The sequence below is a fragment of the Psychrobacillus sp. NPDC096389 genome (assembly GCF_044762855.1).
Lineage (GTDB): Bacteria > Bacillota > Bacilli > Bacillales_A > Planococcaceae > Psychrobacillus.
The window spans coordinates 493,738-551,157 of record NZ_JBIWFB010000002.1 but is presented as its reverse complement, the minus strand read 5'-3'; the positions used below and the strand labels follow the sequence as shown (position 1 = coordinate 551,157).

General features: G+C 36.1%; 68 protein-coding genes (2 of these 68 cut by a window edge). 10 read left to right on the top strand and 58 right to left on the bottom strand.

From position 1 onward, the window contains the following. The 9 genes from ACIQ38_RS09175 to ACIQ38_RS09135 all read right to left on the bottom strand — a co-directional run. Positions 1-295 carry the 5' portion of a protein adenylyltransferase SelO gene (locus ACIQ38_RS09175; RefSeq protein WP_402821240.1) on the bottom strand. It extends 1,166 nt beyond the left edge of the window, so 295 of the gene's 1,461 nt are visible here — the first part of the coding sequence; the start codon lies at positions 293-295; the stop codon falls past the left edge of the window. A 409-nt stretch (positions 296-704) separates the two neighbouring features. Further along, positions 705-1,235, bottom strand: coding sequence for a D-glycero-alpha-D-manno-heptose-1,7-bisphosphate 7-phosphatase (locus tag ACIQ38_RS09170; RefSeq protein WP_402821237.1), 531 nt, complete (start codon positions 1,233-1,235; stop codon positions 705-707). Between the two features lie 128 nt (positions 1,236-1,363). Further along, the gene (locus ACIQ38_RS09165; RefSeq protein WP_402821234.1) at positions 1,364-1,801 is read right to left on the bottom strand and encodes an NUDIX hydrolase; all 438 of its coding nucleotides are present in this window, start codon (positions 1,799-1,801) and stop codon (positions 1,364-1,366) included. A 125-nt stretch (positions 1,802-1,926) separates the two neighbouring features. Further along, a complete protein-coding gene (locus tag ACIQ38_RS09160; RefSeq protein WP_402821231.1) occupies positions 1,927-2,556 on the bottom strand; it encodes a methyltransferase domain-containing protein in 630 nt (209 codons plus the stop codon). 57 nt (positions 2,557-2,613) lie between these two features. Further along, positions 2,614-3,222, bottom strand: a complete 609-nt coding sequence (locus ACIQ38_RS09155) for a Type 1 glutamine amidotransferase-like domain-containing protein (protein ID WP_402821228.1) — start codon at positions 3,220-3,222, stop codon at positions 2,614-2,616. A 167-nt stretch (positions 3,223-3,389) separates the two neighbouring features. After that, complete coding sequence (locus tag ACIQ38_RS09150; protein WP_402821225.1) at positions 3,390-4,136, bottom strand: aminoglycoside phosphotransferase family protein; 747 nt, start codon at positions 4,134-4,136, stop codon at positions 3,390-3,392. Between the two features lie 118 nt (positions 4,137-4,254). Further along, on the bottom strand, positions 4,255-4,782 hold the full coding sequence (locus ACIQ38_RS09145; RefSeq protein ID WP_402821222.1) for a ClbS/DfsB family four-helix bundle protein: 528 nt from the start codon (positions 4,780-4,782) through the stop codon (positions 4,255-4,257). A gap of 77 nt (positions 4,783-4,859) precedes the next feature. Beyond that, on the bottom strand, positions 4,860-5,324 hold the full coding sequence (locus tag ACIQ38_RS09140) for a GNAT family N-acetyltransferase (RefSeq protein WP_402821219.1): 465 nt from the start codon (positions 5,322-5,324) through the stop codon (positions 4,860-4,862). 29 nt (positions 5,325-5,353) lie between these two features. Beyond that, on the bottom strand, positions 5,354-5,791 hold the full coding sequence (locus ACIQ38_RS09135; RefSeq protein WP_402821216.1) for an SMI1/KNR4 family protein: 438 nt from the start codon (positions 5,789-5,791) through the stop codon (positions 5,354-5,356). Positions 5,792-6,164: 373 nt separating this feature from the next. Between ACIQ38_RS09135 and ACIQ38_RS09130 the strand changes: the two genes are divergently transcribed. Together ACIQ38_RS09130 and ACIQ38_RS09125 are read left to right on the top strand one after the other, a co-directional pair. Further along, the gene (locus tag ACIQ38_RS09130) at positions 6,165-6,938 is read left to right on the top strand and encodes a Cof-type HAD-IIB family hydrolase (RefSeq protein ID WP_402821213.1); all 774 of its coding nucleotides are present in this window, start codon (positions 6,165-6,167) and stop codon (positions 6,936-6,938) included. Between the two features lie 68 nt (positions 6,939-7,006). Further along, positions 7,007-7,468: a DinB family protein gene (locus ACIQ38_RS09125; RefSeq protein WP_402821392.1), complete on the top strand. Its 462-nt coding sequence runs from the start codon at positions 7,007-7,009 to the stop codon at positions 7,466-7,468. A gap of 50 nt (positions 7,469-7,518) precedes the next feature. On the opposite strand, the gene ACIQ38_RS09120 is transcribed toward ACIQ38_RS09125, so the two are convergent. The 6 genes from ACIQ38_RS09120 to ACIQ38_RS09095 form a co-directional block, all read right to left on the bottom strand. After that, a complete protein-coding gene (locus ACIQ38_RS09120) occupies positions 7,519-8,115 on the bottom strand; it encodes a nucleotidyltransferase domain-containing protein (protein ID WP_402821211.1) in 597 nt (198 codons plus the stop codon). A gap of 593 nt (positions 8,116-8,708) precedes the next feature. Beyond that, a complete protein-coding gene (locus ACIQ38_RS09115) occupies positions 8,709-9,140 on the bottom strand; it encodes a hypothetical protein (protein ID WP_402821208.1) in 432 nt (143 codons plus the stop codon). A gap of 60 nt (positions 9,141-9,200) precedes the next feature. Further along, a complete protein-coding gene (locus ACIQ38_RS09110) occupies positions 9,201-9,335 on the bottom strand; it encodes a hypothetical protein (protein ID WP_402821205.1) in 135 nt (44 codons plus the stop codon). Between the two features lie 92 nt (positions 9,336-9,427). Next, positions 9,428-9,577 carry a DUF2197 domain-containing protein gene (locus tag ACIQ38_RS09105; protein WP_402821389.1) on the bottom strand — a complete coding sequence of 50 codons (150 nt, stop codon included), beginning with the start codon at positions 9,575-9,577 and terminating at the stop codon, positions 9,428-9,430. 149 nt (positions 9,578-9,726) lie between these two features. After that, positions 9,727-10,002, bottom strand: a complete 276-nt coding sequence (locus tag ACIQ38_RS09100; RefSeq protein WP_402821202.1) for a DUF4181 domain-containing protein — start codon at positions 10,000-10,002, stop codon at positions 9,727-9,729. A 38-nt stretch (positions 10,003-10,040) separates the two neighbouring features. Then, positions 10,041-10,850, bottom strand: a complete 810-nt coding sequence (locus ACIQ38_RS09095; protein ID WP_402821199.1) for a class I SAM-dependent methyltransferase — start codon at positions 10,848-10,850, stop codon at positions 10,041-10,043. A 178-nt stretch (positions 10,851-11,028) separates the two neighbouring features. On the opposite strand from ACIQ38_RS09095, the gene ACIQ38_RS09090 reads away from it, so the two are divergent. Together ACIQ38_RS09090 and ACIQ38_RS09085 are read left to right on the top strand one after the other, a co-directional pair. After that, positions 11,029-11,946, top strand: coding sequence for a bile acid:sodium symporter family protein (locus ACIQ38_RS09090; RefSeq protein ID WP_402821386.1), 918 nt, complete (start codon positions 11,029-11,031; stop codon positions 11,944-11,946). A 62-nt stretch (positions 11,947-12,008) separates the two neighbouring features. After that, on the top strand, positions 12,009-12,587 hold the full coding sequence (locus tag ACIQ38_RS09085; RefSeq protein WP_402821196.1) for a uracil-DNA glycosylase: 579 nt from the start codon (positions 12,009-12,011) through the stop codon (positions 12,585-12,587). A gap of 116 nt (positions 12,588-12,703) precedes the next feature. On the opposite strand, the gene ACIQ38_RS09080 is transcribed toward ACIQ38_RS09085, so the two are convergent. From ACIQ38_RS09080 to ACIQ38_RS09060, 5 genes are all read right to left on the bottom strand, one after another. Further along, entirely contained in the window at positions 12,704-13,249 is a 546-nt protein-coding gene (locus ACIQ38_RS09080; protein ID WP_402821193.1) for a GNAT family N-acetyltransferase, read from the bottom strand. Between the two features lie 43 nt (positions 13,250-13,292). Continuing rightward, positions 13,293-13,793 carry a GNAT family N-acetyltransferase gene (locus ACIQ38_RS09075; RefSeq protein WP_402821190.1) on the bottom strand — a complete coding sequence of 167 codons (501 nt, stop codon included), beginning with the start codon at positions 13,791-13,793 and terminating at the stop codon, positions 13,293-13,295. 156 nt (positions 13,794-13,949) lie between these two features. After that, complete coding sequence (locus ACIQ38_RS09070; RefSeq protein WP_402821186.1) at positions 13,950-14,093, bottom strand: GNAT family N-acetyltransferase; 144 nt, start codon at positions 14,091-14,093, stop codon at positions 13,950-13,952. 23 nt (positions 14,094-14,116) lie between these two features. Further along, positions 14,117-14,431 (bottom strand): hypothetical protein, encoded by a 315-nt coding sequence (locus ACIQ38_RS09065; protein ID WP_402821183.1) that lies wholly within the window; start codon positions 14,429-14,431, stop codon positions 14,117-14,119. A 157-nt stretch (positions 14,432-14,588) separates the two neighbouring features. Continuing rightward, entirely contained in the window at positions 14,589-15,470 is an 882-nt protein-coding gene (locus ACIQ38_RS09060) for a GNAT family N-acetyltransferase (protein ID WP_402821180.1), read from the bottom strand. A gap of 270 nt (positions 15,471-15,740) precedes the next feature. Between ACIQ38_RS09060 and ACIQ38_RS09055 the strand changes: the two genes are divergently transcribed. Beyond that, on the top strand, positions 15,741-16,154 hold the full coding sequence (locus ACIQ38_RS09055; RefSeq protein ID WP_402821177.1) for a hypothetical protein: 414 nt from the start codon (positions 15,741-15,743) through the stop codon (positions 16,152-16,154). Positions 16,155-16,221: 67 nt separating this feature from the next. On the opposite strand, the gene ACIQ38_RS09050 is transcribed toward ACIQ38_RS09055, so the two are convergent. From ACIQ38_RS09050 to ACIQ38_RS08990, 13 genes are all read right to left on the bottom strand, one after another. Next, a complete protein-coding gene (locus ACIQ38_RS09050; RefSeq protein WP_402821174.1) occupies positions 16,222-16,605 on the bottom strand; it encodes a hypothetical protein in 384 nt (127 codons plus the stop codon). 52 nt (positions 16,606-16,657) lie between these two features. Continuing rightward, positions 16,658-17,968, bottom strand: coding sequence for an FtsW/RodA/SpoVE family cell cycle protein (locus ACIQ38_RS09045; RefSeq protein WP_402821172.1), 1,311 nt, complete (start codon positions 17,966-17,968; stop codon positions 16,658-16,660). Between the two features lie 7 nt (positions 17,969-17,975). Beyond that, positions 17,976-18,380 (bottom strand): PadR family transcriptional regulator, encoded by a 405-nt coding sequence (locus ACIQ38_RS09040; protein ID WP_402821169.1) that lies wholly within the window; start codon positions 18,378-18,380, stop codon positions 17,976-17,978. Further along, on the bottom strand, positions 18,380-18,913 hold the full coding sequence (locus ACIQ38_RS09035) for a sigma-70 family RNA polymerase sigma factor (RefSeq protein WP_402821166.1): 534 nt from the start codon (positions 18,911-18,913) through the stop codon (positions 18,380-18,382). The genes ACIQ38_RS09040 and ACIQ38_RS09035 overlap by 1 nt, the downstream gene beginning before the upstream one ends. Positions 18,914-19,087: 174 nt before the next feature. After that, positions 19,088-19,558 carry a DinB family protein gene (locus tag ACIQ38_RS09030; protein ID WP_402821163.1) on the bottom strand — a complete coding sequence of 157 codons (471 nt, stop codon included), beginning with the start codon at positions 19,556-19,558 and terminating at the stop codon, positions 19,088-19,090. 135 nt (positions 19,559-19,693) lie between these two features. Then, entirely contained in the window at positions 19,694-20,635 is a 942-nt protein-coding gene (locus ACIQ38_RS09025) for an ABC transporter permease (RefSeq protein WP_402821160.1), read from the bottom strand. Continuing rightward, entirely contained in the window at positions 20,604-21,527 is a 924-nt protein-coding gene (locus ACIQ38_RS09020) for an ABC transporter ATP-binding protein (RefSeq protein WP_402821157.1), read from the bottom strand. The genes ACIQ38_RS09025 and ACIQ38_RS09020 overlap by 32 nt, the downstream gene beginning before the upstream one ends. Continuing rightward, positions 21,505-22,227: an ATP-binding cassette domain-containing protein gene (locus tag ACIQ38_RS09015; protein WP_402821154.1), complete on the bottom strand. Its 723-nt coding sequence runs from the start codon at positions 22,225-22,227 to the stop codon at positions 21,505-21,507. Before ACIQ38_RS09015 ends, ACIQ38_RS09020 begins: the two co-directional genes overlap by 23 nt. After that, positions 22,224-22,595: a GntR family transcriptional regulator gene (locus ACIQ38_RS09010; RefSeq protein WP_402821151.1), complete on the bottom strand. Its 372-nt coding sequence runs from the start codon at positions 22,593-22,595 to the stop codon at positions 22,224-22,226. The genes ACIQ38_RS09015 and ACIQ38_RS09010 overlap by 4 nt, the downstream gene beginning before the upstream one ends. A 1-nt stretch (position 22,596) precedes the next feature. Then, entirely contained in the window at positions 22,597-23,391 is a 795-nt protein-coding gene (locus ACIQ38_RS09005; protein WP_402821148.1) for a hypothetical protein, read from the bottom strand. 171 nt (positions 23,392-23,562) lie between these two features. Continuing rightward, positions 23,563-24,132, bottom strand: coding sequence for a hypothetical protein (locus tag ACIQ38_RS09000; RefSeq protein WP_402821145.1), 570 nt, complete (start codon positions 24,130-24,132; stop codon positions 23,563-23,565). Between the two features lie 15 nt (positions 24,133-24,147). Next, complete coding sequence (locus ACIQ38_RS08995) at positions 24,148-24,387, bottom strand: hypothetical protein (RefSeq protein ID WP_402821142.1); 240 nt, start codon at positions 24,385-24,387, stop codon at positions 24,148-24,150. Positions 24,388-24,824: 437 nt separating this feature from the next. Beyond that, positions 24,825-25,175, bottom strand: coding sequence for a VOC family protein (locus ACIQ38_RS08990; RefSeq protein WP_402821140.1), 351 nt, complete (start codon positions 25,173-25,175; stop codon positions 24,825-24,827). Between the two features lie 159 nt (positions 25,176-25,334). On the opposite strand from ACIQ38_RS08990, the gene speD reads away from it, so the two are divergent. From speD to ACIQ38_RS08975, 3 genes are all read left to right on the top strand, one after another. Further along, positions 25,335-26,150 (top strand): adenosylmethionine decarboxylase, encoded by an 816-nt coding sequence (gene speD, locus ACIQ38_RS08985; protein WP_402821137.1) that lies wholly within the window; start codon positions 25,335-25,337, stop codon positions 26,148-26,150. Positions 26,151-26,434: 284 nt separating this feature from the next. Then, positions 26,435-26,767, top strand: coding sequence for a DMT family transporter (locus ACIQ38_RS08980; RefSeq protein WP_402821134.1), 333 nt, complete (start codon positions 26,435-26,437; stop codon positions 26,765-26,767). A gap of 20 nt (positions 26,768-26,787) precedes the next feature. Further along, positions 26,788-27,126, top strand: coding sequence for a DMT family transporter (locus ACIQ38_RS08975; protein ID WP_402821131.1), 339 nt, complete (start codon positions 26,788-26,790; stop codon positions 27,124-27,126). A 34-nt stretch (positions 27,127-27,160) separates the two neighbouring features. Here the strand turns inward: ACIQ38_RS08975 and ACIQ38_RS08970 are convergent, their stop codons facing one another. Beyond that, positions 27,161-28,153, bottom strand: a complete 993-nt coding sequence (locus ACIQ38_RS08970) for an LLM class flavin-dependent oxidoreductase (RefSeq protein WP_402821128.1) — start codon at positions 28,151-28,153, stop codon at positions 27,161-27,163. 140 nt (positions 28,154-28,293) lie between these two features. Then, on the bottom strand, positions 28,294-28,614 hold the full coding sequence (locus ACIQ38_RS08965) for a DUF4183 domain-containing protein (protein ID WP_402821126.1): 321 nt from the start codon (positions 28,612-28,614) through the stop codon (positions 28,294-28,296). Positions 28,615-28,922: 308 nt separating this feature from the next. Here ACIQ38_RS08965 and ACIQ38_RS08960 point away from each other — a divergent pair, with 308 nt between their 5' ends. Next, positions 28,923-29,123 carry a hypothetical protein gene (locus ACIQ38_RS08960; RefSeq protein ID WP_402821123.1) on the top strand — a complete coding sequence of 67 codons (201 nt, stop codon included), beginning with the start codon at positions 28,923-28,925 and terminating at the stop codon, positions 29,121-29,123. Positions 29,124-29,201: 78 nt separating this feature from the next. Here the strand turns inward: ACIQ38_RS08960 and ACIQ38_RS08955 are convergent, their stop codons facing one another. The 16 genes from ACIQ38_RS08955 to ACIQ38_RS08880 form a co-directional block, all read right to left on the bottom strand. Further along, entirely contained in the window at positions 29,202-29,639 is a 438-nt protein-coding gene (locus ACIQ38_RS08955; RefSeq protein WP_402821120.1) for a hypothetical protein, read from the bottom strand. Then, a complete protein-coding gene (locus ACIQ38_RS08950) occupies positions 29,639-30,436 on the bottom strand; it encodes a DUF3100 domain-containing protein (protein WP_402821117.1) in 798 nt (265 codons plus the stop codon). The genes ACIQ38_RS08955 and ACIQ38_RS08950 overlap by 1 nt, the downstream gene beginning before the upstream one ends. A gap of 291 nt (positions 30,437-30,727) precedes the next feature. Next, positions 30,728-32,137 carry a YfcC family protein gene (locus ACIQ38_RS08945; RefSeq protein WP_402821114.1) on the bottom strand — a complete coding sequence of 470 codons (1,410 nt, stop codon included), beginning with the start codon at positions 32,135-32,137 and terminating at the stop codon, positions 30,728-30,730. Positions 32,138-32,182: 45 nt separating this feature from the next. Beyond that, entirely contained in the window at positions 32,183-33,358 is a 1,176-nt protein-coding gene (locus ACIQ38_RS08940; RefSeq protein WP_402821111.1) for an amidohydrolase, read from the bottom strand. A 928-nt stretch (positions 33,359-34,286) separates the two neighbouring features. After that, positions 34,287-35,588: a helix-turn-helix domain-containing protein gene (locus ACIQ38_RS08935; RefSeq protein ID WP_402821108.1), complete on the bottom strand. Its 1,302-nt coding sequence runs from the start codon at positions 35,586-35,588 to the stop codon at positions 34,287-34,289. A gap of 169 nt (positions 35,589-35,757) precedes the next feature. After that, a complete protein-coding gene (locus ACIQ38_RS08930; protein ID WP_402821105.1) occupies positions 35,758-36,195 on the bottom strand; it encodes a hypothetical protein in 438 nt (145 codons plus the stop codon). Beyond that, complete coding sequence (locus tag ACIQ38_RS08925; protein ID WP_402821102.1) at positions 36,195-36,992, bottom strand: DUF3100 domain-containing protein; 798 nt, start codon at positions 36,990-36,992, stop codon at positions 36,195-36,197. Before ACIQ38_RS08925 ends, ACIQ38_RS08930 begins: the two co-directional genes overlap by 1 nt. A gap of 18 nt (positions 36,993-37,010) precedes the next feature. After that, complete coding sequence (locus ACIQ38_RS08920) at positions 37,011-37,898, bottom strand: NAD(P)-dependent oxidoreductase (protein WP_402821099.1); 888 nt, start codon at positions 37,896-37,898, stop codon at positions 37,011-37,013. Positions 37,899-37,912: 14 nt separating this feature from the next. Further along, positions 37,913-39,406, bottom strand: coding sequence for an aldehyde dehydrogenase family protein (locus tag ACIQ38_RS08915; RefSeq protein WP_402821096.1), 1,494 nt, complete (start codon positions 39,404-39,406; stop codon positions 37,913-37,915). 104 nt (positions 39,407-39,510) lie between these two features. Beyond that, the gene (locus ACIQ38_RS08910) at positions 39,511-41,127 is read right to left on the bottom strand and encodes a helix-turn-helix domain-containing protein (protein WP_402821093.1); all 1,617 of its coding nucleotides are present in this window, start codon (positions 41,125-41,127) and stop codon (positions 39,511-39,513) included. A 183-nt stretch (positions 41,128-41,310) separates the two neighbouring features. Next, the gene (locus ACIQ38_RS08905; protein WP_402821090.1) at positions 41,311-42,621 is read right to left on the bottom strand and encodes a dihydrolipoamide acetyltransferase family protein; all 1,311 of its coding nucleotides are present in this window, start codon (positions 42,619-42,621) and stop codon (positions 41,311-41,313) included. Between the two features lie 12 nt (positions 42,622-42,633). Then, positions 42,634-43,617 carry an alpha-ketoacid dehydrogenase subunit beta gene (locus ACIQ38_RS08900; RefSeq protein WP_402821088.1) on the bottom strand — a complete coding sequence of 328 codons (984 nt, stop codon included), beginning with the start codon at positions 43,615-43,617 and terminating at the stop codon, positions 42,634-42,636. Continuing rightward, positions 43,617-44,627, bottom strand: a complete 1,011-nt coding sequence (locus tag ACIQ38_RS08895) for a thiamine pyrophosphate-dependent dehydrogenase E1 component subunit alpha (protein ID WP_402821085.1) — start codon at positions 44,625-44,627, stop codon at positions 43,617-43,619. The genes ACIQ38_RS08900 and ACIQ38_RS08895 overlap by 1 nt, the downstream gene beginning before the upstream one ends. A 16-nt stretch (positions 44,628-44,643) precedes the next feature. Beyond that, positions 44,644-46,074 (bottom strand): dihydrolipoyl dehydrogenase, encoded by a 1,431-nt coding sequence (gene lpdA / locus ACIQ38_RS08890; protein WP_402821082.1) that lies wholly within the window; start codon positions 46,072-46,074, stop codon positions 44,644-44,646. Positions 46,075-46,176: 102 nt separating this feature from the next. Next, on the bottom strand, positions 46,177-47,271 hold the full coding sequence (gene bcd, locus ACIQ38_RS08885; protein WP_402821079.1) for a branched-chain amino acid dehydrogenase: 1,095 nt from the start codon (positions 47,269-47,271) through the stop codon (positions 46,177-46,179). 76 nt (positions 47,272-47,347) lie between these two features. Continuing rightward, positions 47,348-49,366 (bottom strand): sigma 54-interacting transcriptional regulator, encoded by a 2,019-nt coding sequence (locus ACIQ38_RS08880; RefSeq protein WP_402821077.1) that lies wholly within the window; start codon positions 49,364-49,366, stop codon positions 47,348-47,350. Positions 49,367-49,495: 129 nt separating this feature from the next. On the opposite strand from ACIQ38_RS08880, the gene ACIQ38_RS08875 reads away from it, so the two are divergent. Beyond that, complete coding sequence (locus tag ACIQ38_RS08875; protein WP_400785622.1) at positions 49,496-49,741, top strand: DUF2627 domain-containing protein; 246 nt, start codon at positions 49,496-49,498, stop codon at positions 49,739-49,741. A gap of 3 nt (positions 49,742-49,744) precedes the next feature. Here the strand turns inward: ACIQ38_RS08875 and ACIQ38_RS08870 are convergent, their stop codons facing one another. The 7 genes from ACIQ38_RS08870 to ACIQ38_RS08840 form a co-directional block, all read right to left on the bottom strand. Next, positions 49,745-50,470 carry a glycerophosphodiester phosphodiesterase gene (locus ACIQ38_RS08870; RefSeq protein WP_402821073.1) on the bottom strand — a complete coding sequence of 242 codons (726 nt, stop codon included), beginning with the start codon at positions 50,468-50,470 and terminating at the stop codon, positions 49,745-49,747. Beyond that, entirely contained in the window at positions 50,463-52,034 is a 1,572-nt protein-coding gene (locus ACIQ38_RS08865; RefSeq protein WP_402821383.1) for a flagellar assembly protein A, read from the bottom strand. Before ACIQ38_RS08865 ends, ACIQ38_RS08870 begins: the two co-directional genes overlap by 8 nt. Before the next feature lie 563 nt (positions 52,035-52,597). Then, positions 52,598-53,389 carry a sporulation transcription factor Spo0A gene (gene spo0A, locus ACIQ38_RS08860; protein WP_402821071.1) on the bottom strand — a complete coding sequence of 264 codons (792 nt, stop codon included), beginning with the start codon at positions 53,387-53,389 and terminating at the stop codon, positions 52,598-52,600. 224 nt (positions 53,390-53,613) lie between these two features. After that, positions 53,614-54,570: a SpoIVB peptidase S55 domain-containing protein gene (locus ACIQ38_RS08855; protein WP_402821068.1), complete on the bottom strand. Its 957-nt coding sequence runs from the start codon at positions 54,568-54,570 to the stop codon at positions 53,614-53,616. Between the two features lie 246 nt (positions 54,571-54,816). Beyond that, on the bottom strand, positions 54,817-56,520 hold the full coding sequence (recN, locus tag ACIQ38_RS08850) for a DNA repair protein RecN (protein WP_402821065.1): 1,704 nt from the start codon (positions 56,518-56,520) through the stop codon (positions 54,817-54,819). Between the two features lie 16 nt (positions 56,521-56,536). Further along, positions 56,537-56,986 (bottom strand): transcriptional regulator AhrC/ArgR, encoded by a 450-nt coding sequence (gene ahrC, locus ACIQ38_RS08845; protein ID WP_402821062.1) that lies wholly within the window; start codon positions 56,984-56,986, stop codon positions 56,537-56,539. A 164-nt stretch (positions 56,987-57,150) separates the two neighbouring features. Beyond that, positions 57,151-57,420, bottom strand: partial view of a TlyA family RNA methyltransferase gene (locus tag ACIQ38_RS08840; RefSeq protein WP_402821059.1) — the 3' end only. 549 nt of this gene lie beyond the right edge of the window; the window shows 270 of its 819 coding nt (coding positions 550-819); its start codon lies off the right edge, out of view; it ends in the stop codon at positions 57,151-57,153.

Sequence of the window (57,420 nt, the reverse complement as noted above, 5' to 3'; positions counted from 1 at the left end):
CGCCAAGAAGTACAGCTCGTCCATCTCCTAACATATTGAAATGACCGAACTGATGTCCCGCATAGGCTTGAGCAAGTGGTTCAGCACCTTTTGGAACTTGGTTACCCGCAAGTTCTGCTATACCTTCTTCACTTTGTAACGACCGTTCGTCCAGTCCCAATGCTTTCGCTAGTTGTTCATTTATTATCGTTAACTTAGGAGCGCGTACGGCGTTCAAGACGTGTTTTGTGAAAAAAATTTCCGGCAGGCGAGCATAACTATTATCGAAATTCCATCCCGTTTTTTTATTTGTCATTTTGTCTCCTTATCTTTTGCTAATAATTTTTAATATCTTGTTAAACAAAAGTTTGTTTAAATTTATTATAACCTTTGAAAAGTATAAACATCCTTTTTAAGATTCGCTATTACCTAAGAAAAAAAAGAATATTTATGTGGCACAACAAAAGAGATCTAGAATAAGGATTTATAGGGGGTTAGCACGTTTTTCCATTACTTCATTCAAATTAGTGAAGGAAAGAAGGTGAGGCTTTAATTGGGATGATTATTTTTTAAAGCTAATTATCTATAATTGTTTCTTTGTCAGATACTTTTTCAAGAAAAAAGTAAACCGCTCATAGCCTTATAGCTAGCGGTTTACTTCCCGTGTGCTGATTGCTATTGAAGAAATCTATTTTAGACTCATCACATTACGAATTTAAGATTCTTTACCGAGCTCCGGCGTCCTTAATTATCCAGTCTGCTGCACATAAAAGATCAGGAAATACCGCATCTGCAAGCGGGTCACTCTTTCCTAGAAATACTCCCTTCGTACCTGCCTTTTTCCCTGCAATAATATCTGTATCGGTATCACCGACCATGTAAGAATGGGCTAAATCTATATTATATTTTTGACCAAGATCTACGATTAATTTACTGTTCGGCTTGCGGCAAGCGCAACCTGCTTTAGGTTTATGGGGACAATACACCGCTTCATGGATAATTGCGCCTTCTTTCTTAAGTTCTGCAATCATATGGTCATGAATTTTAATGAGTTGCGACTCCTTCATGAATCCAAGTCCCACACCGCCTTGATTCGTTACTACAAAAATATAATCAAAAACAGCATTCAATTTCTTAATTGCTTCTGGCACACCAGGTAAAAAATATAGCTCTTGCGGCTTGTTCACAAATTTAACTCGGTTTGTTAGCACTTCGTTGATTACTCCATCTCGATCCAAAAATACCGCCTTGTTCATTTAATTCCACCTTTTCTATTGAGCAATACTTTTGTCCTTATGATTCCCTGAAGAAACAAGTATAATACAACTGAATATATTCCTTTAAATTCTCTATTTCCAGCAATTATTATAATATGTAACTCCTTTCATCCTTTCTTTTCAATTTCTCTTAGCATATATGGGACTGTATTTATGTCAGATAGCAAACCTTCAAACCCACTCGTAATATGTATATATTTTTCTGCCTGTGTTACATCCATCCAAGTCACTTCTTCAATTTCTTCTGGTAATGATATGTTTATTTCTCCACCAACTATTTTTCCGACAAAAGTAAAGAAAATAGCGTGGTGTCCCCTTTCTTCAAAAAATGCTTCACCTACCGAGAAAATGCCACCGACTTCAACATCTAATCCTGTTTCTTCTTTCATTTCACGCACAGCAGCTGCCTTAAGTGTTTCTCCTTTTTCCACTGCTCCACCTGGAAGTGTGTAATAGGAAGTGTCTGTACCCTTGTTTTTTACCAATAATACTTTCTGTTCAATCTCATCAAAAAGCACGACATATGCAACATCTACTCTTTTCATTTATAATTCCTCCTCTGCAATATCAAAAAAATCCAACTTAACAATTTAAGATTGTCGTAAGAAACAGAATTACTTTATTCCTTTTTTAAGGGTAGTCCATCCAGATTATGAGCAATTGAAAAATGTTATCCTACTTTTTGACACTTTATCATTGTAAATGTAAATGGTGGTTTATTTTCCGCATTCTTATGTGGCTCCACGATTTCGGAAGTTTCTATCAGCCCATGTTTTCCAAATTCTCGTTCTACCGAGCTAGAATCATAAAAAAACATTTTTACCCCATCCAGAATTTCGAAATAGTCTTTACCAAGTTGTTTGCCCTTCCCATACATGGGTGCTTCTTTCGAAATAGTAGTAAAGACCATGTATCCCCCTGGCTTTAACTGATCGTAGCAATCCTTAATGAACTTCTCTCTCTCCTCATCACTCAACAAATGAATAAGTGCATAACAAAATACACCATCATATAGTCTGTTATCAAAAGGCATATCGTTTACTGAACCATGAAAAATATTCAGATGTAGCTCATTTAGTTTTGCCAATTCGATTGCTGTTTTGGAAATCTCAATACCTGTGACATTTATTCCGTTGTCCATAAAAACCTTTGCATTTCTGCCATATCCAATACCTGGAATCAGTATATCCTTCACATTTTTCTCAAGGAAAAAATCCTTCGTCAAGATTGCAGAGTCTGCAGGTTCAAATCCCCACATCGTTTGATTTCCTATAAAGCTTGCTTCCCAAAATTCTGTCATATTTTAGATCTCCTTTTCATATTTTGTCTACCTTTCTTTAATAGCATGGACAAAAAGTTATGTACTAATTTTGGCAATACATTTTTCATTTCTGAAATGTAGATTTTCGTTATCTTCAAGCGTAAATATTGTTCTATCTAGTTGCTTAGTCGCCCATTTATCAAATAACGACTGACGCTTTTCGTCGTTATAATGAGGGCAGAGACTACCTTCTAAAATACCTAAACCTTCAAATTCTTCATATGTATCATCCGTTTTCTCACTATAGCATATCTCAAACCAACACATTGCCCCCGCACTAATCCCCGCTAATAGAACACCATTCGCATACGCCTCTTTGAGTACTTTATCAAATCGTGTTTGGCGCCACTTTTCAAGCATTAATTGTGTATTGCCGCCACCAACATAAAGAATGTCTTGCTCATGAACAATTTCTTGTATATTTGAATCAGTCAAATCGTTCACCGTCAGATGACTTGTATTTGCATTTGGAAACGCTTGATAGAATTTCTCTATATAGCCCTGTGCATCACCACTTGCAGTCGGGATAAAACATATATGAACTGGAGAATCTTTCTTCACTTGTTGAATAATATACTCATCTATATAATCGCCCTCATTTTTCGAAAAACCTCCACCAGAAATAGCAATAATATTTCTTTGCATATTCAAATTCCCTACTTTCTATCTTACTTCTTCATTTTTGTTACGTAAGAAACTCTTCTATACGATAGATTAGGATTGTAATATCTACAACATAGATGATAGCTTCTTACTAGAATACTACTTCAATAAATAACATCTATGAAATTTTCCTTTGACTTCCATAGTCATTAAGGGCAGTATTGATTTATTATATCCAAAAGACGTTCCTTTTTATCTGTTGAAACATTCTCAGATAATCTTGCAGCAGCAATAATTGGCGCCCACTGAAAAATGTTGTTTTTAGACAACCCACTTTTCTCACAATAGAGTCGCAAATACATTTCAGCTAATTCCTCTGAAAATTGAAGATACAAAAGATAGGTTCGATATACATCTGCACGTATATCTCCAGCACTGGAATCGACCCAATCTACAATTGTCACTTTGCTATTTGACATGATTAAATTAAATAGATGGAAGTCTCCATGACAAAGTCGTTTTTCAAATGTCATTGACTCTAATTTTTGTATTAAATATAACTTTTGGCTCTCATCTAGATTATCAACTGATTTTATTTGACGACATAGCTTTTCAGTCATTGGTTCAAGTGAATCTGTTCTAATCATATGGATTTTCTGCTGTACTTCAATGGAAATTTTCATATAGTATTCTGCTTGTTTCATATTTTCAAATAAAAGATCACCTAATGTCTTTCCATTAATATATTCCATAAAAATAGCTTGTTTACCATCTATCTTTGTGACATCTAATACTTTAGGAACCGAAAGTCCGCATGCATAAGCAAACTTTTGCTTACTCGATTCGTATAACGCTTCCGTATCGGGCAAATAATCATTAAATATTTTGACCACCTTGTTTTCGTAAAGATAAATTTTAGCGGTATTTCCTATAGCTATTGGGTCCCCCAGTTTCATATTTTATCCCTCCCAACTGTGTATGTATTAACTGACATCTTACCACTTAAACCTAAAATTAAATTCCAATCTTAAAAATTCTAGTTAGTTTACTAGAGACCCCAATAGTGAAATAACACTATTTCATTATTGGGGTCTCTTGTTTTATCGAATTTGCAATAACTTCACATTTTTTTATAGCCCATAAGTAATGTTGGTAAGTGTTCGCTGCAAAGTAGCTGTATAAATTACTTGTTTTTGTCCACTTATAGTATTGTTTTGTCATAATTTCTTCGTTACTATGTGATTTAATTAAGTCCATTACTCTTTCATGGCTCAATTTCAATTTTTTTATAGCCATATTTAATGTTATATCTTGATAGTTTTCCCAAATTTGCATATTAAGTAACTTAATAGTGCTCCATTTATAGCCAGGTGCTGGCATAGAAGGAATATCTCCATCCATTCCCTCTCTATACCATCTTTCAAGCATTGCATGCCATTCATACAAATGCATTAATACATCCCGAAAATTCTTATCTCTTTCTTCTATCTCTATAGTAATACTCCTTTTCCTACTAGGTACAGATTCAATTAATTCTAATAAAGCATTGAAATTTTTGTCGCTATTTTGTAATAGCATTTCTTTTTCACTTATCGTTATCATTCTATTTTCATCCTTTTTTATAATATTGAAATTTTAAATTAGCTTTACCACTCGTTACTTCGATTGTACAAATAATACTAACAATTATATTCCATTCTTAAAAATTCAAATGTACTCCCATTCGTATTTTGCATAAAAGTTTCCACATCTATAAAACCAAACCTTCTGTATACTTTTATCGCTCTTTGATTAAAAGTTGCTACTGATAAAGTAATTTTTTCTGCTGTATATTTAGATAGAAGAAAATCCATTCCTGCTTTTAGAAATTCTAACCCCTTCCCTTTCCCAGTTAAATTAGGGTTCATTCCTAAACCAATATCAAAAGTCATATCAGCAACTTTGTTTACAATAAAGAAACCAATCAAGTTACAATCAATTGTTACTGCAAACGTCGAATTTCCCCTTGTTTCTGGGTTTAAAAATTCTTCTAAATCTTCTCTATCTGAATTCATATCATAAAATGAATATTCTGCATCATAATGCCAATTAAAAGCAATATTTTCAGCTTGTTCTTGTGTCATAGTTTTAAATTGATAAGCCATTTTAATCCCTCTCAATTTCTATTTACTTACTAAACCGTAATTTCCCCTGTAATCCAGCCTTTCACAAAACTTTCTAATGAAGCGGAAATCCATGTTCTGCTATTATCTTCATGATTCCATACAAAAATTTCATCATCTTGAATGCTTCCATTTAATATTCTGTAGCCGAATAGGTCTCCATTGCCAGCATCAGAGAAAAATAGTAGATGATCAAATGGCATATAAATATCCTTATAATCATCAAAATTTCTAAAAAATAAATTGTCTTCTATCATCTGTTCTATAGACCAAATAAGAGGACATTCATGTTTATCAAATATTCCATTTGTTTCATTGTAAATTTCTAGTAACTTTTCAGGTAATTGAACGTTTAATTCTTCTGTTATAAGCGCTATTTCCATATCAGTTGCTGGTGCTTTAAAATGATAATCATTCGAGATTGACCCTATGTAATTTTTCCATTTCATTATTTTCAGCTCCATAAAATTAAGTTAAGTCCCTGGTAAATTAATGGAGGTTTCCTGATCAATAATTTAGTATGATGGACTAAAAGTTAAACTATCATAACCGCATTAAAACCTTCTTGCTGCTCTTGCAGTGTAATATCAAGTTTGGTTTCATAATTCTTCACCTTGTGTACCCTTCTTTATTAGTGATAACAAGGAGCTGATTAATTATTTCAAAGATTTTGTTGATTTACCTCCTAAAATTAGCTATATTCTATGTATTCTAGATATTGATTTAATACTCCTTCTAGTTCAGCTAATTTCCAAACCTTGTATAATCGAATATTTCCGATTCCCTAATTGATGTTATGTATTTTTTACAGAGGAGATTTTTATGAAATATAAAATAGTATTTTTCGATGTAGATGGAACTATCACTCATCATGCAGATGGTAGTATTTCAAGTAACACAAAAAATGCAATAAAAGCATTAAAGAACAAAGGGTTAAAAGTGGTAGCAGCAACTGGAAGACCATTATCCATGTGTAAAGAAATAAAGGAATTAGGAATAGATACATTTATAACAGCAAATGGGGCTTATGTGAAGCACGATGAAACGGTTATACATAAAGTGCCGATGGATAACAAAATAATAAAAGAAGTGTATGAATTTGCGTCCACCGGCAATCAAGATTTATCTTTTTTCACGGAAGAATTTAGTATGAACGGTGTAAAAAATACCGAAACGTTAATAGCACTGAAAGAAACTTTATCATTGAATGACTACCCTGCTGTCGATCACTTAATCTACAACCGAGAAGTATACTTAATGTGTTTGTATGCAAATGATGAAACAGTCAAGAATTACATGCAAAGATTTCCTCATTTAACATTTAAGAGATGGCATCCTTTTGTGCTAAATGTGCTACAAAAAGATGTTTCAAAATCTTTGGCCATCATAAAAGTATTACAGTACTTCGGCATTGATAAATTCGAGGCTATTGCATTTGGGGATGGAGAAAATGATATTGATATGTTGGAATTAGTAGGACTTGGAATAGCAATGGGAAATGGATCTGAAAACTTAAAAAGAGTGGCAGATTTTGTTACTAAGAAGTCAAATGAAGACGGAATCGACTTTGCATTAAAAAAGTTCGGGATAATATAAACTTTTTTGGACAAGGTTTTCTTCTATTATAATACTAATACGATCTTGGAGTGAGTAGATTGAAAGAGATGTTTTTGTATAATTGGCAAATCAGGGAGGACTGGTTTAAGTGGTGTGAAACCATTTCTAATGAAGAACTTCTAAAAAGACGTGTCGGTGGTATGGGAAGTATTATACAAAATTTGTTTCACGTGATCGATTGCGAACAGATTTGGGTAAACCAAATGCAAGGAACACCAGTTATCATTCAAGATATCCATCTAGTATCCAGTCTTAAAGAAGTGAAGGAATTTTCAAATGTAACTAAAACAGAAACATTGAATTTTATACAATCTTATTTTTCTGAAGGAGAAGAAAAAAGTTTAATCATTCAACGGAAGAATGGCACTACTAAATCACTTTCTTTTGATAAAATAATTAGCCATATTATCTCGCATGAAATCCATCATATTGGACAATTGTCCATTTGGTCCAGAGAAATAGGAATGAAACCTGTCTCTTCTGATCTTATATTTAGGGACATATTTTAGAAACATCGAAAATAATAATTTCGATAGGAGAATAAATGATAATGGCGACATTATTCAAAATTCACCATATTATACTTCTCTAATTCTATTTCGCATGCCTTAAGAAACGACGATAAACTTGTAGGTGATTTCATTTGTATTTCCTGTAGAATTGCCGCCATTTTTTGGAATGAGTTTCCTTCCATTCGATTTCCTACTACTTTTTGAGCTAAACGGTCAATGGTTAGTTTGGAAAGGTCTTGTCGATGCAAATATTTTAAGTTCAATATCCATAGTTTAAGGGCATGCTGAACAGAGTCATTTTGAAATGATTGTATTGTTGCTATGTGCGGTGTGGCTGTACAAGCAATGTCTACATTCCAAAATATTGAAGTGTTTTTTAAGTAAATACTGATTACATATTCTTGCGGCAAAAGACTTGTTGCCCAGTCGACAAACCAAATATCAAAATGGCTTTCTATTATTTTCGGTATTTGCAAAGCGAACGCCGCATTATCAGTACCGGATACATCAATGGTAAGGTCAATATCAGAAAACTCATCTGCTTTTTCATGAAATATACTACCACGAATCGTTGCATACTTTACTTTTGGGGAAGTGTTGAATAATTCTATGATTTTTTCTGCAATTACCTTTCGTTCGTCCATGTAAGTACCTCCTTGACAATAGCTCGTTCGTTATCTTCAGCTAACTAATTCCTTAAAATATAAATAAAATACGTGAATAAAATGTAACACCATTGAATAGTTGCTAATAAAAATAACACTGCAATTGTATAATTAGGGTCACTTAAAATGAGGATTATAACTACAGGTATCATTATTATTGAAATTACTCCCGCCCCTATCATGCTCTTAGAAAATATCTCACTCTGACATTCCTTCATTTTTACAGGTTCCTTAAATAGGGTTACGAAAAGAATTAGGATACTTAAAACTAGAATTATATATCCAATATATTTCATATTCCCTGCTTCAATGAAAGTAGACCATGCATTCCAAAAAGGCGATTGAAGTGTTTTAGTCTTTGGAAGAAGCCCTGTAAACTCCATATGGTTTGAAGTGAATATAAAGAGAAAAGAATAAGTGACGGAGATAAAAATTAGAAACAAGACATTTACTATTGAATATTCAAACATTTTCATTCAATTTACTCCTTCAAAATATTTTCTCGTACATTTAGAATTGTGAAATCTATAACGAATATTTTTTCTTTCATTTCAACATATTAAAAATTCTTTTTAATCCACTTCTAAATGTAATAAATCACTTTTAAATTCACTTGGAATCGAATAACCAACTTGGATAATATTCTCTTTATCATCAACAAAATAGTTGTATTTTACTTCTGGTTCCGTTTCGAATATTACTTCTATATTATAAGGATTCAGATGCTTATAGCCATCTTCACGATGAGGCACTGTCCGAAATTCCCATTTTTCTTCTGGATACTGTTCTTTCAAATACATATTTAAATAGCCAACTTTGTTTTCAATTTGAAAATCAATCCAATAAGGTCTAGAAGCATAAAAAACACCATATGACAGTAGATAAACAAGAGCCAATCCTAGAGTCACTTTTCTCCATTTGCCTTTCAAAAGAAAAGAAATAAATAAAATAACTAGTAAGACCACTCCCACCATCATAAATTCCATTAATTCTGTTGGATGCAATGAATTTCTAAGCCTCCTATTTTAAATAATTAGTTTTTCACTCCATAGAAAGAGCTGGCCTTATTCATTAGTTATGTTTAAATCATTTACAATCCATTTTACTGCATCTATGGGATTATCCGCGATATAGTCCGGTTCAACAGCGCCACTCTCTTTGGAATAACGTGAAGTACCTTGTACGAATACATTAGGCATCTCAGTAGTCAATCCAAATAAAGAACCTAAAAAACCAGTTGCCCCTAATATAAAATCAGTCCTTCAAACAATTTAGCTCACATCGCTCTTTCTCAAAATCTCATTTTTCTTGCATCACTTTCGATTCTTTCCTTACATGAAGAACATGAAAACTTTCCTTTCATGTTACGTTTAAACTTTTTATACTGCGGATCATTGTCGTAAAGCTTGAACTCCTTTTTGCAAAATAGACAAGTAACCATATAATAAAGCATCTAACAACCCCCTGTTTTACTTATATAAAGATAGTTTCACATGCTCATTAAAGTTTACCGTGTTTTTGAACATATTTAAGCAGCTCTATTTTAATCTCTAATTCATTTACCCAATTGTTCTTCTCCTTTTCTATTTACTACCCAAGTGAAGCTGCAAATAAGAACATTCCGGCCGCAATGCTAAATTCGAATAAATAGACTTTTTTATCTTCTTTTCTAAAGTAACTTTCAATTCCATCCACTATAAACGCTACTCCACTAAGCATCAAAACAATTTTTACATAAAAAATATCTATTTCATTAGCAATAGCTAATACCAAACTACTGATCATCACAACAATTAGCAAGGTTTTAATAATAAGAACTGGTTTTGTATGCTTCTTTCTTTCCACTTTTTCAAAAAATATCCCCATTACATTAACCTCATTTGAATTTTATTAAAAATAATTCTTTATCTTTTTCTTCCAATATAAAGTAAATGAGAAGAAATCCCCAGTATATATGGATCTGCTCCTTTTTCAATAATTAAATCTATTACCTTTTGTAACTCTTGTTCTCCTTTATCTCTCCAGTAATTCCAACTATCATTGGTTAAGATTGTGCCAACATTTGAACCTATCAATTGTATATGTTCAAATCCATGAGTTTCCATAAAAGGATTAATATCTTTTATATTAAAATAGTAGGCACCAGTAAAACGATTTTCATCTGCATGGTTAAAGCAACCTGTTTGCGTGAATTGATTAATCGAATCCATCTTATTATTCGGTTTCCAATTGTCTGGTGTTAATAGTGAGTTAAAGATATGCCTAGTTCTTGGCATAAAGGCCACAAAAACAAGCCCATTCTTTTTGGTCACTCTATGTAATTCTTGCACTGCTTTTATACGATCTTTTTCTTCTTGCAAATGATACATCGGTCCGAGCATTAATGATGCATCGAACTGTTCATTCTTCAACATTTTAAGTTCTCTAGCATCAGCGGAATATAAACCTTCAAATTGCTTTTCCAAACCCAATTCTATTACTTTATCTTTGGCAATCTCCACTAATTTTGGTGTTAGATCGGTTAAGGTCACTTGAAAACCTTCTTCAGCAAGCTTCATGGAATATTTTCCAGGGCCTGCTCCATTATCTAATACTCGACCATCCCCAGGTAAATATTTTTTTATATAATGCCAATTTACTTGGAACTCAATTGGTTCTCTATCAAGTCTACCCCACTCATCAAATAGATTATAGTAGCTTATTATGTTGCTCATACAATTCCACCCCATTTTTTGAACTAATATGTAATATTCTCCATCTCCTTTTAAAATTCCTTTTTTAATATATTAATCTCTCTATTTTCTAATTGTCAGGTGTATAATGAACACACACTATGTTAGAAGGTAGGAAGTTCATTTGCTTGAAAAGTTCAATTTTTTTATTCAAAGATGGATGGCTGTGTTAACACCTTTAAGCTTAGTACTAGGTGTGTTACTGGAAGATGTGGGTGGTCATCTGCTATTTTTAGTTCCTTGGCTATTTGCCTTCATGACTTTTTCTAGCAGTCTTAGTATGAAGTTTAACGATATTAAGGTTTTTACTACATATCCGAAAACCATTTTATTTAGCATTGCATTTTTACATATTTTGATGCCTATTTGGGCTTACTTCTTATCCCTTATTATTTTTGATGATCATTTGTTAACGATCGGTTATGTTATTTCAGTTGCTGTCCCAACTGGCGTGACAAGTGTTATTTGGGTCAATATGTGTAAAGGGCATTTACCGCTTAGTTTATCGATTATTTTGATAGATACTTTAGTATCTCCTTTCATTATTCCTTTATTATTAGACATAATTGCAGGTCAAAGTATAGCAATCGATACATCTAAAATTATCATCGACTTACTATGGATGATCGTACTTCCTTCCATTGTAGGAATTATTCTGAATGAAGTGTCGAAAGGATCCGTTCGAAATAAATTTGGAAAATACTTAGCACCGTTTTCAAAATTAAGCCTTTTTGCGGTCGTTATGATTAATAGCAGCGCCGTGGCCCCTTATCTGAAAGACATTACATGGGAATTAATCGGTGTAATATTCGTTGTACTTTTGCTCGCAATATCGGGTTATACTTTTGCTATGCTAATCGGCCGACTTATTTGGAAAGACTCAAGTATTGTCACAACCTTTGTTTTCGTTGGCGGTATGCGAAATATTGCCGTTGGAGTGATTGTTGCTACGACATATTTCCCACCAAAAGTGGCAATGCCTGTAGTTTTTGGCATGCTTTTTCAGCAAGTACTGGCTGCTATATTTAATAAAATAATTCAAAAACAGCAGTTAAAGAATGATGTATTAACTGTTTAATATCCGTCCATTTATGGAAAGCTTTCTTTAATGAAAATAAAAGTAAAAGAGAGCTGAACATAATGTCTAATTTCTGCCCAAAGATGCTGACCGAGGAACCGACCCCCGATCATCTCGTAGATTGTCAGGAATGCGGTCTTTATAAACATGGGACACGAATGGTTTGGGGTGAAGGGAATTCAAAAACTCCGATTATGATTATTCTGGATAATCCCGGAGCACGTGAAAATAGTGAAGGTGAATCATTTATTTGTGGAACACGGCAAACACTACATGAAGTAGCCAATGAAGCTGGTTTGAAAATAGATGATTTGTACGTTACTTTTATTCTGAAAAGAAAACCCGTGCGTGCATATGACAAAGAGTTGGTGCGTCGAATTTGTATGGGACATTTAGAAGAGCAGCTTAAAGAAAAAAAGCCTCAACTTATTCTTTGCTTAGGCAACGTTGCGGTCCAATCCTTTTTTCAAAACCCTGAAGCCGAAGTGAAAACATTGCGAGGCAGCTGGCACAATGTAAGAGGATTTCCGACTACAGTTGCATACCATCCACTTGCGATTAGACGTCGTCCTAACTTACGCGCCTTGTTTTTGGAAGATTTGACGCTTGTAGCAGAACGATTTCAACATTTAAATCTTTAGATTGTGAAGCGTTTATAATTATGGCTTGTTTCACTTCCTATGAATAACCAAAAACGATGTGCACTAGCTTGATGCACATCGTTTTCTCTGATATTTTTCATTGCATAGAACCATTTCTATCCATTAAACCTCCCCATAACAATCGTATTATAGTATTTCCCATCTGAAAGAAGTTTATCTTTTTCTAATACGCCTTCTATTTTAAAACCAATTTTTTTATAGAGATTTACTGCTTTTTCATTCTTTTCTAAAACAGTTAACGTCATTTTTGTAATTTCAATTGAATCTGCCCAAGCAATAGATTCTTTTAACAGATTCGTTCCAATCCCGTAGCCCCAATAATCTTTTAAGACACAAACACCAAATTCTACTTTATGGGCAAATCGTTTTAAGAGATTTCCCTCACATCTTGAAAATCCGACAACCTTGCCGTTCATAGTAACAACTAGAAAAAGGTTATTCCTTTTTTCCGTATCCGTTTTGATTAATTCTTCAAAACCAAGGGTGTCTATGTAAGCTTCCCCTTTTTCTCTATCGAGGTTCTCAGTCTCTCCATCAATTTGCACTCTAATTTCAGATAATTCTTTTGCATCTTTCTTCATTGCAGGTCTTATAATGTAACAAGCCCCATTAACCTCGAATTCTCGTTGATACATTGACATCTTTATCTCTTCCTTTATGTAAATCTCAATTGTACAATCTTACTTATTTTTTATATGCTTCATTGATTGCATCCCAGTCTAGAGGTCTAGCCATTCTATTTTCAAGTTGTTCTAATGGCTTAAATCCAAACTGGGCATATAGCGTGTGTGCATCTTTTGTTGCGAGTTGAAAACTAGTTCCCTTTAGCTTTGGATTTTCAGTAATTATTTGCATTAACCACTTACTTAGCCCGCGTCCTCTGTATTCAGGAAGTACAAAAACATCCCCTAACCAAGAAAAACGAACAAGGTCAGACACTACACGAGCGAACCCAATTTGTTTAGCAGATCCATCGGCAGGATTTCCATCATAAATACCATAACAAATAATCGAATTTTTGATCGACACTTCTACTATTTCCTTCGTAGTACCCTTCAACCAATACGATTCCTTACTCAAAAAATTATAAATAACTTCAACGTCTAAAAAGTTTTTATCCGTACTTATAAAAAAACCATCTTTTTCTATCATTTCATTTACCCCATTCCCTGTACTTACTAGCAAAGTAGGTTCCTCCATATAACATTCTCTCTTCCGTCTTATAAACCTATTTAGAATGCTAGTTTCAATTTTCATTTTAATTAAAATAAGGAGTAATTGATAGAGCTCTTCTGTTGAAATGAGTCTTTCTTTATAAGGCATGTAATTAATATAAGCTGTTCAACCTAATAACATCGTGATGGAAGTTCCATCACCACCGACTTCTACAAAGCCTAATCTACGATAGAGATTTATAGCATTAGAGTTATCTATATCTACACTTAATGATAGTGTTTTATAGTTATTGTTTTTTGCTTCTTCCATAATTACTTGTAGTAATTTAGTTCCTAGACCTTTCCCTCTTGCTTCTTTTTTATAGCAATTCCTAACTCTGGGGTCTTATCGTTCACATAGCCATATCCTCGTTCTTCACCGCTAAATAATCTATACCATACCGCTCCTACTGGAGATTCTGTATGATCAATCGCAATTAATGCTGCATCACCTTTTCTTCCCCAGTTTTGATGGTACTTCTTTAACTCATTTGTATATAGAAGTACCTCTATGCTTGGTTTTCTCTCTTCCTCTATGTGTATGGATTCATAAAGCATTTCCAGTAAAAAGTCTCTTTCATTGTCTTTTAAGGGTCTGATCTCGTACAAGTTCCACTTCCTCCTACACAGAACTTTATTACTAAGCTTCCATCTCTAGAAAATTTTTTTATCATTTATTATTTAACGACATTTTATGTATTATTTCTTGTAAGCCTTCGTTCACAGGTTAATAATAACCTTATATAATGAAGTCTTAGCCAGACATTTAAGCTTCAGAGGTGATAGGATGCTTAAATTGTTTTTGAAAATAATTTGAACCGTTCATTTTTACAAACAATGTTCCCCCACTCTTTATAAGATTTCTTTCAAATAATAGTCCTTCATAATCTGGAGTGTAATGAAAGACTATCTTATTTGTTTCTACACATGAAATATCATTTAATATATTGTTTACATTTACTGGCTTTCTGCTTATAATATCGAAAATATCAATTTGCTTTTCATCTTTTTGAAAAATCACCATTGCCTCCTCGGAGTCATGATAATAAATATCATCACAAAAAACATTTAAACAATAGTACATGAATATTCCTTGTGCATTTACAGTTGCAAAACGCTGAGAAACTGGTATTCTTTCTTTCGCAAATTGATAAATAAAATGAATGTCATCCTCATTTGTTATATCTAGTTTACGAAGCTCCTTTTCAGGTTTCTGATTGCACGAAAAGTTTATAGAATATTGATATTGTTCGACTCGTTCAAAACCAAATTTCGGATAAAAATCTAATACACTATCATTAGCGAAAAGGTACATGAAATCATATGTATTCTTGTATTCCTCTAAAACTTTGTTCATTAATCTTTTTGAAAGTCCTTTGTTTCTATAGTCTGGATGAGTCATAACGGTTCCAATTTGCACTGCATTATATTGTTTTCCTTCAATAATCACATCTAGGCTATTTACGGAAACATTTGCTATTACTTTATTTTCATCCACATATGAAAAAGGTATGTAACGCTCTTCCCAAAAACCGTTTTCAAACCATTTTTCGAAATTCAAACCAAAAACATCGTTCGCTAGCTCAAAAAAACTCTTTCTATATTGCTCCTCATCTCGATAATTTTGAATGAATTGCAGCCTTTCCACCAAATATTCTCTCCTTTCAATTATGCATGCATACCGCTTATTTTACGAAACAATGCTTAAATTAGCATTTTCACCATCATATAAAAATTTACTACCAGTTATACTTCTGAGAATCGCATATGTATATATTTGTTCTTTAAACAATAATTCTGTATTTATCTCTACTTTTCCTGCAAAAATTAGTAAGTTGTGGAAAGGCCAAAAGCTGCAAGTGGTTATGAACTCAACTTAGCTAACATATAATTGAATAAACGCTATAGGAGGGGCAGTGTGAAGGAATGGTATCGCCTTATGGGCAGTGTTGGGTTCTTTCTAATAATGCTCGTTGCTTTATTTATGTACCCTCAGCCACCTGGTTCAGAAAAAGAACTAAGTGAACATCCTTTTCAAATTTCCAGTGCAGAGGAACAAGCTTTATATGACGTTCAAGAGTATCTATATACAGATGGGGGTTTCTTTGAGCAAGTGGGGATTGAAATGGAGAAAGCAGGATACGACTATTCCATTGCGGCAAAGTTATATTCTTCCAATGACATTAGGCTCGATATCATTCTAAATAATATAAAGGAAATTTCAGAGCCTCAACAACAAGAAGTATTGCAGATTTTCAACGATATGATGATAAAAAATCATATCGACCAACAGACTTTTACCATACAAGTGATTTCTACGAATCGTTTATAATGGAACATCCAATTAATTCGTTTCCACTCTTACATAATGACGACACAAAGGGAGACATATGCTCCCTTTATCCTTCGACGAGTGCTAAGTATTTTTTAGTTTTCCCTTCGTCTTCCACCAATAAAATATCTTTTCGCTCTTTTGTCGAGAAAATCTTCGTTCCTATTGGTAGTTTGTTTGCCATTCCATCTCTAAAATAATTACTCTTATCGTACATTTCTTCTATTTCTCCAACCAACTCATGCTTCGTGAGTTCAATCTCATTCACCCAGTCAATATTAGTTTGGTAAATTAACCCCTCCCATTGAAAAAAGTCTGCATTTGGATCTAGCCGTAAAACTTCTTCTGCATCTGGATTTTTAGAAACTGTCACTTCAGTTTTCGCACCAGTGCATCCAGTTAAATAAATAGTACAAGTTATGATTATTAAACATACAATTACTCTATTCATTTCCCACCTCCACCCAGTTAGTCGTTGTGAGGAGGGATTTGGTTTCAATTGATTATTTAACATGAACAGGATTTGCTCTAAAACCACTAGCGACTAAATCCTTCCGTCGATATACACTTAGCACGACACCGATTATAAAGGCATTGAATATAGTAGGCATTAAGCCGTAACTAATAAATGGTAGTGACATAGAAATCATTGGGAGAAGCCCTAGGGTCATTGCAATATTCGTAACAAGTTGAACGCTATAAAGAGAAACTGCCCCAATGAGTAGAAACTTCCCATAAGAATGATGTACTTTACGTGCAATTACAACGATTCTGGCGATGAATAAAGATAGTATAAAAACGAGTCCAATCGCAAAAATCCAGCCAAAGTAAGAAGTGAGATTTACAAAAATAAAGTCTGCATGCAAGGCCGGTATGTACTCAATTGTCGAAGTGCTTCCAAACCAACCTGCTTGAGATAATGCTTCTTTTATGTGCAGTATCATGTAACCTGAAGTATTCGCATACTGTTCAGGATTTAAAAATCCCAGCAATCTGATTTTCTGATAAGGAGCAGAAGTATTCCAAAAAATAATGCCAACGATTAATAGCAAGCTAAATATAACTCCCAATGCTGATAAAATTGTTTTTCGACTAAATTGACTCCAACAAAACATAACGAACACCATGACCCCAAATATATATATTGTTGAAATACTTGGAAGCTTAAACATAAAGTAACAAGGAACAAAAAACAAAATGCCCAATTGCCATATTTTCAACTTCCTATCATTGAAAAAAGATGCCCATGCAAGAAATAAAAAGGGAACAGCCATCAAGCTTTCAATTGTAAATGTACCGATCGTAATAACAGGTAGCCCATTAATCATATGCGACGGAAAAAATGCTAATATGAAAAGAATAAACATTCCAATCCCGAAAAACAGCCACCCCTTCTTCTCTAACTTTCGAAAGTCATACATCATCATACCAAATGCTACAAACCCACCGAGTATTACGAACAGTATTTTATGCTTTGAATAATAGTTCATGCTCATCGCATCATCGCTAAAATAATTACCAAGAGAGAGCATTGGTAAAAAACTTAAACCTAATGTGATAACTAGTAAAATAATTGTTAACCAATCTACTTTTGGTCGATGCAGCTTGTTAAGCTTTTGACCTAGTGTTATAGGATTTCCCATTTGCTCTACTGCTTTTCGTTCGGCTTCTTTGTCGTTCAATCCGTTCTTTCTCCTCTCGTTTTTAACTTTTGTTATATGATAATCAAGTTCGGCCGACACAAATTCTTTAGCTTCTTTAGAACGGATTTGCTTTTGCACTTCTTTTAAATAGGATTGACTACTACTTTTCATTTGTATCTCACCTCTCTAATAATTCTTTAAATGCAAATGATTTTGCTATTGATTGTTTTTCCGATTTTCTTAACAGCTTGGTTCCTTTATTATTTAATCGGTAAAGTTTCATATTCGAATCATTCCAACATGCATTTAAGTAACCTTCCTGCTCCAGCTGATGCAAGAATGAATATACAATGCCTTCGTTTTCTTCAAATTTTCGGATCCCCCTCCCTCTCAATAACTTCACTAATTCATAGCCTGTTTTTTCTTGAACAAGCAATTGCATGACGGCTATGAAGATGGTATCTTCCTTATCTTCTTTATATATTTTTTCTTGAATTGCCTTGCGATGCTCTTCCGTAAAATTGAGTTCAGGAAATGCCGTTTGATCCATCGATTTTCTCAAGTTTTTTAAACGTTCTTCCATTACTGTTCCTCCAATCGCTCTTCCAGAAGTTGCTTGGCACGTCTTAGTCTCGTTTTAACTGTATTCGCACTTACTTCCGTTAGTACTGCAATTTCCTTTACGAGCCGTTCCTCATAGTAAAAGAGATAGATTACTTCTCGGTATTTAATAGGCAATGTCATTAGGGCAGCGATTAATTGATTATCCGTTTCTTTTTGTATGATTACTTCTTCGACGATTTCTTTTTTCGTTGGATTATTCTCCGTATGTTCTGCAATGAAGACATGCTTGTTATACCAGCTCTTCAGAAAATCCTTGCAATGATTAATAGCAATGCGCCACAACCATGTTTTCAGCTTGGATTTTCCTTTAAATGTATGTATAGATTGATAAAACTTGACGAATATATCTTGGGTTAGATCCTCTGCGATCTCTTTATTATTTACATATGAGTAGACAAGCCTTAAAATATCTTGACCATACTTGTTCATCATTTCGTTTATTAATTCTTCCTGATCTTCTAATTCAACTACTTCCTTCCATACTTCTTCCACATTACCCCTCCTCTCATTTCATTAGACGACGTGCCCATCTGGAAGGTTTGTTTGTTTTCAATAAATTTGTAATATAAGCAGTACCATAATAAAATCCCCTTCATGTAGCGCAGTATCATTCCATACACTGACTACCTAAAGAGGATTATATTTTACAAACTTTACTGGCAATATTTAATTGGAAATAATTTTGTATATTCTTTTAATCGTTTCCATATGCATGGCCTCATGGTAAAAACTAAACAATAGAGTCTCACCTAGAGTGTAAAAGGAGATACCCATACGATTCTGAAATGGCGTTGGCAGTTTTTCCGATAAACGACCAGGGACAAATTCCTTTATTCTAGCTATTTGCTCGGTTAGAATCGTGGAAATCTCCTCAAGTGATGGCGGAGTTTCTTTCCAATCGGCTGGCCTTGTTCCTGGTCCAAAAAGTTCTACATATTCATTCGGCAAATTAAGTTTTTCCCCTAGAACATGGTAAACAAGTCTTTCTTGCACAACTGCAATGTGACCAAAATTCCACCGAATATTATTATTAAAACCTTCAGGTACAACATCTGCAATCTCTTCTGGTATTTTCTCGATTGATCTCATTGTTATTTCTCGCACTGTATCCATATGGTGTAAAATCGTTTGCTCCATACAAAATCCTCCCCTAATGTCCGTTTCTAAGATATCTTCCACATACTCTTAGAGAAATCCTTCTTTTATTAGAACTTTGGGTTAGTTCTTTACTTAAGGGAGAATTCAGAATTGTTCCTTACACCGGGACACGAATTATGCAGTGACATCACGTTTCGTAAATGTCCAATAACTAATCGCCAAGAAGAAAGCGAAATAAACAACCATTACAATGACCGAAAATGGTGTCGTTATTCCTTCGATAAAGGAACCTCCTGTTTCTAATTGAGTAAATGTATGCGAGAACAATATATATTTCGCCACTTCATAATTTCGCAAGAAAAAGGAAATTTGAGCACCGGTGAACATAAGGAAAATCGCGATTCCAATTGCTAATGAACTAGAACGGAAGACAGTACCAATTGCGAATGCAAAGCTTGCAGTAATAATAACATCACCTAGTGCTAATACATTCAACCAAATCGATTTTAGCCAATACGACTCTTCTATCACTTGACCATTCACAACCTCCAGCAGACTTCCACCTGAAGCTTCATAAAAAATCATCCCCATAATGAGCGATACAACATAAGCGATTATTGTTAAGAAAAGTGCAAATGCAACGACTGTCAGAAATTTCGACGTAAGAATTTTCCATCTACGAACTGGACGTGCCAACAACATTTTAATCGTTCCTTGTGAAAACTCTGAAGCGACAATTCCTGCAGCTACAATTACAGTTAATAATGTAATAATAGAGGACATTCCATATGATTCCATTATAAATCCTTCAAATCCTCCACTAGATATAGGGGCTACACCTTCATCTAATCGGTATTGAAGCAACATTTGCTGTTCTTCCAAGTTATTTTTCGTTTCCTCACTTAAATCGGGTACCGTCAATTGCTGTTTAACCATCGTTAGTTCTTCTGTAACTGTTTGCTCCCAAGGAGGAGTTACCGTATTACGATCCATCCATTTCGTGAGCCCAACAAGTCCAACAATCATTGCAATAAGTAATAGGACCATTACCCATGTTGCTTTTTTATGCCATAATTTCATCCATTCATTTCGAATTAGATTCAACAACTTGCCCACCTCCTGTCATTTCTAAGAACTGTTCTTCTAGTGTTTTACGATGGTGCGACACTCCATAAATTGCTATATTTTGTTGCACTAACTGCTCCACAATCGTTGGTATGACGGATTGTTCTACGTTTATTAATAGCCCATTTTGATAGTTTTCTACGACAATTCCTTTATCTGACAGCATGCTACGAGCTGTATCTACTGGTTGAACTTCAATATAGTATTGTGATTCCTCTACTGCATTCACTTCTCTAATTGCGACAAGCTTTCCATTTTGAATAACCGCAATCCGATCACACATTAGCTCAATTTCGGATAATAAGTGACTTGAGACTAAAACAGAAACGCCATCTTCTGCTGCAATTTTTCGTAAATAGGTACGAAATTCTCTAATGCCTGCGGGATCTAGTCCGTTCGTCGGTTCATCTAAAATAAGAAACTTCGGCTTATTTAATAAGGCCTGCGCCAAACCTAATCGTTGGCGCATTCCAAGTGAATATGTCGATACTTTTTCATGAATGCGATTTTCCATTCCTACTTGGCGAATAACTTCATTAATCCGTTCCTTCGTCACATTTTTATGCATTCGAGCGAAATGGACCAAGTTTTTATAACCGGACATAAACTTATACAATTCAGGATTTTCAACGATAGCTCCCATTTTACTAATACCTACTTCAAAATTCGAACGTAGAGAAAGACCATCGATCATCACATCTCCAGTAGTCGGCTTCGTCAGCCCAGCCATCATACGGATTGTTGTCGTTTTACCAGCACCATTTGGTCCTAAAAATCCTGTAATTTGACCAGGATATAGAGACAGATTCAATTGGTCGATAATTTTTTTCTTACCGATTGTTTTCGAGAGACTTTTCAATTCAACGATTGGTTTTAATTCCACTCAAATCACCTTCCTTAATTAGTTTTGTCATCCATGTAACTGCATCTACTCCATACTGATCACGGATTGTTTCCACTTCCTCAAAAGCTAAAACTTCTCCTTGATTCAATAAAATAATAGCGTCCAGTAACGGCTCTGCTTCCTTTATTTCATGTGTGGACATTAGAACTGTTTGTGTTTCTGGATCTGTAAATTGAATCATTCCTTTAATGATGTCCTCGCGAACAAGTGGATCAAATCCCGAAAATGGTTCATCTAATAAATAAAAAGATGCTTCACGTCCTAATGTCGCCGCCATTTTGGCACGTCCTCTGTTCCCTTTAGACAAACTTTTCAACTTTGCATCTAATGGTACATTTAAATATTGGGCAACGATACAAGCTTTTGAATAATTGAAGTCTTCAAACTGTGTCTCATAATAACGGAACAATCGCTCAACCGTAAAGAAGGGATAGAAGACATCGGCATCTGTCATATAAGCTACCTCGCTTGCAATTCTTCTCGTTGCTTCTATTTCATTGACTTGAATTGATCCACTAGAAGGCGTTGTAAGACCTGCTATTATCTTTAATAGTGTGGACTTTCCACTTCCGTTTTCACCGACTAACCCAATAATTTTTCCGAGTGGAATGGTGAGATTAATCCCTTTTAATGCTTGATGTTTGCCATACTTTTTTTTCACATTTTCTAATGCGATCACCGCTCTTCCCCTCGCTCCCTTGTTTGGATATATTCAATCATTTCCTTTTTAGAAAAACCTAATGCTTCAATACTTGTTAGAAAAGACTGTACAAGTCCTTCTTTTATTTCATCGCGTAATTGCTGTAAACGTAATTCGTTGTCCGTTACAAACGTTCCTTGTCCACGTTTCGTTTCTGAAATACCCATCATTTCCAGCTCCTTGTATACACGCTGCATTGTATTTGCATTCACACCGACTTCCACTGCATATTCCCGAACAGAAGGCAATTTTTCGCCTGGCTTTACATTGCCTCGAATAATTTCTCCAGTAATTCGGTCAATTAATTGTTGATAGATTGGTTTGTCTGGTAAAAAATCGATGCTCATCTTAAATCCTCACTTTCTTTTCGAACCATAATGCCGACCCCCAAAAAAGAATGATGGCAAACGCGGTAATGAGGAAAATTTCACTAACGTAAATTGTCGGTTCTACCAAAAATGTCAGCCCCTCGAAATTGTTAAATTTCTTCAACTGTTCAATAAAACTTGGAATGGGGATATTAATACCTCCGAACCGAGGGAATTTTTCAAAAAATCCGATGTCGCTACTCATGCTCCAAATAATAGAAATCACAATAAACAAAGTAACAGAAATGATAATTGAAAATCCTTTTACGAAAGGGCGCATTAAATGGTAAATGACCCAAAAGAAAAGCACGATAATTAAGTTAAGAATAATGGAAAAAAAGATACCAATAAATACGTACACTTTCATTTCTAATAATTGACCAAACGTCATGAACTCAGGATCGGCATTTATTGCTTGCAAGATGAATAATAATAACTCGATCCATAGTAAAGACAATGATGTAATGACCGTTGCAGAAGCAAGTTTCGTGCCGATTAGTTTATAAATGGAGCTTTCTGTATGCAACCAAATATCCGGTCTTTTCATATCTAGTTGCAAACTTGTAAGAAAAAGAATGGTTGCAATTAGATGACTAAAAAATAGCCAAATTGCAGCTAATATGATGGCGGTCCTAAAAATTGGCACATCGTCTATCCATATATTCAACGATATTGGTATTCCTACTATGCCTAATGTATTCAAAATACATAGTATGACAAGCCAAAGCCTCATCAGCTCCCATTCTTTTGCTATTAGTCCTTTCAACTGTTTCATATACCCTTCTCCTTAAGTATTAGTGTATTAGTTATATAGTACACTAAGTCAAAATGAATTGTAAAGGATGAATTGAAATTTAATGCAATATAGCTACGATTCGTTTTGTCGCATAAAAAAACGTCCTACTCTAGGACGTTTTCAGGAAAATTGAAATAATGAGTTCGATTATTACATTTCTATTATACTGTTTATCTTATATTTGACTTCTTCTAATTCAGTCTCTACTTCCATTGACTTAGCATACAATTTTTCTAACACTTTTTCGACTTGGCCAATGGCTTCTTCCAAGCGATCTTTAGACGTATTAATCTGTGAATGTATCATCCAATCCGTAAAAATATTATCGAAGAAATAATCGGTGAACGTCATGAAATTACTTCTATCCACTTGAAGGACCTCTGTAGCAATGTTTTTAACATCCATCAACTCCGTTTCAAAACGACGGAGAGCCATTTGCGCATTATGGATATAGTCTTGCGAACTGTTTAAACTACTATGCTTCATCGCTGTTACTAAAATTCCTCCACCGAGGAAAGTATCCCAAGTGGACATTGCAGATGCTGAATCAAATTCAGTATTTGCTTGCTCAAGTGCGTGTAGTGCATCTTTTCCAGCAATCATTGCTTCTTCTATTTCTTTTTGCATCGATTCCAAATCGGCTCGGTTTTCATACAAGTTTTCTAAGGCTTGTCGTTCATCAACAGTGTGAGCGAATAACCACTGCTCCTTTTCTTGCATTAATGAAGTCCAAGTTTAATCGATTGAACTGTAATCACCATTAGCTATTTCTAATTTTACTACTTCAATATCTTTTTCGATATCACGTAATGTTTTCACTGCTTCATTGTATTTCAATTCAGCTTCTGCTGCTTCTGCAATTTCTTTTTTGCGTTTTTCGTCTATTGTTCCCTTCCATTGGCTAACTAAATTGGTTAACGAGAACTTGTCTAATTCGATTACATCTTTTTGCTCTTTTGTAAGCTCTACTTCCAATTTGTTGCGAATGACTTCTAGATCCAAACGCTGCGTTTAGAGTGATGCTTCCTTTCTTTGCAGTCGATTACGTTCATTTTTCTTTACGATTAGCTGTGCTTGCTGTTCTTGTAATTGTTCCCACATCGTTCATTCCTCCTTACCTTATATACGTACACATAAGGATAGAAGTTTCACTCGAACGAATTTCCACTAAAGATAAGATTTTATAAAGTGAAACTTCAATCAGTGGGGGTTTTTCGACGCACATGACGTGTTAGTGCGGACGTTGCGACATGGACGTCGCGCTTTTAGTCCGCTTCATCCCCCACTGATTGTTAGTTGAACCAATCGGGCTTTTACGGGCAGTTGATCTCCCACTTATCTTTTCGCTTTTCTTAAATCTTGAAGTGGGAGTCTTACTGCCCATTAATGCGGGATAAAGGGTCTTCAAGCGTTTATTTCTCCCAAATTTCAATCCATCTTCCATCTGGATCCGAAATCCAAACGAATGTACCATACTCACTTTTTTCTGGTTCTTTTACTAAAGGGACACCAATTTTATGAAAATGCTCTATCCAAGCTTCTATGTTCTCCACTTGAAAATTTAGCATCACTGATTGGTTTTCAGGAAAATAATCACTATCTTCTTTAAAGAAAGAAAAGACTGTTTCATTGTCCATATCTGGTTTGATCATAGCCATATTCCAATCTCCCATTGAAATTCCTAGCGTCTCTTTATACCATTCTTTTAAGGAATCAACATCTTTCGATCTCCAAAAAATTCCACCAAAACCTTTGATTTTCATCGTAGTGACCTCCAAATAATGTATTTTTTAATAGCAACATGTTTCAGAAAGATTGTTTGTGGAAAAGTAAAGCTATAGGGAATGTAAATCTGGTTTTAACGCATACTTGTAATATCATTTTAAACGTTTCAAAATTTAAGTGAAAGAGAGGAGTTCCATATGAGCTTAACTCCTAAGCAAAGAATTGAGTTACACGGATTTAATAATCTTACAAAAACCTTAAGTTTTAACATGTATGATATTTGTTACACTAGAACAAAAGAGGAAAGAGAGGCTTATATAGACTATATCGATGAGCAATATAATGCTGATCGTTTGACGAAAATATTAAGTAAAGTTTCAGATATTATTGAAGCTAATATTTTAAATATCGCGAAGCAAGATTATGAACCACAAGGAGCAAGTGTGACCATTTTAGTTTCGGAAGGACCTGTCGATGATTCTCCAGTGGATTCATTTAAAGAATCCCCAGGACCGTTACCTGAAACAGTAGTAGGTCATCTCGATAAAAGTCATATAACCGTTCATACGTATCCTGAGTATCATCCGGATGAGGGGATTAGCACATTCCGTGCGGATATTGATATTTCCACTTGTGGAGAAATTTCTCCATTGAAAGCGTTGAATTATTTAATACATTCATTTGAAACAGATGTCATGGTAATGGATTATCGAGTACGTGGCTTTACCCGAGATGTAACTGGTCATAAATTATTTATCGATCATGACATTAATTCTATCCAAAACTATATTCCCCTTGATATACAACAATATTATCAAATGATTGATGTAAATGTATACCAAGAAAATATTTTTCATACTAAATGTAAACTCAAAGAATTTGATTTAAATAACTACTTGTTTGGCTACAGAGAAGACGAGTTAACAGATGAAGAAAAAATAACCATTACGAAGAAGTTAAAAACTGAAATGGACGAGATTTTTTATGCGAAAAACATAGCAAGAGAAGAATGAAGTATGAGGACCAATTTTTTGGTCCTTTTTATATTTGTCCCTGCCTTGCATTCTATAATTATTACGAAGAAGCTAGAAGGTAAACATCGGGGTTTCTCAAAGAGCAGATAATATCATACTTACCCTTTTCGTATAAAGTGTTGGTAATTTTTCTAACCCCTAGTATGTCTAGTTAAAATTATACCTTCCATAGGTCTCTACAAAATAGATCTTTAAGATGGAGTTATTTGGGATTGACGTTCGCTTACTTTTAACGCTTAAATAGTAGTGAGGAGGCGTTATATTTGAATACTTACCTATTACTAGCAATCGCTATTGTAAGTGAAGTTTTCGGTAGTTCGATGTTGAAAGTTACAGAAGGATTTAAAAAAGTGCTTCCTACTATTGGTGTTGTATTAGGTTATGCGATTGCTTTTTATGCATTATCTCTCTCCTTAAAAACACTACCAATCGGGACCGCTTATGCAATTTGGTCTGGGGTCGGAACTGCTTTGACTGCTATAGTTGGGATAATCATTTATAAGGAAGGCTTTAATCGGAAAAAGTTTTTTGGGTTATTATTGATTATCGGAGGCGTTATTTTATTGAATCTTTCAAACGGTGAAGTTCATGCTTAAAGAGAAAGAGAGGAATACATATGAAAGGTTATAGTTTGCTTAGTATATCGATTATTAGTGAGATTTTCGGAACCGCCATGCTAAAGTTATCTGTAGGTTTTACTAATTTTGGATCTTCTATCGGGGTTATTGCTGGGTACGGTATTTCCTTCTATTGTTTAGCTCTGTGCTTAAAAACAATTCCTTTAAGTTTGGCATATGCCATTTGGTCCGGAGTTGGAACTGCAATAACTGCATTAATCGGGGTGCTATTTTGGAATGATCCCTTTAACTTGCTTACGCTTTCTGGGTTAGCACTTATAATTGGTGGGGTCGTTTTACTTAATGCATCAGATGCTAAAAAAGAACCATCTCATTAAGATTGGTTCTTTTTCTTGTGTCATTCCATATTTGCTAAAATAATTCACGCGCTAGTAGTCGGTACACATCCAACCGTTTTTCTTGAGAATGCGGTATGCTACAAATCATTGCTTCATCAAAACCATACTGTGCCTGCTCTTCTTTCAAAATCTCTGCAACTTCTTTTGCTGTACCGACTAAGTGAATTTTTCGATTTTCTTGAATGGCCATGCGATCCATTTCCGTTAAAGGATAATCTTTCGCTTCTTCTGGCGTCAATGTTTGGCGAATTTGTCCTCTCATTAGTGACAGCCTCGAAATATCTTGTGGCAGTGCTTCGTATTCCGCTTCTTCTTTCGTTTCAGCGACCGTTACCATATATGTTACGTTAATTTCTGGCTTTTCCATCAGTGCAGAAGGCTTAAAGTTTCGACGATAAGCATCGAAAATCTCCTTCGTCATCCCTCCTTGGAAAAACTGAGCAAATGAATAACCGACTCCTAACCGTCCCGCTTGAATAGCACTGTTCCCAGTAGAACCAAGCAGCCATGCTTCAGGTAAAACCACATTCGATGGGGTTGCAATTGTCCGATTGTATACGCTATCTTCTGGCACTTCATCATTTAATAATTGTAGCGTCGTCGTTAGTTTTTCATACATATTGTTAAGCATTGGTTGGCGACCTTCTGATAATGCATACATAGCGTAATTATCTCCACCTGGAGCTCGACCAACACCGAAATCGATACGCCCAGGAGAAAATGCACTTAGCGTTTTAAACACTTCTGCAAGCTTAAGAGGCGAATAATGCATCATCATCACTCCTCCTGTGCCAATACGAATTTTGTTTGTTTTCGCGGCTAAATGCGCTGCAATGACTTCTGGAGCAGAGCTTGCAATCGTCCCGGTGCCATGATGCTCTGCCATCCACATACGATGGTACCCCAACTCATCCGCTAAAATAGCTAGTTCTTCTGCTTTTCTTAATGCATCAACTGCAGTATTTCCAACAGTGATCGGTGCTTGATCTAGAACACTTAACTTCATCTCATTTCTTCCTTTCTCTTATGTATATACTTGGCTACTTTATTAAAATGTATCGGTTTAAAAATGGAAAGTAAACAAAAGAGACTCCAAATCGTTCTAACATCGATTGAGAGTCTCTTTTGAAAATCTAAAAATAGTTATTAAATTACGGTAGCTAATTCAACGGCTTCTACAACTAGAGGTGTTCCAGCAGAGATAGTTCCAGTTACTGTATTAAAGGTCAATTCAGTAGGAGAAATTGTATAGGAACCTCCTTCTTGTAGTACTCCATTCAAGTAAAGATTATAGTAGCCATTCGTAACATCTGGAAAAGCTGTTGCAGCTACTCCACTGTCATCTAGAAAAGCTGTTGCAGCGACAGTTGTACCATCCTCAACAGTTAAAGGTGCTGCCAATACATTAAAAAATCTTGTGGAAGTACTTGTCACATTTACATTAATATTAATCAGGGAAAGTGCCATTTGATTCACCTCCTTCCATATACTATATAGTTAATGCAAAGTTTCATAAGTTAGTAGGGCTGACCACATAATAACTCTAAACAAATTTTAGAAAAGAATCTTTGCTCAAAACTTCGATGATTCAATCGTAATGGGAGCAAATATAATAGATTTAGATAGTAGTTTATCTAATTCTCTGTACACTGGAAGTAGCTAACCAAAAGTAACTTTCATAATCTTTTAATAGAAATAAGTTTATATAAAGAAAAAAGAGGTACATAGAAAATAAGCACAATAAATTTTAACCAATGGAAATGGAGGAAATTTCAATGAAAAGAAAAATAATTGCATTACCGCTAGCTTTATCGGCTGCATTCCTATTAGGGGCTTGTGGAGATAACGACGATGATGTGGAAGATATTGAAGTGAATGACCCATTACTAGAGGATGATGGTGAAAATGACATTGGTGTTCCGGAGGATGGAGATGTGGATGAGGGTACAGATTCCACTGAAAATTCTACACCATAATGTTTCTACTATTTTAATCTATACTTCATAAAGTAATAGAACCCAATCAGCAATATGCCAATTGGGTTCTTAGTTATTCTAAAATCTACCTTGTATTTTAAAAACAATCTCTGCAAATAATGTTGCAAATAAGAAAGTTCCTGTGTATACCACTAATGAAATAACTACAATTCTCCAGCCTAACTTTTTGAAACTTTCTATGTCTTTCCCAAGAGAAAGACCAGCATAAGCAAGGATCGGTGTAGCCAATGCCATAAAGTTAATTTCCGCTGTTTTTGCTACAATCCATTCGTTTCCTGGGAAAATTGGAGTGGTCGCAATTAACGCTATCAAGGAAATCCATACGACTGCCGGCATTTTAGGTACATACTTGTTCAACACTAAACCTACTACTGTAAATAAAACAATCAAAATCATTCCTGGAAGTGCTTTTATCGGAGATACACCGTACCCTACCCAGTTCCCGAGGATGGCAATAATTCCGATCAATGCTAATACTTTAGTTTTTTCCATCATTATTTTGTAGCCTCCTTACGAGAGCGCCCGATTTTAGGCTCTAGCCATTCGTAAAGTCGCGCTGTTACAGGCAGTGAGAAGAATACACATAAATACGTCCCTAATATGGTAGAGATCAAGTTGGCTGCTGCTGCAAACAACGCGATATCCTCTGCATCATTTGGAAATGTGACAGCAAGTGCTCCAGAAGCTGCCGCCATCATACTACCAGAACCTACCCCAGCTCCCATTGCCAACGAAATCGGATGGAAGATGCCAAGACTACCTAAAAATCCTGCTAAAATAGCTAAATAGATCGCTCCAAACACAGTCCCACATATGTAGACACCTAATGCCCCTCTTCCTTCAGGTGAATCTGCTCCGTACTTTTCAGAAATTATGGCTAAATTCGGCTCACGGTCTATGGAGAAAGTTGCACCGATTGCCTCTCTTTTCATACCAATCAATATTGCTATTGGCAACCCTATAATAATCGTTCCTAAAACATGTCCTACTTCTTGAACAGCTAAAGAGACTCCTGCATCGAAAATTTTAGGCAATGATGGTCCTAACATCGATCCAAGTTTAGCGACAAATAACAAAAAAGATATGCCAAGTATACCCGCTGCACGTTTCATCTGTGTTTCATTCATTAATTTCAACTTCGGAAAACTAACGATTCCACCCAATATCAACACATATAACATTGGGAACAACGCAATTGTACCGACTCCTAAATTGAACTGCTTAACACCTATTGCTTCGCCTATCAATACAAAAAATAGAACGATAACATGAAGTTTCCAATCTCTTAACAATACTATCTCCTCCGCAATAGCGCATTTCTACACTAAGAATGCACCACATATTTTATGTAATAAGAAATCTATTTTTTCATTAATAAAATTCGTCCTTTACCTCCTCATGCTGTCTAAAACTTGCCCATAACTTATAGGTAAATGGAGACATATTGTAGTAAAAATAAAAAAATCCTTCTATGAATACGTTTTAAATGAGCATTCATAGAAAAGGATCCTTTTTTACTTTATCAAATCATAACATCAAAATAAGTTCATTCAAACATTTTTTTAATATAGTAATAGATTCTCCTAAAATGGTCCCCAATTGATGGACACCGCGATAATTAATGTAATGACTGCAATAACCATCCAAATTAGAAAGAGTGGGAACATCCATTTGAACCACTTTGTATATGGGATTCCTGCAATTGCAAGACTTGCCATCAGTGTCCCTGATGTTGGAATAATACTATTCGTAAACCCGTCCCCGAACAAATAAGTTTGAACAGCAACCTGTCTTGTAACACCTAGCATATCCGCTAAAGGAGTAATGATTGGCATTATAAGTACAGCTTGTCCACTTCCTGAAGGTACGACAATACTAATAATTGTATTTGCAACGAACATAGCCATTGTAGCCATAATTGGCGATAGACCGGTAAATAGGTTTGATAGAGCATAGACAATCGTATCTAACACTTGCCCTTGCTCCAAGACGACTAATATGGCACGGGCTGCTCCAACAATAAGTGCTCCATAAAGTAATTTTTCAGCACCTCTCATAAAATGAACGATAAACTGATTGTAGTGAATTTTTCCAATTACCCCAACCAAAATGGCAACCCCCAAGAAGTAAGCCGACATATGATCAAGCGACCATTTGAACTGAATCGTACCATAAACCATAAAAGCAAAAGCAAGCCCCACGAAAATCAAAATACCTTTATGTTTATTCCTAAACTCAATTTGAAGTTCACTTTCATCCAGTTCCTCATCAGCTAAAAATGACTTTGAAAGGATGCTGTTGTTAGGATCTTTCAACACTTTTTTAGCATAGCGCCATGTATACCAAATGGTAATCGAAACAATTACGATAAAAACAATAACACGGAAAAGCAGTCCTGAAAATAATGGCAATTCAGCGATTTTATGCGCTATACCAACTGAATATGGATTGATGAATCCCACATTAAACCCTGCAAAGGTAGCTCCAAATGTAATCGATACTGCAATAATTGGATCGAGTCTCAACGCTTTGGAAATAATAAGACCAATAGAAACAAAAGCGATAACCGAGTTTGCGACAGCCCCTACAGCTCCTCCCAAAGCAAAAAGAATCGTAATAACAGCTATTAAAATAAATTCATTTCCTCTTGTTTTATCTATCGCTTTCATGACAGCTGCTTTAATAGACCCCGTCGATTCAATGACTTCCATCAATCCACCGATAAATAGCACAAGGAATATAATACTGCCAGATTCCACCATTCCTTTTTGCATGGATAGGAGAATGTCCATTACTCCGACCCCGCTACTCTCCACACCATGATAAGTGCCAGGAACGACCATCGTTAACCCGTCTTTTTCTACTCTTTCAAACTGTCCTGCTGGAACTAGATACGTAGCTATTGCAGCGATTAATAAAATGCCAAATAGTAAAACGTACGTATCTGGCATTTTTAAAGAAAATCTTTTTTTATTTTTTGTTTCAGCTTTCATAGGCTCCTCCTTCTGTTAAAAGCAAACTATTTCTCTTATCCATCCTCAACCTAAAAGCTTTAAGGTTGCATGCACAAACATATTCATCCCTTTTGAAAAAGCATCTTCATCCAGATCAAAACGCGGATGGTGATGCGGGTAGTCAGTTCCCTTTTCTTTATTGCCTGAACCAGTGAAAAAATAGGTACCCGGTGCCTTCTGTAAAAAAGCGGAGAAATCTTCCGCTCCCATATTTGGTTTCACCAAAACTAACGCTTCTTCTCCATAAAGTTCACATACTGTTTCTTCGATCAACCTTGTTATGTCATTATCGTTAATTACTGGAGCCGGACCTTCCATATACTCAAAGTGATAAGTAGCACCATGGGCTTCTGTTATACCTTTTACAACTCGTTCCATCAATTCTGCGACTACTGGTCTAAGTTCCGTATTAAAGAGGCGAACAGTCCCTGCAATTTCAACAGATCCTGTAATAATATTCATGGCAGTCCCACCTGCAAATTTTGTGATCGATAAGACTAACGTGTCTAACGGATCCATATTTCGAGAGACAATATGCTGTAAATTGCTGACAACCTGTGCGCCAACCGCAATGGCATCGACCGTTTGATGTGGAAGTCCTGCATGGCCTCCTTGACCCACGATGGAAATCGTAAATGTATCAGGCGATGCCATGACTGGACCAGCTGCAACTCCAATTTTCCCTGTTTCTAACGGAGACCAAAGATGAGCACCTATAATCATATCTACTCCATCCATAACTCCCGCCTGCACCATTTCTTCTGCCCCACCAGGAGCTAACTCTTCCGCATGTTGAAATAAAAAACGAACCTCCCCTTTCAATTGATCTTGCAAAGTAGAAAGAATTTTCGCCGCGCCAAGTAAAATTGCTGTATGTCCATCATGACCGCAAGCATGCATAACACCTGGATTTTGAGAGGAAAAGGAATGAGATGTTTCTTCTTGAATCGGCAGCGCATCGATATCTGCACGGATTGCTAGCACTTTCCCCTGCTGTTTTCCTATTAGCCGTGCCATTACACTTGTTTTAGTAGGACGTGAAACTTCTAGATTGTCAAAAGTCTGGAGCTTTTCAAAAATAAATTGGGCAGTCTTTTCTTCTTCAAAGGATAATTCCGGGTAAGTATGGAGGTATCTTCTCCAAGCGATCACCTCATCCTTAATCTCCTCTACTAAACGAGCAATTACTGTATTTTGCATAACATGTTCTCCTCTTAATCTATGTAATAGCTTATTGCAAAACGTAGATTCTATTTTAGGTTCATTTACGGCTATGACCAAAATTATATATTAATTAAGAGATTTTAATCAAGTCCTAATTTTCTAAAATTGCATTTAAAGAGAAATCGCTTACACGGCTGCCCCATTAATTTCTAATGGAATGATGCAAAAAATAGGGATAATACGTCTTAGTGAGTTGATAGAAGTATCCGCTGTGATTTTCGCTGCAGGACGGACACTTTCCGTGGCTTGAGTGAGCGATCAGCCAGCACCACCGCTTGCGCATACGTTGCGCTGTCTCATAAAAAGTATTGAGGGTAAGAGCGCCACATCGTTTGCCACGGCTTCGTGACCAATATTATGTTGGTCTCAGTAAGAGTCGCCGCCTATAGCAAAAATAAAGAAAAGTTGCTTTCTTACTCAGTATTGACTTGCTGAAAATAAATCCTTCTACAATTTTTGCCTGTATTAATCCAATAATTGGCTTAGGGCAACAAATCGTTTATTGAAAGCAACTAATTCTATTCCGAAAGCAACAAAATCAGCGTGAGAGCAACAAAACTGCCTATGAAAGCAACTAATTCTTAAAACAGCAAGTATACTTGTAGTGAGACGACAGTGACTGTGACTTGTTTTGGTAATCGTTGCGCAAATGACTCTTAATATTGCGCGTTTGAAGCACAATGTTGCGCATATGTCCTTCTATGTTGCGAGTAATGGCTGATACGTTGCGCATTTATAAATTGTCACTTTCCTCCATGTATAAAGTGCCGATAGTTTGTCGCAATACGCACTTTCCCTATACCACGTTCAACATATGCCAATCTAATGTTACTAAAAAAAGTTATCCACCTGTCTAAATTTCATTGTTCCAAACCAATAAAAAAACAAGACCATAAAGATCTTGTCATAACTTAATTTGATAAATTTTTCTTGGTCTTCCCCTTGGATGAGGGTTTTCTTCTCCTACTACTTGCGCCAACCCTTTTGACTCCAACTCCGTTAAAATTCTCCGAGCACTTCTTGGCATAATACTCATATGTTGCGCCAGATCATGGGCATTGATTTCTATCTTCCCTATTTTTCTTAATATCGATTCTAGTTTGCTTAATGTAGCAATACTAAGTGATGTTTGTTCGCTTAACGATTGGAGATGCTCCGGGGCATATCCATATGTAATTTGCTCAGGCTGTCCTAATGGGCCAACAATCGTTTTATCGTCTAAAACCACCATCGATGATCCTTTGTGGAATTCTTTTGCATGTAGCAAGGCAGTCCCAGCATTAATCTCGGCCTCATAGACAGTTTGTCCAATTCCTATCCCACATGTGACTGCATCATGACCAGCCAATTGAAGGATTGCGAAATCTGGAACTACGGTAAATTCTTTCGTCATTTCTCGAAGAATTCCATGAGTCGTAAATATGGCAAATCTGCCTGGTCCTGCTGATTTCAGCGAACCACTTATTTTTTTTGTGTATTCTAGTAGCTTTTCTGTCATTTTGATTTCGATTTTATAAATTTCATCCGTGCTAAAATTCTCTTTTGTTAGACTAGAAAACGTATCGAATTCAATCATCTGTACTGCAATTTGGGTATCCTTAAAATGCATCGTTTCATGCGTTTGAAGTATAAGGGCTAAAGTTGAAACGATAGCAGCTTGAGTAGGAAGAACTCGGAATGCAGGAACACCAAGTTTGTTAAGCTCATGTTGAGCATTTTTAAGACAAGTAACGGCAGCTAAGGTCTTTCCAGTTATCCAAAGTTCGTGGTGATAATTTACTACTTCATCTGTATGAATTTCCTCTTCGTAATGCTTTAAATACAAGGGCTTAGGAGCTATCTCAGATTCTTGAAAAACTCTTTCTAGTTCAGTAGGATGGAACGTATCGAAGCTCAACTGATCGAAAGGTATTTTCTGATTATAAGTAATATGCAACAAAGTTTTATACAAACTGGAGCCTGATGAAGGAACATAAAACATTGGTTGTGTGATTCCAGCCCATTTCTTTGCAAATCCATATGGAATTTGACCAGAAAAAAGCCACATATCTACGTCATTCGTTTGTTTTGTTAATTTTTCCACTATCTCTTCATCACGCCAGTAGGAGATAGAAATGTAGCTGAATTCAGCATATCTAGAAACTACAGATTCCATAATTTCGATCGAATCTTCTGCACCAAACAAGCCCAATCGGATTTTTTTCAATTTCTAATCTACCTCTCTTTTGGGAGTATTTAGTTTATATTTACTATTATATTAACATATTCCCAATAAAAGTCTTCCCTTTCTAGTATGACTTATTTTTCATTAATACAATAATAGAAACCAATCAACTGATACGCTGATTGGTTTCCGATTAATCATACATAGTGAACTAAAATCTACCTTGCAGTTTAAATACAATTTCAGCAAATAATGTAGCGAATAGAAATGTTCCAGTGTAGACTACTAGTGAAACAATAACAATTCTCCAACCTAACTTTTTAAAACTTTCCAAGTCTTTTCCGAGGGATAAACCGGCATATGCTAGTATAGGTGTAGCTAATGCCATAAAATTAATCTTCCCTGTTTGTTCAACAATCCATTCGTTACCAGGGAAAATTGGAGTAGTCGCAATTAACGCAATTAAGGAAATCCAAATGACTGCCGGTATTTTAGGTATGGCCACATTTAAACTTAGACCGATTACAGTAAATAGTACGATAAGAATTATCCCTGGAAGTGCTGCAATCGGAGATACATCATATCCTACCCAATTTCCGAGGATTGCAATAATGCCGATCAATACTAATACTTTTGACTTTTCTAGCATTACTTTGCAACCTCCTTCCGTTTACGTCCAATGATTGGTTCGAGCCATTCATATAGGCGTGCTGTCACAGGAAGAGAGAAGAATACGCAAATATAAGTTCCTAAAATCGTTGTAATTAAGTTAGCCGCTGCCGCAAATAAAGCGATATCATCGGCATCATTTGGAAAAGTTACAGCAAGCGCTCCAGACGCGGCAGCCATCATACTTCCTGAACCTACACCAGCTCCCATTGCCAATGAAATCGGGTGAAAAATACCAAGGCTTCCTAAAAAACCTGCAAGTAAAGCTAAATAGATTGCGCCAAAAACGGTCCCGCAGATATAGACTCCTAATGCCCCTCTTCCTTCTGGTGAATCTGCTCCATATTTTTCTGAAATAATGGCTAAATTAGGCTCTCGGTCTATCGAGAAAGTTGCACCAATCGACTCTCTTTTCATACCAATGAGTAATGCAATCGGCAATCCAATTATAATAGTTCCAATGACATGACCGATTTCTTGAACTGCTAAAGATGCACCAGCTTCAAATATTTTGGGCAAAGACGGTCCCAACATGGAACCAAGTTTGGCAACAAACAACATGAAGGATATCCCAAGTATTCCGGCTGCTTTTTTCATCTGCGCTTCATTCATCCATTTGAACTTTGGAAAACTTACAATTCCGCCCATTAATAATACATAGAGCATTGGGAACAAAGCAATAGTACCTACACCTAAATTGAATTGTATAACACCTATCGCTTCCCCTATTAATACAAAAAATAGAACAATAATATGAAGCTTCCAATCTTTCAGCAATACTATCCCCCCATAAAGTTAGTGTACAATTTTATGATTGCTAAACATCTCTAGCATTTGTCCAACTGCACTAGTATCTAGATTCCCCTTTCCTTGAATTTTTGCTATTTCAAAAAGTTGTTCTACAATAGGACTAACAAAAGTCGCAGCTTGAGATTCTTTCGCTAATTCATTAAACAAACGCACATCTTTTGTCATATGACTGAGTAAAAAATTCACGTTATGATGCGTATCATTGATTAAATTGGGACCGAAAACAGAAAGAACTTTTGACTGAGCTGAACCAATGGACATTACTTCTGCAATCTTTTTTACATCTACACCTGCTTTTGTTCCTGTCAATAATGTTTCACTTAGCAATACAATAATTCCAGCAACAACCATATTATTGCATAGCTTTACAACCTGTCCGGAACCCGCAGGACCAATATATCTTATCTCCTCCCCTATAACATTTAAGATAGGTTGGATTGTTTCAAATTTTTCTCTTTCACCACCTACCATTATCGTCAACGTGCCTTGTTCAGCTCCAACCGGACCATTACTAACTGGACAATCGAAAAAATATACTCCAGCTTCTTCTGCATACTGTGCTAATTTTTTCGTAATGTTAACATCTGTTGTGCTCATATCCAGTATATAAGTTCCTTTTTCTAAATGAGCAAGGATACCTCCTTCGCCTATAATTGCTTCTTCCACTAGTTCCGTAAGTGGCAACGATAACATAATGACTTCTAATTCTGATGCAACTGACTCCATTGAAGAAACTGGAACTGCACCGAGTTCTCTCATGGATTCCTGTTTGCTTTGATCGGGATCGAAAGTCCAAACTTGATGATGATTTTTCAATAAGTTTTTTACAATGCCTGCACCCATTGCACCGCAGCCTATCATTCCTATTTTCACTTAGACTCCTCCAATCATGGTTTCATGTAAACTGTTTTGATATCCGTCCAAAAATCTAATGCCGTACTTCCTTGTTCTCTCGGTCCGATACTAGATTCCTTCTTGCCACCAAAAGGAAAATGGTTTTCAAAATAAGTAGATGGAAGATTTACATGAGTCACACCTGATTGTATATTGCGCACAAAATGGAATGCTTTTTCCAAATCTTTCGTATAAATTGTTGAAGACAGACCAAATTCTATATTATTAGCCATTGCAAGAGCTTCTTCATAATCATCTACCTCTAAAACTCCAATAACCGGTCCAAAGATTTCTTCTTTTGCAATGGTCATATCAGGACGAACACCACTAAAAACAGTCGGTGCTACAAAATAACCATTTTTCAAATCGCCTTTTGTTAAGCGTTTTCCACCTGTTTCTAACGTCGCTCCCTCATCCACTGCACTTTGAACATAATGTAAATACGTGTTTAATTGATTTTCATCAATGACTGCTCCATTTGTTGCGTCCTCACTTTGTCCATCTTGAATTACAAGTGATTCTGCTTTTGCAACAAGGCGATCAATTACTTCACGATAAATAGGTTTTGGAACGATTAGTCTACTAGTACCCGTACAACGCTGTCCATTATCAAAAAAACCACTTGTAACAATGCTTTCAATTGCTAAGTCCAAATCGGCATCTTCTAAGATAATGGCTGGGTTTTTTCCACCCATTTCTGCCTGCATTTTACCCCCATGTTGTGTTACTGCTTTTCCTAAAGCTACCCCGACATCTGTAGAACCTGTAAATGATACCGCTTTCAATTCTTCGTTCTCACCAAATTCTTTTCCAATAACTGCTCCTGAGCCAGTAACCATATTCACCACTCCAGCAGGTACACCAGCCTTTTCAAATAGCTCCATGATTTTCACACTAATGAGGGAAGTAGTACTAGCTGGTTTGAATACGACTGTATTTCCGGCAATAATAGCAGGTGCAATTTTCCATATTCCTATTCCTAAAGGGAAATTATATGGTGCAATAACACCAACAACTCCTAACGGTTCACGAACGGTGTACGCAAAAATTTCCTCATTATAGGAGGGCAATGTTTCACCTGCCAGCCGTGTTGCTTCCCCACTAAATTGCTTCATTGCTTGAATCGTTTTCAAGACTTCTCCCCTGGATTCACGGATTGCTTTACCAACCTCTTTTGTGAGAATCAGAGCCAACTCTTCCTTATGTTCTTCCAATAGATTAATTAACTTGAAAATAACGTCTCCTCGAGTTGGTGCTGAAACTTTTGACCATTCTGGAAAAGCTTCTTTTGCAGCAGCAATTGCCAGCCGTATATCTTCAACTGATGACTTCTGAAATCTTCCCAAAACCTGACTTGTATTAGCTGGGTTAATACTGTCATACAATTCATTCGTCTTAGAAGTTACCCATTCCCCATTAATATAGTTTTGGTATATAGGTATTTCTAATTTAGCCTCTCCTATTTGATTGACTGATGTCGTTACCATTCTAATCACTCCTAAATAGTTTGTTTATTCACACTAATTATAATAATTTAACTACCACTATTAGTATGTGTGAAAGAACAAATAGAAGTGAAATTTTTTGGAGTTTATAACAAATTCTCTTGTAAATAATCAAGCATTTCAAACGAAGTCATAATTGCTAACAAATCTTTTTTAATGCGCAAATCAATTGATAACTCTTCTTCAATTTTCTTCAATCGATAGGTTAATGTATTAGGATGAATCATTAATTCCTGTGCAGTTTCTTTGTGTTTTCCATTCAGTTCAACATATTTTCTTAGCGTAAAATGATCGGGATTGTCTTTATTCATTAATTTACCAAGATGATCTTGAACATATTTTTTTAATACCTTTTCATCAAGACCATGCCATAACCGTTCAAAACCTAAATCTTCAAATCTTACTATAGATTCTGCAATTTTACTTTTGGCTATGTGTAATGATTCTTTAGCTTCAAGATACGTTTCGGACAGCGCTTGGACACTTACAGTCCGCCCTATACCCAAGATCACATCTAAATCTTGTAAAAATCCCTTTTCAACAATACTTTTTAAATTATTAAAGGTAACAGAAGTGAACTTAGGGAACAGAATAATTATCTCAAATCCGCGACAAAACAATAAAACATTGTCTTGAATTTTCCTCAATTCTCTTTCTAAATTTCGTAAAAATCGTTCTTTGGAGATGAATGAATCTAAACTCCAAAGTGGTTTGATCCTTCCTTCTATAAGTACACAAGTAATAGAGGAATAACTGGAAATCTCTTGTATTTTTTCATATCCCGATAAATTTGTTATATTCACCCCATCGAGTAACTGTAAAAAAAGATCTTCCTTTAAATGTATCTCTCTTTCAAAGAGATTATTTTGTTTGATCAGTTCAATTACAATGGATGTTGCTGCTTGCTCGATGGCTACTTTTTCAAGTTTTGAAAACTGTTCAACAGGCTGTTTAAACAGTAGATAGCCTAATATCTCTTGAGATGAAACGATGGGAAACGATCTAGATAGTTCTGTATACGTCTCAGAATAGCACACGTCGTGCTTCAAAATTCGTGCTAATACTTGAGCGATTTGTGGAATACCCTTTCCCTCTATTAAAATTTTCGAGAAACGATGGTGAACTTCCTGAGCGTAGACCAAATCATTGTTTCGCTGTTGAAGTTCTTCGTAAAATCGACTATTTGACAATGCAATTGCTGCTTGATTAGCTAAAATTTCAATGATTTGCGTTTCTTGTTCTGTAAACACACCACTATCATCTTCGAAATTGTCCACAACAATAACGCCTATACACGTATCTTTGTAGGTAAGCGGAGCAGAAATAACACTTTTTATTTTTTTGAAGTTAACCGCCTTCTTATAAAGTTCCATATTTTCATACTCCATGTTCCTCATTAATTCTATGGATTTATCACCAGAAATATTATAGATTTTTCTTTCTTGAAAAACTCGACCAGTAATGGATTCACCTGGTTTAAATCGAATTTTCTTTGCCGCTTCACTCCCTATGCCTATACCATCCGTAAAATGTAAATAACCATCTTCTTTCGATTCATAAATAATGATTGTATCCGCACGTGCGACCAAATCAAAAGCGGCATTGACCAAGTTTCTTAAGACTTCTTTTACGTCTAGACTTTGGGTAATCAAACGATTTATCTCAAACAACTTCATACACTGCTCATACGTTAATCCGTGCACTAAGAAGACCCCCTTATCCCTTTTATAGCATTTTCACACATAATAAATCAGAACATTCTTAATTCCTATTATACAATTTTAAAGGAATATAACATCAGTCCTAATTTTTTATACAAAATTCATTTTCAAATATAAATAAAAAAACTCAAAATCGTTGTTAAAACGATTTTGAGCCTTTTGTTGTTAATAAATAGATGTATTCTCTTTTGTAATATTCTCCAAAATCTCTTTCACTCGTGCTAAGAAACGACCAGCAACCAAACCGTCTAGTACACGGTGGTCAAGTGATAAACAAAGGTTTACCATATCACGTGCTGCAATCATTCCACCATCCATAATAACCGGACGTTTTACGATGGACTCCACTTGAAGAATTGCCGCTTGAGGGTAGTTGATAATTCCCATAGACTGAACAGAACCGAATGATCCCGTGTTGTTTACAGTGAATGTGCCACCTTGCATCTCGTCTGATTTTAACTTACCAGAACGAACTTTTGCAGCAAGTTCGTTTACTTCACGTCCGATGCCTTTAATCGTTTTTTCGTCCGCATTTTTAATAACTGGAACGAAAAGTGCATCTTCTGTCGCAACTGCAATCGAAATATTAATATCTTTTTTCTGAATGATTTTGTCTCCTGCCCACATCGAATTCATCATTGGGAATTCTTTTAGTGCTTGGGAAACAGCTTTTACGAAAAATGCGAAGTATGTTAGGTTAAAGCCTTCTTTTGCTTTAAACTCTGCTTTTAGTGAGTCGCGATACTGTACTAAGCTTGTTACATCCACTTCAATCATTGTCCAAGCATGTGGTGCTTCGTGTTTACTACGCAGCATATTTGCAGCGATTGCTTTTCGAACACCAGTTACTGGAATTTCAATATCTCCGACTGCCACTGGAACATTTACTGGAGCCGCTTTTGGTGCAGCTGTCACTTGAGCTTGTGGTGTTGCTTGTGGTGCCGCTTGTGTCTGCTCCACTGCTGGTTCTGCTTGCGCTGCTACTGGAATTTCTCCACTTTCAATAATCTTCAGCAAATCTTTGCGTGTAATTCGCCCTTCATTGCCAGTTCCATTTACTAATGTCAGGTCAATTCCGTGTTCTTGGGATAGCTTTAGCACTGCTGGTGAGTAACGTGCTTTTGCCCCTTTTTCACGGTTAACTGGTGTAGAATGTTTTTGTACTTCTGCTGGTTTAACTGTTTCAGCAGTTGGTTGTTCTGGAGCTGCTTCTGCTGCTTCTTCCGTAGCTCCACCTTCTGTTTCAATCGTACAAACGACTTCTCCAACCGCAAGCGTATCTCCTTCGTTTGCAATAAGTTCTTTAATAACTCCTGTAAAAGAAGAAGGTACTTCGGCAGTTACTTTGTCTGTGTTTACTTCTGCTAGTGCGTCGTACTTATTGACATGGTCACCTGGTTTTACTAACCATTTTTCAATAGTTCCTTCTGTTACACTTTCACCAAGTTGAGGCATTTTGATTTGTTCTAAAGCCATGTATGTTCCCCCTTAATATTCTGCAAGTTCGCGCATCGCTTTTTCGACTTTATCTGGATTGATCATAAAGAATTTTTCCATCGTTGGCGCATACGGCATAGCAGGAACATCCGGTCCAGCAAGACGCATAATCGGTGCATCAAGATCAAATAAACAGTTTTCTGCAATAATTGCCGCTACTTCACTAATGACACTGCCCTCTTTGTTATCTTCTGTAACTAAAAGAACTTTTCCAGTTTTCGAAGCTGCTTCTATAATCGCTTCTTTATCCAATGGATAAATTGTTCGTAAGTCAAGGATATGCGCAGAAATTCCGTCTTTTTCTAAACGTTCTGCTGCTTGTAAAGCAAAATGAACAGCAAGACCATACGTAATGACCGTAATATCTTCCCCTTCACGTTTTACATCTGCTTTTCCGATTTCGATTGTATAATCCTCATCTGGAACTTCGCCTTTAATAAGTCGATATGCACGTTTATGCTCAAAGAACATAACAGGATCTTCATCGCGGATTGCCGCTTTTAAAAGTCCTTTTGCGTCATATGGAGTAGAAGGAATGACAATTTTCAATCCCGGTTGGTTTGCAAATATAGCTTCTACTGATTGTGAATGATAAAGCGCTCCATGGATACCGCCGCCGAATGGTGCACGAATAACAATCGGACAAGTCCAGTCATTATTCGAACGGTAACGTATACGTGCTGCTTCCGAAATAATTTGGTTCACTGCAGGCATGATAAAATCTGCAAACTGCATTTCTGCTATTGGACGAAGCCCGTACATTGCTGCACCAATCCCTACACCAGCAATGGCAGATTCAGCAAGAGGTGTGTCTAAAACGCGGTATTCACCGAACTCATCGTACAGACCATTTGTTGCCTTGAACACACCGCCTTTTCGACCTACGTCTTCTCCAAGAACGAATACGCGTTCATCGCGAGTCATTTCTTCTTTCATTGCAAGTGTAATTGCATCGATATAAGACATGATTGCCATTATGCGTTCCCCCCATCTTTTTCTGCATATACATATTTCAATGCATCTTCTGGAGCCGCATAAGGTGCATTTTCAGCATAGTCTGTTGCTTCATTTACTTCTTTCATAATGCGGTCGTTAATCTCTTTTTCTAAGTCAGTTGTTAAAATATCATTATCTCGCAAATATTTTGCAAACGTAATAAGCGGATCTAATGCTTTACCTTCTGCAATATCTTCGGCAGTACGATATTGACGATCATCATCATCTGAAGAGTGGGCAGTTAGACGGTAAGTTACTGCTTCAATCAAGCTTGGTCCTTCCCCGTTACGAGCACGATCTGCCGCTTCTTTTACTACTTTATATACAGCAATAGGATCTTTTCCATCGACCGTCACTCCAGGCATTCCGTAACTGGATGCACGGTCTGCAACCGTTTTACTCGCTACTTGACGTTCAAATGGAACAGAAATTGCATAATTATTATTTTCAACCATCGTAATACATGGCAATTGGTGAACACCCGCAAAATTTAACCCTTCGTGGAAATCTCCTTGGTTAGAAGAACCTTCTCCAAGCGTCACGAATGTAATAAAATCTTTCTTTTCAATTTTAGCAGCAAGCGCTACTCCCACTGCATGTGGTAATTGAGTAGTAACCGGTGAAGAACCAGTTAAAATTCTATTTCTCTTTTGACCAAAATGCCCAGGCATTTGACGGCCGCCTGAGTTTGGATCTTCTGCTTTTGCAAATGCAGATAACATCAAATCTTTTGCAGTCATACCGAAATGTAAAACAACACCCATATCACGGTAGTAAGGTGCAATATAATCCTTCGTATTATCAAGTGCAAACGCTGCTCCTACTTGTGCTGCTTCTTGTCCTTGACAAGAAATGACAAATGGAATTTTCCCTGCGCGGTTTAATAACCACATACGTTCATCAATACGACGTGCCATTAGCATTGTTTCGAACATTTTCAACACATCTTCATTTGTTAACCCTAATTCTGCGTGACGATTTGTTGTCATGTAGAACTCCTCCTTTTTACATATGAATAGCTTTACCATCTACAGCAAGTGCCGCTTCACCCATTATTTCGCTAAGTGTTGGATGCGGGTGTATCGTATGGGCGATTTCCCAAGGAGTTGCATCTAGAACCATAGCTAGACCTGCTTCCGAAATCATATCGGTTACATGCGGTCCTATCATATGAACGCCTAAAATATCATTCGTTTTCTTATCTGCAACAATTTTCACAAAGCCATCTGACTCTCCGTAAACTAATGCTTTCCCAATAGCTTTAAAGGAGAATTTTCCAACCTTGACATCAAATCCTTGCTCTTTTGCTTGTTGTTCTGTAATACCAACGCTAGAGCTTTCAGGACTCGAATAAATACAACGAGAAACTAGTTTATAGTCAATCGGTGAAATTTCATTACCAGCGATATGCTCAATCGCAGTAATTCCTTCATGACTTGCTACATGCGCTAGTTGAAGACCACCGATTACATCACCAATTGCATATATATGAGATTCTTTTGTTTGGAATGTTTCAGATACTTGGATAAATCCTTTTTCTACAACGATATCGGTATTTTCGATACCAATACCTTCTACATTTGCTTGACGACCTACAGATACAAGCATTTTTTCAGCAGTAAATGTTTTGTTTTCTCCATTTAGTTCTGCAGTAATTTTTACTTGATTGTCCGTAGTTTCTAATGTTTCTGGAAGTACTTTTGCACTTGTTGCAAATGTAATTCCTTTTTTAGCAAGTAGTTTTTGCATTTCCTTGGAGATATCTTTGTCTTCCGTAGGGATAATACGATCGGCATACTCAATAACTGTCACTTCTACCCCGAAGTCATTTAACATGGAAGCCCATTCGATACCAATGACTCCACCACCGACAATAAGAATCGATTTTGGTAACTCTGTCATTGCCAATGCTTCATCTGAACTCATGACAAATGTTCCGTCTATTGTAAGTCCTGGTAAAGTTCGAGGTCTTGAACCCGTTGCAATGACTACATTTTTCGGAATAAGCATTTCATTTTCATCCCCATTATTCATCTCAACTGAAATCGTTCCACCTGGAGATGGTGAAAAGATAGATGGACCTAGCATTCTACCAGTACCTTCATACACATCAATTTTACCTTTTTTCATTAGCCCTTGTACACCTTGATGCAACTGGCTAACGATGGATTCTTTACGTGCTTGCACCCGACTAAAGTCAAGCGTTACTTCAGAAGTATTTACCCCAAAGTCCGCTGCATGATTTTTTGTCGTTGCATACACTTCTGCGCTTCGAAGTAATGCTTTACTCGGAATACATCCTTTATGCAAACATGTACCTCCAAGATTACCTTTTTCTACGATTGCTGTTTTCAATCCTAATTGAGCCGACCGAATAGCAGCGACGTACCCGCCTGTTCCACCACCGATAATGACTATATCATATTCTTTTGCCAACGAATTAGCCTCCTTAATACTAAACAGAACCAATGAAGGCCGCTTTTTTCAAAGTCGGCCCATCATTTGGTTAACTATTATTTTGCTTTCGTCTACTTTTTATTATCGATTTGTAATAATATGTTTGCCGTTTTGTAAAAATTGGCTACGAGATTTTCCTATACGTGCAATGCGCTCTTCTGCAAGGCGGTCTGCTGCAACGTACGTTGGGATCTCATCTCTTTTAGAAATAGCGAAAATCTTTTCAATTGTATCATAAATTCCAGCAACACGTTTCATTGCACGATCTTGATTATAGCCATATAATTCGTCCGCTACGTTAATAACGCCACCTGAATTGATAACATAATCCGGCGCGTATGCAATGCCCATTTCATGGATAATATCCCCATGTTTTGTGTCTTTTAGTTGATTATTAGCAGAACCTGCAATTACTTTTGCTTTTAGTTGTGGAATTGTATCGTCATTAATAATTGCGCCAAGTGCACATGGTGCAAATATATCCGCATCTTGTGAATAAATTTCATCAACGCCTACTTGTACTGCTCCAAATGCATTTACTGCACGGTCAACTGAAGTCTGGTTAATATCAGCTACAATCAGTTTTGCACCTTCTTTGTGTAAATAATCGCATAATGTATATGCGACGTTTCCTACACCTTGAACTGCAACCGTTTTACCTTCTAAAGAATTTGAACCAAATGCTTCTTTTGCCGCAGCTTTCATCCCTACATATACTCCGTACGCTGTAACTGGTGATGGATTACCTGAAGAGCCAAATGCTTCCGAAATACCAGTTACATAATTCGTTTCTTCATGAATAATATCCATATCTGCTACAGTTGTACCAACATCTTCAGCAGTAATATAACGGCCATTTAACCCTTGGATGAAACGACCGAATGCACGGAACATTTCTTCATTTTTGTCTTTCAATGGATCTCCGATAATAACTGTTTTACCGCCACCAAGATTAAGCCCAGCAGCAGCATTTTTATAAGTCATCCCTTTTGCTAGTCGTAATGCATCTTCAATTGCTTCTTCTTCTGACGCATAATTCCACATACGAGTTCCACCAAGTGCTGGTCCAAGTGTCGTGTCATGAATCGCAATAATCGCTTTCAACCCTGATGTTTTGTCTTGGCAAAAAATTAATTGCTCATAATCGTAAGTCTCCATATATTTGAAAATTTCCATGTGTAATTCCTCCCAGTAGTTAAATGTTTTGCTTTATATTTTAAATACCCCTTGTTGCTTGAACATAACTCCCATTTTAAACTAAATTGTATTTTTCTAATTTGTAATATAGCGTACGCAACGAAATTTGCAGTTTTTTTGCCGTTTGCGATTTATTTCCACTACAAGCTTTTAACGCCCGTGCTAATACTTTTTTCTCCAACTCATCCATCTGCTCGGCAAGCGTACCATCTGAAGTGTCATCATCATCATTCGCTAAAACAAGCATCGATTTTGGTAAGTGATGTTCTTCTACAAATCGATCGTTCGGCTGTAAGAAAATCATCGAACGACTGATAACATTTTCTAGCTCACGAACATTTCCGGGCCAATTATAGTCAAGTAAACTTCCCATCGCTTCCTCAGTGAATCCTTCCACATTCCGACCAAATTCTTGGTTAAGCTTTACAAGTAAATGCTCTGCTATAAGTGGAATGTCTTCTTTTCGCTCTCTTAAAGCTGGAATATGAATAGGCATTCGATTTAATTGAAAATAAAAGTCTTCACGAAATGTGCCTTCACGCATTGCTTTTTCTAAATTAATACTACTTGATGCAATGATTCGCACATCTATAGGAATAGAAGTAGTTCCCCCAACTCGAATTATGGCATTTTCTCTAAGAACGTTAAGCAATTTTGCTTGCGTCTTCTTCGTAAGTTCCCCAACTTCGTCCAAGAAAATAGTACCATTCGCAGCATGCTCGAATAATCCTGTTTGACTTAAACCACTCTCTTCCAAGCCGAATAATTCTTTTTCTAATAAATGCTCTTCCATAGAGCTACAATTAACGCGAATAAATGGATGAAAGGCACGATCACTTTCACTATGAATCGCATGAGCAAATAAATCCTTCCCTGAACCAACCTCTCCCCTTAAGAGGACTGTAACAGGGACACTTGCTGCTAGCCTTGCTTGATCCATCGCGAAAATTATCTGTTTGGATGTTCCTAGGATATCTTTTAGTGAATATGATAATTCCAGTGTACGAATAAGTGTTTTTGCACGATCCAGTTCTTTCATAAGCCCGCGCATTTCGGTCATGTCATGAATGACCCCGACACTTCCTTTTATCTCACTATTCACTAGGATTGGCGCAACATTTACAATCACTTCTTTTTTCTGTTTTCCAACACGAAGATTCACCCCACGAATCGGCTTTTTCGTTTGCAACACTTTCAAATGGATACTTTCCCCCTCGGAAATATCCGCAGTTGCCGGTCTGCCGATCACTTCTTCTTCGCTGAAACCAGTAATTCGAGTATAGGCCGGGTTAATAAGAATCCCTTTTCCTTCTTCATCTACTACGGAAATAGCGTCATCACTCGAATAAATAATTGCTTCTAACATTTTTTGGATTTCCGTTAAATTTGTAATCTCTTCTGCTAATTGAAGTACCTCCGTGATATCCTTAAATACTGCAAATGCGCCAACTTTTTTCCCTTCCTCATTGATCATCGGATACCTTGACGTAACAATTTTGGTACCGCTTTCAAGAGTGAGTTCTTTGTTTAGTTCGACACGACCAGTCTCGAATATTCTTGGTAATTCACTTAAACCAATTACTTCATGCACATGTTTACCAATTGCTTGTTCTAGTGGCATCCCCGTCATTCTTTCCGCACTTTTGTTGAAAAAATGGACGATTCCTCGGCTATCGATTCCGATCATGCCTTCTTCGATAGAATTAAAAATAAGTTCTTGCATCATTTTTTTGCGGTCAATGATTTGAATGTAATCATTTTTTTCTTCCAATAACGTAACGATTAAGTTGGCAATTTCACCAGGTATAATGACTGCTGTAGCAGGTCGATTTGCAAGTAGTTCTTGAAACACTGCTTTCTGCCCTGTTACATCAATAATGATTTGAATATTTCCGCTTAAAAGAGGCTTCCAATCTGAAAAAGTAGGAATTTGATGCTCTCTTGCGTAAATCATTCCAGGAGCCTCTTCGTTGATATCAACAATTGCTGTAACTTGTAAGTAATCAGCTTGTTCCATCAACTTCAGAAGTGCATATCCACCGTTACCTGCACCTACAATAAGTATGTTTTGCAAAAATATGCACACCCCCGTTTTAACTTTCGCAACTTATTGCACTTCTCATTCATCATAACGTAAGTTTCTTTCGTTGACAATCATATTCTTGCATGTAAAATTAAAAATGTAAGAACAGGAGTGAAGAAAATGGGTCGTTTAGCGGCTTTAATCGTGTTATTAATTCCTGGAATTTTAGCAGCGTTTGGGATTAAATTAATGAGAGATACGTTTTTCGGATTGCAAATTCTTCCTATTGGAGGCTTGGCCATCCAATTTATAAGCGGAATTATTTTCACTGTTTTAGGGTTAGGCTTCTTTGCTGGGTTTTTATTGAACAGGGATCGAAAAAACGGAAAAGTAGCTCCACGATTTCAAAAGAAAAAGGAATCTTGACTTTTAAGTCAGATTCCTTTTTTGTCGTTGGATGACTTTTTCTGGATAGTCCGAAATCCAGCCAATAACCGATTCATGTGGATGGACAATGTATTTTTCGTTTCCTTTTACATTGTAAAAACGCATCGGAAACCCTTCACTCCAAATTTTGTGCATAAGCTCCGAATCATAAAACTTTTTGTTTAAATGGATTGCATCCCATTTTCTTATCGATAATATATAATCCCAATCGGTGTTTTTTTTCCCGATAAAAGCCGTTTTTGCATTCAGCCCCATCGTATGGATCGTTTGCAATATGCTAAATTCGAATGAAGAAAAATGAACATCTGCTAAACCTTTTGTTTTTTCAACAACTTCAATAATTTTTTCAATTTTTCCTAAGAACGATTCTTTTAGTTCTACATTCAATTTCATACCACTAGGTGCTACCAATTGTAAAAACTGATCAAATGTCATTACACGGCTGTACCAAAATTTTCGATAAACCGGACTTCCTAATTTCAACTGCAAAATTTCTTCTGAGTGCATATCTGTAATCCTTCGACTATTTCCAGCTAATCGAAAAAAGTCAATATCATGCGTCACGAAAGCAACACCATCTGCAGACAGCTGTAAATCTATTTCTAATCCATCTATTCCAAGCATAATAGCTCGCTTGAAAGCTTTCATTGAGTTTTCGACAGCCCTATTTGGAGCTCCCCGATGTGCATATACGGGTAAATTAGACATTTAACTCCCCATTTTCTATTTTAAATTTCCCATTCGTTGGACTTGATAATACAGAGTACTTATGGCCAATTTGAATAATAGTACCAGCACTCGCTTCTTTTGTAATTTGAATATAATGATCATTCGGTTGGCGTAGTGTTTTTAATATTCGTTGGATTTCTGTATCTATTTCTTTTATTTTCAATTGTATTTGGTTGTATTTTTGCTTTGTTTGTTCAAATACGGCTATTTGTTGGACCGTCATGGCATTTTTTAGTTGTTGGAATTGGCTAATTTGTACGTTCAGTTTAGTCGACTCCTCTTGGAGCTTCATCATTTCTTCCGCTTTTTCTTTTGCGTTTTCTTTTAATATTTTTCGATCAATACCTTGGACGATTAGTTCTGTTTTTCTTTCCATGCTATTACCAGAATATGCAGCAGTTATCGAATGCACCGCTATCGTTTTACCACCTATAATTTTTCCTTTTCGCTCATCGAGTACTATTTGATTGGCTGCAATGGTAGAACTGAGCGTATAATATCCTATGTGAATATTCTCTTTTGCTTCTAAAGTGCAGGCATTGGCATGTTTCATATAAATATTTTTATAGGCTTCGACATTTGTTACACCACGTCCAAAAATGCCCCCTTTGATAAAGACATCTCCTTCTGTTGATTTTATCAACTCCGCAGCATGTACTCCTTCTTTTCCTTCAATCGAAATGTCTCCTGACGCAATAACAGAATATCCTGCCATAATCGTACCCTTCACACGTATCGATCCATCAAATGTTAGATTTCCCGTCTCAATTCCAACATCTCCATCTATGACAAGATGTTTTTGAACAGATAATACCCCATTTACTTCTCCAATGATTCCTTTTGTTTTCGAACGAAGTACTGTTTTACCTTCCTCTTCCACTTCATAAGCACTGTTTGTGTCATATTTTAATGGTGTATCTTCCCCTAGTTCAGCAGGTACCGCTTCCCCGAATATATTTATTCCATCAGTTCCCTTATGTGGAGGTATTTTTTCTCCCAACCAAGATCCTTCTTTTATTTCAACAATAAAATTCATATCAAAAAAATCGGTGTTTCCATCCTCTTTAATGACCGGTTTCTTTTCAGCTTGGTCTAAATAGATTACTTTTGCATCCTCTCCTCTTTGAGGTGGCAATCCTTTTGCAACTATGTATGTTTTTCCTGTTTTTACAGTCAATAAATCGATCGGTTTATGTCCGTAAGTAATACGCTGTTCTAGTAGTAATTTTTGTATGTTCGTATGAATTTCTGCTAAATTTTCTTGGATGTACGTCTCTGACTCATAAATCGTTAGAAGCGCTTCCATTTTATCTGCACTTATTTCTAACTGCATACTTTCTATCCAACTGCCTATCTCAATAGGGTCATGTGATTTATTCTCCACCGCTTTTTTCAACGCCAAAAAATTAGAAACTTTTAAGCGGGTGTGCTTGCGAGTCAATTCATCAAATTTTTTCAAGTTGTATCCACTATTAGTTATTGCAATGAACACCCGTCCATTCTCTTCCGATAAAGTTATTTCGTCATTTTTTTCAATAATCATCAAGTAGCACACTTCCTCTCCAATATTATTATACGTCTATAAACGATTAACGGACAAAAAATCTAAAAAGGTTATTGAATTTCCGTATTAATACCTAACTCACTCAAAATAATGATGAATATTTTTTGTAATATACAGTCATTTGGTTGTATTTATTCTGAGCAAATAGTCCAAAAGGTAAGATTTTCATTTTATAGAAGGGTCGTAATTTAGGGATACTGCGCAGTAGTGAGTTGTATGAAGTGTCCGCAGGGATTTTTTGCAGCAGTGCGGTAGCTTTCCGTAGCGTGAGCGTCCATCCCGTAACGAAAATCATAGCGGTTACTTTAAGACGCACTTTCCCTATACTCTACACCATTTTGCAAAATGCCACATTCCAAACACTCGTTATTTCCAAAAGCAAAAAAAAACCAGCGAATCGGGTTATTCGTTGGCTTTGTATAATTATAAATATAATGAGTACAATTTATCGCTATGAATTAGGTTATTTCATGGCAATGGCAATATATTTTTATTGCATACGCTTCCACAGAAATGATACTCAAAATGTTGGTACTACTCGATTAACTAGCCATGTTCTCCATGCGAATTTTATCTGCAATCATCGCGATGAACTCTGAATTGGTAGGTTTTGATTTGAGATGATGGACTGTGTAGCCAAACATTTTGGAAATAGTTTCGTAGTTTCCTCTGTTCCATGCGACTTCAATTGCATGACGAATTGCACGTTCTACACGAGATGGTGTCGTTTGAAATTTTTTAGCGATTTCTGGATATAATACTTTCGTGATGGAGCCAAGTAACTCTACATCTGAATAAACCATTTGGATTGCTTCTCGCAAATAAGAGTAGCCTTTAATATGTGCAGGAACACCAATTTCTTTAATCACATTTGTAATCGTGTGATCGATCATACGTTTACTCTGTGCGGCTTCTTTTTCTGGATTTGACTTAGTAGGAATATCTTGAGTAAATTCTTTTTTGCCAGCTACTTGTTTTATTTGCGAAACTAGACGATCGAATTCAAACGGTTTTAACATAAAATAAGATGCGCCTAAGTCGACCGCTTGTTTCATTACATCCTCTTGACCAAAGGCAGTTAGCATAATTATTTGGATACCGTTCAATTGATTATTTTTTTGTAAGCTATCGAGTACTGCAATGCCATCGAGATGCGGCATTATAATATCTAGTAACAGGACATCTGGTTTTTGGGTTTCTAATAATTCCAAACAAAGCTTTCCGTTACTTGCTGTTCCGATAACTTCTATTTCTGGATGCTGATCAAAATACGACCCCATCGTCCTTAATAAGTCTTTATTGTCGTCTACGATTGCAATTTTAATTTTCTCCATCCTACTCATCCACCTTTGTATTTTTTGACTTAGGTAATATTCGCTATTTTTAGATTACTTCCTTTATTTTTGCTAAAAATAAGTCTTTGTTATTACAGTTTCTACCTTTTTCGATAATTAAGCATTTGTTTCGACACATTTGTCGAATATTCTATATATTCATTGTAGCGATTTTCAGTGAAAAAGGGTAGACCATAATTCGGTCTACCCTGCATGAATCAAATTCATGGATTTTTTTTCATCATTTCTGTGATTGCAAGTGCTGCACCATTTTTAGGTTTGTCCACATACATATGTGTAACCACACCGATTAGTTTGTCTTTTTGAATAATGGGACTTCCACTCATCCCTTGTAATATTCCACCTGTTTTTTGGATAAGGGATTTATCCGTTACAGTAAACTGAAACAGATTTCCATCGACTGAAGAAATATTTATCGTAAAGTCTTGTACTTTTTCACCGTCGATAGATGTTCGCATAATAGCTTCACCTGGCATTATCGTTTCTACGTCTGCAATTTCTACTTGTTGCAATGGTATATTCTCTAAAGCGTTATCCTCTAACTTACCAAAAATGCCATACACATTGTTTTCATCTACACCGCCTATAGGCGAAGTATTCGCATCATGAGAAGTAATTTTATACCCTGGTTGTCCTGGGATACTTTTCTTTATTTGTTCAATCGAAGATAAATAAATGGATCCTTCTGAAAATTTGGGAGTTACTCCTGTCGTATGGTCGACGATTTGATGACCAAGTGCTCCAAACTCTTTTGTAGCAGGGTCAAAATAAGTTAATGTGCCAATTCCTTCTGTAGCATCCCTTAAAAAAGGAAGCAGTTTTAATGTTTGTTCAGAAGTAATTTCTTTTGTATGCATTTTTTTATTGTGCTCATACTGAATAGTAATTTGTTCTTTATCTTTTACGTGCGTTTTTACCTCTTCTACATTCGTTATCGTTTGGTCGTTTATTTGGTGAATGGAATCACCAGCACGTAACCAATCCTCATCTGTTAACATAACATCATGACTGAGGAATACAGCGCCGTATTGAAGATCAATTTGTATGGATTGACCAAGCGGGACGACGGCAGGTCCGGCTGCATAAGTAGGGTTGCTCGCAAAAAATAATGTGAAGAAAAGCATTGGCATTAGCGACCATTTACGATAGGTTTTTTTCATATTTCACCTCCTATACAAATACTATGTCCCGCTGAAAGAACTCTATGTGAGGTAAATAATTGATAAAGTGAAACTTCAATCATTGGGAGGTTTTCTTCATCCCCCACTGATTGTTAGTTGAACCAATCGGGCTTTTACGGGCAGTTGATCTCCCGCTTATCTTTTCGCTTTTCTTAAATCTTGAAGTGGGAGTCTTACTGCCCGTTAATGCGGGATAAAAAAAGAAGACCCTTTTTATATGGGTCTTCACACTTTTCGTAATATTTTTTTTCGATCTTTTGCTAATTTTAATAGTTCTTTTGAATGTTGGAAGGTCGTGCTTGTAATTTCAGCACCAGACATCATACGACTAAGTTCTTCCGCACGCTTATCATCTACTACCTCTTCAAGAACTGTAAACGTTCGATTGCCGTTCACTACTTTTTTAATCATTAAATGTTGGTCAGCCATTGCTGCAACTTGTGGTAAATGGGAAATACATAATACTTGCGAATTCGTTGCAATTCCAGCAATTTTTTCGGCGATTGCTTGGGCAACTCTACCGCTTACACCTGTATCCACTTCATCAAATATGATGGACGTAATACCTTGATGTCTAGAGAAAATGCTTTTAAGTGCAAGCATCATTCGAGAAAGCTCACCACCGGAAGCAATTTTAGTTAGTGCTTTTAGCGGTTCCCCTACATTGGTGGAAATATAAAAAGACAGTTCATCTAGCCCATTCTCATTATACATTGGTTTCGTCGAATCATGAAACATGACTGAAAAGGTAGCCTTTTCCATATAAAGCTCTTGCAATTGATCCATGATAGCTTTACTTAATTGTTTAGCTGCCACTTTACGTTTATGTGTTAAATCGGTCGCTTCTAATTCTAAATCTTTTTCGATTTGGTTTATTTTTTCGGCCGTTTTTTGAATTTGTTCATCTCTATTTACTAGTTGTCCTAGGCTATGCTCGATTTGTTCCTTATACTCTAAAATTTCTTCAATAGAAGTACCATATTTCCTTTTCAATGTTTGAATCAATGCAAGACGATCTTCTACAATTTGTAGTTGGTTACTATCGTATTCCATTTCATCTAATTCATTTTTTAGCTGATAGGCCGCATCTTGCAACATATAAAATGCAGTTGAAACATTTTCGCTCAAGTCGTGCATATTTTTATCTACTTCTGCTATATCTTGCAAGTCAGCCATCGCTGTCCCGATGTAATCTAAACCTTTAGATTCATCTAAAATAGATTGATATGCACTGCTCATTTTGTCGAACATTTTATGAAAGTTTTGCAGCTTCTTTTTTTCTTCTTGTAGCTGTTCTTCTTCTCCGATGACTAAACCTGCTTCTTCAATTTCATCGACTTGAAATGTATATAAATCAATTTTATGAGCGATTTGTTGTTCATTTTCCGTTAAAGTAGCAAACTCTTTTTTCCATTTTTTATATTGAGCAAATAACTCTTTATATGAATCTTTTACGAGTTTTAAATCTTCTCCTGCAAATTGATCTAGCAGATGGATATGCGCCCTGTCATCCATCAGTTCTTGGCTTTCATGTTGGCCATGAATATCGATTAATGATGCGCCAATCTCTCTTAAAATACCTATGGTCACAAGTTTCCCATTGACTCGACAAACACTTTTACCCGAATCGTTAATGTCTCTTCGTAAAATAATGGACTCTTCGTCTATGTCGATCCCTACATCCAGCATTTTTTTGAACACACCATGCTTAGGATTGGAAATGATAAATAATCCTTCTAGTTCTGCCTTTTTTGCTCCATGTCGGATAAACTCTTGAGAGCCTCTTCCACCGCATAATAAATGGACGGCATCGATAATAATCGACTTACCTGCTCCTGTTTCCCCAGTTAGTACAGTTAGCCCTTCTTCAAAACTAACCGTAAGTTCATCAATAATCGCAAAATTTTTAATGGATATTTCTTTTAACACCAGACCTCACCTCTTTTTACAGCATCTCTAAAAGCCGGCTTTTGACGATTTCACTATCTGCTTCTTCTCGACATAAGATTAAACAAGTATCATCTCCGCAAATCGTACCTAGTATTTCGGTCCAATCTAAATAATCGATAAGCGAACCAATTGCATGTGCATTACCCGGTAACGTTTTCATAACTAAAAAATGGCTTGCTCCGTCGATACTAACAAATGCATCAGTTAAAGCACGACGTAGTTTTTGGGTTGGGTTAAATCGTTGGTCTGCTGGAAGACTATATTTATAATTTCCATTTGGCAATGGAACTTTCACTAAATGTAGTTCTTTTATATCTCGAGAGACAGTAGCTTGCGTTACGTTATATCCGGTATTTTTTAAAAAGTCGACTAAATCATCTTGCGTTTCTATTTCGTTATTGGCAATAATATCGCGAATGCGAATATGCCTTTGTCCTTTATTCATGCGAATCACCTCATTGTATATTTATACGAATTTAACTAACCATCAGTGGTGGGACGAAAAAATACCTACTAATAGAAGTTTCACTTTATACTATTTACTTTATACATTAGCACTTCACCTTAAAAGTCACAAGAAAAAACGCGACCCTTTTGTAGAGTCGCGAATTATTGGAAGGAATTATGTGCAACACTGACGAGTTTTGTAAAATCTATTTCATGAGGGATAACTTGTCCCTCGTTTACACTTTTTAAATGAAACAGAAACTCGATATTCCCTTCTCCACCAGTTATTGGCGAGTACGAAGCATTTATCAATTGGAAATGGGTACTTTCCGCAAAATTAGCAATTTCATTTAATACGTCTATATGTACCGCGGGATCTCTTACAATCCCTTTTTTTCCAACACGATCTTTTCCAGCTTCAAATTGTGGTTT

Excerpts from the sequence above, each read along its gene's own strand:
- ACIQ38_RS09040 (WP_402821169.1), bottom strand. The coding sequence starts at position 18,380 with ATGGAAGAACGTTTAAAAAACTTGAGAAAATCGATGGATCAAACGGCA.
- ACIQ38_RS09170 (WP_402821237.1), bottom strand. The coding sequence starts at position 1,235 with ATGAACAAGGCGGTATTTTTGGATCGAGATGGAGTAATCAACGAAGTG.
- ACIQ38_RS09140 (WP_402821219.1), bottom strand. The coding sequence starts at position 5,324 with ATGGCTTATCAATTTAAAACTATGACACAAGAACAAGCTGAAAATATT.
- ACIQ38_RS09105 (WP_402821389.1), bottom strand. The coding sequence starts at position 9,577 with ATGGTTACTTGTCTATTTTGCAAAAAGGAGTTCAAGCTTTACGACAAT.
- ACIQ38_RS08940 (WP_402821111.1), bottom strand. The coding sequence starts at position 33,358 with ATGCAAAATACAGTAATTGCTCGTTTAGTAGAGGAGATTAAGGATGAG.
- ACIQ38_RS09080 (WP_402821193.1), bottom strand. The coding sequence starts at position 13,249 with ATGTCAATGTATCAACGAGAATTCGAGGTTAATGGGGCTTGTTACATT.
- ACIQ38_RS09045 (WP_402821172.1), bottom strand. The coding sequence starts at position 17,968 with ATGAAAAGTAGTAGTCAATCCTATTTAAAAGAAGTGCAAAAGCAAATC.
- ACIQ38_RS09085 (WP_402821196.1), top strand. The coding sequence starts at position 12,009 with ATGTCTAATTTCTGCCCAAAGATGCTGACCGAGGAACCGACCCCCGAT.
- ACIQ38_RS08905 (WP_402821090.1), bottom strand. The coding sequence starts at position 42,621 with ATGGCTTTAGAACAAATCAAAATGCCTCAACTTGGTGAAAGTGTAACA.
- spo0A (WP_402821071.1), bottom strand. The coding sequence starts at position 53,389 with ATGGAGAAAATTAAAATTGCAATCGTAGACGACAATAAAGACTTATTA.
- ACIQ38_RS08855 (WP_402821068.1), bottom strand. The coding sequence starts at position 54,570 with ATGAAAAAAACCTATCGTAAATGGTCGCTAATGCCAATGCTTTTCTTC.
- ACIQ38_RS08875 (WP_400785622.1), top strand. The coding sequence starts at position 49,496 with ATGGGTCGTTTAGCGGCTTTAATCGTGTTATTAATTCCTGGAATTTTA.
- ACIQ38_RS08900 (WP_402821088.1), bottom strand. The coding sequence starts at position 43,617 with ATGGCAATCATGTCTTATATCGATGCAATTACACTTGCAATGAAAGAA.
- ACIQ38_RS08970 (WP_402821128.1), bottom strand. The coding sequence starts at position 28,153 with ATGAAGTTAAGTGTTCTAGATCAAGCACCGATCACTGTTGGAAATACT.
- bcd (WP_402821079.1), bottom strand. The coding sequence starts at position 47,271 with ATGGAAATTTTCAAATATATGGAGACTTACGATTATGAGCAATTAATT.
- ACIQ38_RS08870 (WP_402821073.1), bottom strand. The coding sequence starts at position 50,470 with ATGTCTAATTTACCCGTATATGCACATCGGGGAGCTCCAAATAGGGCT.
- ACIQ38_RS09130 (WP_402821213.1), top strand. The coding sequence starts at position 6,165 with ATGAAATATAAAATAGTATTTTTCGATGTAGATGGAACTATCACTCAT.
- ACIQ38_RS09030 (WP_402821163.1), bottom strand. The coding sequence starts at position 19,558 with ATGGAGCAAACGATTTTACACCATATGGATACAGTGCGAGAAATAACA.
- ACIQ38_RS08895 (WP_402821085.1), bottom strand. The coding sequence starts at position 44,627 with ATGACAACAAATCGTCACGCAGAATTAGGGTTAACAAATGAAGATGTG.
- ACIQ38_RS09135 (WP_402821216.1), bottom strand. The coding sequence starts at position 5,791 with ATGAAATGGAAAAATTACATAGGGTCAATCTCGAATGATTATCATTTT.
- ACIQ38_RS09150 (WP_402821225.1), bottom strand. The coding sequence starts at position 4,136 with ATGAAACTGGGGGACCCAATAGCTATAGGAAATACCGCTAAAATTTAT.
- ACIQ38_RS08865 (WP_402821383.1), bottom strand. The coding sequence starts at position 52,034 with ATGATTATTGAAAAAAATGACGAAATAACTTTATCGGAAGAGAATGGA.
- ACIQ38_RS08960 (WP_402821123.1), top strand. The coding sequence starts at position 28,923 with ATGAAAAGAAAAATAATTGCATTACCGCTAGCTTTATCGGCTGCATTC.
- ACIQ38_RS08965 (WP_402821126.1), bottom strand. The coding sequence starts at position 28,614 with ATGGCACTTTCCCTGATTAATATTAATGTAAATGTGACAAGTACTTCC.
- ACIQ38_RS09145 (WP_402821222.1), bottom strand. The coding sequence starts at position 4,782 with ATGATAACGATAAGTGAAAAAGAAATGCTATTACAAAATAGCGACAAA.
- ACIQ38_RS08915 (WP_402821096.1), bottom strand. The coding sequence starts at position 39,406 with ATGGTAACGACATCAGTCAATCAAATAGGAGAGGCTAAATTAGAAATA.
- ACIQ38_RS09005 (WP_402821148.1), bottom strand. The coding sequence starts at position 23,391 with ATGAAACAGTTGAAAGGACTAATAGCAAAAGAATGGGAGCTGATGAGG.
- ACIQ38_RS08930 (WP_402821105.1), bottom strand. The coding sequence starts at position 36,195 with ATGCTAGAAAAGTCAAAAGTATTAGTATTGATCGGCATTATTGCAATC.
- ACIQ38_RS09165 (WP_402821234.1), bottom strand. The coding sequence starts at position 1,801 with ATGAAAAGAGTAGATGTTGCATATGTCGTGCTTTTTGATGAGATTGAA.
- ACIQ38_RS09050 (WP_402821174.1), bottom strand. The coding sequence starts at position 16,605 with ATGAATAGAGTAATTGTATGTTTAATAATCATAACTTGTACTATTTAT.
- ACIQ38_RS09110 (WP_402821205.1), bottom strand. The coding sequence starts at position 9,335 with ATGCCTAATGTATTCGTACAAGGTACTTCACGTTATTCCAAAGAGAGT.
- ACIQ38_RS09000 (WP_402821145.1), bottom strand. The coding sequence starts at position 24,132 with ATGCAAGAAAAGGAGCAGTGGTTATTCGCTCACACTGTTGATGAACGA.
- ACIQ38_RS08955 (WP_402821120.1), bottom strand. The coding sequence starts at position 29,639 with ATGATGGAAAAAACTAAAGTATTAGCATTGATCGGAATTATTGCCATC.
- ACIQ38_RS09090 (WP_402821386.1), top strand. The coding sequence starts at position 11,029 with ATGGCTGTGTTAACACCTTTAAGCTTAGTACTAGGTGTGTTACTGGAA.
- ACIQ38_RS09160 (WP_402821231.1), bottom strand. The coding sequence starts at position 2,556 with ATGACAGAATTTTGGGAAGCAAGCTTTATAGGAAATCAAACGATGTGG.
- ACIQ38_RS09125 (WP_402821392.1), top strand. The coding sequence starts at position 7,007 with ATGTTTTTGTATAATTGGCAAATCAGGGAGGACTGGTTTAAGTGGTGT.
- ACIQ38_RS09120 (WP_402821211.1), bottom strand. The coding sequence starts at position 8,115 with ATGGACGAACGAAAGGTAATTGCAGAAAAAATCATAGAATTATTCAAC.
- ACIQ38_RS08990 (WP_402821140.1), bottom strand. The coding sequence starts at position 25,175 with ATGAAAATCAAAGGTTTTGGTGGAATTTTTTGGAGATCGAAAGATGTT.
- ACIQ38_RS08945 (WP_402821114.1), bottom strand. The coding sequence starts at position 32,137 with ATGAAAGCTGAAACAAAAAATAAAAAAAGATTTTCTTTAAAAATGCCA.
- ACIQ38_RS09155 (WP_402821228.1), bottom strand. The coding sequence starts at position 3,222 with ATGCAAAGAAATATTATTGCTATTTCTGGTGGAGGTTTTTCGAAAAAT.
- ACIQ38_RS09095 (WP_402821199.1), bottom strand. The coding sequence starts at position 10,850 with ATGAGCAACATAATAAGCTACTATAATCTATTTGATGAGTGGGGTAGA.
- ACIQ38_RS09070 (WP_402821186.1), bottom strand. The coding sequence starts at position 14,093 with ATGGAAGAAGCAAAAAACAATAACTATAAAACACTATCATTAAGTGTA.
- ACIQ38_RS09010 (WP_402821151.1), bottom strand. The coding sequence starts at position 22,595 with ATGAGCATCGATTTTTTACCAGACAAACCAATCTATCAACAATTAATT.
- ACIQ38_RS08975 (WP_402821131.1), top strand. The coding sequence starts at position 26,788 with ATGAAAGGTTATAGTTTGCTTAGTATATCGATTATTAGTGAGATTTTC.
- ACIQ38_RS09100 (WP_402821202.1), bottom strand. The coding sequence starts at position 10,002 with ATGGGGATATTTTTTGAAAAAGTGGAAAGAAAGAAGCATACAAAACCA.
- ahrC (WP_402821062.1), bottom strand. The coding sequence starts at position 56,986 with ATGAATAAAGGACAAAGGCATATTCGCATTCGCGATATTATTGCCAAT.
- speD (WP_402821137.1), top strand. The coding sequence starts at position 25,335 with ATGAGCTTAACTCCTAAGCAAAGAATTGAGTTACACGGATTTAATAAT.